General features: G+C 69.0%; 52 protein-coding genes and 1 pseudogene (2 of these 53 running past the window's edge). 28 read left to right on the top strand and 25 right to left on the bottom strand.

Annotated elements, in window-relative coordinates:
- From LXE91_RS01890 to fghA, 3 genes are all read left to right on the top strand, one after another.
- Positions 1-617: the 3' portion of a xylulokinase gene (locus tag LXE91_RS01890; RefSeq protein WP_039368419.1), read on the top strand. It extends 835 nt beyond the left edge of the window; only the last 617 of its 1,452 coding nucleotides appear in the window; the start codon falls outside the window, past its left edge; the stop codon is at positions 615-617.
- 275 nt (positions 618-892) lie between these two features.
- Entirely contained in the window at positions 893-1,999 is a 1,107-nt protein-coding gene (locus LXE91_RS01885; protein WP_039368415.1) for an S-(hydroxymethyl)glutathione dehydrogenase/class III alcohol dehydrogenase, read from the top strand.
- A gap of 16 nt (positions 2,000-2,015) precedes the next feature.
- Positions 2,016-2,864, top strand: coding sequence for an S-formylglutathione hydrolase (gene fghA / locus LXE91_RS01880; protein WP_039368413.1), 849 nt, complete (start codon positions 2,016-2,018; stop codon positions 2,862-2,864).
- A 125-nt stretch (positions 2,865-2,989) separates the two neighbouring features.
- Here fghA and LXE91_RS01875 read toward each other — a convergent pair whose 3' ends face one another.
- Genes LXE91_RS01875 through LXE91_RS01860 form a run of 4 tightly spaced genes read right to left on the bottom strand, consistent with a single transcriptional unit; the run spans position 2,990 to position 6,093 of the window.
- On the bottom strand, positions 2,990-3,772 hold the full coding sequence (locus tag LXE91_RS01875) for a metal ABC transporter permease (protein WP_039368411.1): 783 nt from the start codon (positions 3,770-3,772) through the stop codon (positions 2,990-2,992).
- The gene (locus LXE91_RS01870; protein ID WP_039368409.1) at positions 3,765-4,655 is read right to left on the bottom strand and encodes an ABC transporter ATP-binding protein; all 891 of its coding nucleotides are present in this window, start codon (positions 4,653-4,655) and stop codon (positions 3,765-3,767) included. The genes LXE91_RS01875 and LXE91_RS01870 overlap by 8 nt, the downstream gene beginning before the upstream one ends.
- A gap of 15 nt (positions 4,656-4,670) precedes the next feature.
- A complete protein-coding gene (locus LXE91_RS01865) occupies positions 4,671-5,585 on the bottom strand; it encodes a metal ABC transporter solute-binding protein, Zn/Mn family (protein ID WP_039368406.1) in 915 nt (304 codons plus the stop codon).
- 46 nt (positions 5,586-5,631) lie between these two features.
- A complete protein-coding gene (locus LXE91_RS01860) occupies positions 5,632-6,093 on the bottom strand; it encodes a Fur family transcriptional regulator (RefSeq protein ID WP_011353040.1) in 462 nt (153 codons plus the stop codon).
- 329 nt (positions 6,094-6,422) lie between these two features.
- Between LXE91_RS01860 and LXE91_RS01855 the strand changes: the two genes are divergently transcribed.
- The 8 genes from LXE91_RS01855 to LXE91_RS01820 all read left to right on the top strand — a co-directional run bounded on the left by LXE91_RS01855 (position 6,423) and on the right by LXE91_RS01820 (position 14,739).
- Complete coding sequence (locus LXE91_RS01855) at positions 6,423-7,199, top strand: L-iditol 2-dehydrogenase (RefSeq protein ID WP_039368403.1); 777 nt, start codon at positions 6,423-6,425, stop codon at positions 7,197-7,199.
- A 96-nt stretch (positions 7,200-7,295) separates the two neighbouring features.
- Positions 7,296-8,252 (top strand): sugar kinase, encoded by a 957-nt coding sequence (locus LXE91_RS01850; RefSeq protein WP_039368400.1) that lies wholly within the window; start codon positions 7,296-7,298, stop codon positions 8,250-8,252.
- Complete coding sequence (locus LXE91_RS01845) at positions 8,240-9,598, top strand: D-tagatose-bisphosphate aldolase, class II, non-catalytic subunit (protein WP_039368396.1); 1,359 nt, start codon at positions 8,240-8,242, stop codon at positions 9,596-9,598. The genes LXE91_RS01850 and LXE91_RS01845 overlap by 13 nt, the downstream gene beginning before the upstream one ends.
- 59 nt (positions 9,599-9,657) lie before the next feature.
- Entirely contained in the window at positions 9,658-10,983 is a 1,326-nt protein-coding gene (locus LXE91_RS01840) for an ABC transporter substrate-binding protein (protein ID WP_039368393.1), read from the top strand.
- A gap of 99 nt (positions 10,984-11,082) precedes the next feature.
- Entirely contained in the window at positions 11,083-12,036 is a 954-nt protein-coding gene (locus LXE91_RS01835; protein WP_039368391.1) for a carbohydrate ABC transporter permease, read from the top strand.
- A complete protein-coding gene (locus tag LXE91_RS01830; protein ID WP_039368390.1) occupies positions 12,033-12,884 on the top strand; it encodes a carbohydrate ABC transporter permease in 852 nt (283 codons plus the stop codon). The genes LXE91_RS01835 and LXE91_RS01830 overlap by 4 nt, the downstream gene beginning before the upstream one ends.
- Complete coding sequence (locus LXE91_RS01825) at positions 12,881-13,567, top strand: HAD family hydrolase (protein ID WP_039368387.1); 687 nt, start codon at positions 12,881-12,883, stop codon at positions 13,565-13,567. The genes LXE91_RS01830 and LXE91_RS01825 overlap by 4 nt, the downstream gene beginning before the upstream one ends.
- Before the next feature lie 62 nt (positions 13,568-13,629).
- Positions 13,630-14,739 (top strand): ABC transporter ATP-binding protein, encoded by a 1,110-nt coding sequence (locus LXE91_RS01820; RefSeq protein WP_039368380.1) that lies wholly within the window; start codon positions 13,630-13,632, stop codon positions 14,737-14,739.
- A 13-nt stretch (positions 14,740-14,752) separates the two neighbouring features.
- On the opposite strand, the gene LXE91_RS01815 is transcribed toward LXE91_RS01820, so the two are convergent.
- Positions 14,753-15,637, bottom strand: coding sequence for a LysR family transcriptional regulator (locus LXE91_RS01815; RefSeq protein WP_039368377.1), 885 nt, complete (start codon positions 15,635-15,637; stop codon positions 14,753-14,755).
- 113 nt (positions 15,638-15,750) lie between these two features.
- On the opposite strand from LXE91_RS01815, the gene LXE91_RS01810 reads away from it, so the two are divergent.
- Together LXE91_RS01810 and LXE91_RS01805 are read left to right on the top strand one after the other, a co-directional pair.
- Positions 15,751-16,947, top strand: a complete 1,197-nt coding sequence (locus LXE91_RS01810; protein WP_039368375.1) for a serine hydrolase domain-containing protein — start codon at positions 15,751-15,753, stop codon at positions 16,945-16,947.
- Positions 16,944-18,167 carry an MFS transporter gene (locus LXE91_RS01805; protein WP_039368372.1) on the top strand — a complete coding sequence of 408 codons (1,224 nt, stop codon included), beginning with the start codon at positions 16,944-16,946 and terminating at the stop codon, positions 18,165-18,167. Before LXE91_RS01810 ends, LXE91_RS01805 begins: the two co-directional genes overlap by 4 nt.
- 44 nt (positions 18,168-18,211) lie before the next feature.
- Here LXE91_RS01805 and LXE91_RS01800 read toward each other — a convergent pair whose 3' ends face one another.
- The 4 genes and pseudogenes from LXE91_RS01800 to LXE91_RS01785 all read right to left on the bottom strand — a co-directional run bounded on the left by LXE91_RS01800 (position 18,212) and on the right by LXE91_RS01785 (position 23,376).
- Complete coding sequence (locus LXE91_RS01800) at positions 18,212-19,168, bottom strand: sugar-binding transcriptional regulator (RefSeq protein ID WP_423191622.1); 957 nt, start codon at positions 19,166-19,168, stop codon at positions 18,212-18,214.
- 137 nt (positions 19,169-19,305) lie between these two features.
- Positions 19,306-20,786: pseudogene (xylB, locus tag LXE91_RS01795) on the bottom strand (xylulokinase).
- An 83-nt stretch (positions 20,787-20,869) separates the two neighbouring features.
- Positions 20,870-22,264 carry a D-arabinitol 4-dehydrogenase gene (dalD, locus tag LXE91_RS01790; protein WP_039368361.1) on the bottom strand — a complete coding sequence of 465 codons (1,395 nt, stop codon included), beginning with the start codon at positions 22,262-22,264 and terminating at the stop codon, positions 20,870-20,872.
- A 200-nt stretch (positions 22,265-22,464) separates the two neighbouring features.
- Positions 22,465-23,376 carry a LysR family transcriptional regulator gene (locus tag LXE91_RS01785; protein WP_039368358.1) on the bottom strand — a complete coding sequence of 304 codons (912 nt, stop codon included), beginning with the start codon at positions 23,374-23,376 and terminating at the stop codon, positions 22,465-22,467.
- 99 nt (positions 23,377-23,475) lie between these two features.
- On the opposite strand from LXE91_RS01785, the gene mdlC reads away from it, so the two are divergent.
- The 4 genes from mdlC to LXE91_RS01765 all read left to right on the top strand — a co-directional run bounded on the left by mdlC (position 23,476) and on the right by LXE91_RS01765 (position 29,196).
- Positions 23,476-25,083, top strand: a complete 1,608-nt coding sequence (gene mdlC, locus LXE91_RS01780; protein WP_039368356.1) for a benzoylformate decarboxylase — start codon at positions 23,476-23,478, stop codon at positions 25,081-25,083.
- 38 nt (positions 25,084-25,121) lie between these two features.
- Entirely contained in the window at positions 25,122-26,573 is a 1,452-nt protein-coding gene (locus tag LXE91_RS01775) for an aldehyde dehydrogenase (protein WP_039368353.1), read from the top strand.
- 14 nt (positions 26,574-26,587) lie between these two features.
- Positions 26,588-27,532, top strand: a complete 945-nt coding sequence (locus tag LXE91_RS01770; protein WP_039368350.1) for a ketopantoate reductase family protein — start codon at positions 26,588-26,590, stop codon at positions 27,530-27,532.
- Positions 27,533-27,798: 266 nt separating this feature from the next.
- The gene (locus LXE91_RS01765) at positions 27,799-29,196 is read left to right on the top strand and encodes an MFS transporter (RefSeq protein ID WP_039368346.1); all 1,398 of its coding nucleotides are present in this window, start codon (positions 27,799-27,801) and stop codon (positions 29,194-29,196) included.
- A gap of 30 nt (positions 29,197-29,226) precedes the next feature.
- On the opposite strand, the gene kynA is transcribed toward LXE91_RS01765, so the two are convergent.
- From kynA to kynB, 3 genes are all read right to left on the bottom strand, one after another.
- A complete protein-coding gene (gene kynA, locus LXE91_RS01760; RefSeq protein WP_039368343.1) occupies positions 29,227-30,159 on the bottom strand; it encodes a tryptophan 2,3-dioxygenase in 933 nt (310 codons plus the stop codon).
- Between the two features lie 78 nt (positions 30,160-30,237).
- Positions 30,238-31,491 (bottom strand): kynureninase, encoded by a 1,254-nt coding sequence (gene kynU / locus LXE91_RS01755; protein ID WP_220497516.1) that lies wholly within the window; start codon positions 31,489-31,491, stop codon positions 30,238-30,240.
- A 28-nt stretch (positions 31,492-31,519) separates the two neighbouring features.
- Complete coding sequence (kynB, locus tag LXE91_RS01750; protein WP_039368336.1) at positions 31,520-32,161, bottom strand: arylformamidase; 642 nt, start codon at positions 32,159-32,161, stop codon at positions 31,520-31,522.
- Between the two features lie 130 nt (positions 32,162-32,291).
- On the opposite strand from kynB, the gene LXE91_RS01745 reads away from it, so the two are divergent.
- Positions 32,292-32,792: an Lrp/AsnC family transcriptional regulator gene (locus LXE91_RS01745; RefSeq protein ID WP_006477992.1), complete on the top strand. Its 501-nt coding sequence runs from the start codon at positions 32,292-32,294 to the stop codon at positions 32,790-32,792.
- Here LXE91_RS01745 and LXE91_RS01740 read toward each other — a convergent pair.
- The 3 genes from LXE91_RS01740 to LXE91_RS01730 form a co-directional block, all read right to left on the bottom strand.
- Positions 32,779-33,288 (bottom strand): flavin reductase family protein, encoded by a 510-nt coding sequence (locus tag LXE91_RS01740; protein WP_039368331.1) that lies wholly within the window; start codon positions 33,286-33,288, stop codon positions 32,779-32,781. The two genes, LXE91_RS01745 and LXE91_RS01740, sit on opposite strands and share 14 nt — an antisense overlap.
- 304 nt (positions 33,289-33,592) lie before the next feature.
- A complete protein-coding gene (locus LXE91_RS01735) occupies positions 33,593-34,258 on the bottom strand; it encodes a hypothetical protein (protein ID WP_039368328.1) in 666 nt (221 codons plus the stop codon).
- Positions 34,255-35,661: a selenium-binding protein SBP56-related protein gene (locus LXE91_RS01730; protein WP_039368326.1), complete on the bottom strand. Its 1,407-nt coding sequence runs from the start codon at positions 35,659-35,661 to the stop codon at positions 34,255-34,257. The genes LXE91_RS01735 and LXE91_RS01730 overlap by 4 nt, the downstream gene beginning before the upstream one ends.
- A gap of 580 nt (positions 35,662-36,241) precedes the next feature.
- Between LXE91_RS01730 and msrA the strand changes: the two genes are divergently transcribed.
- Positions 36,242-36,802 (top strand): peptide-methionine (S)-S-oxide reductase MsrA, encoded by a 561-nt coding sequence (gene msrA / locus LXE91_RS01725; protein ID WP_039368324.1) that lies wholly within the window; start codon positions 36,242-36,244, stop codon positions 36,800-36,802.
- A gap of 39 nt (positions 36,803-36,841) precedes the next feature.
- Here msrA and LXE91_RS01720 read toward each other — a convergent pair whose 3' ends face one another.
- The 3 genes from LXE91_RS01720 to pdxH all read right to left on the bottom strand — a co-directional run bounded on the left by LXE91_RS01720 (position 36,842) and on the right by pdxH (position 40,147).
- Entirely contained in the window at positions 36,842-38,137 is a 1,296-nt protein-coding gene (locus tag LXE91_RS01720; RefSeq protein ID WP_039368322.1) for a DUF72 domain-containing protein, read from the bottom strand.
- Between the two features lie 23 nt (positions 38,138-38,160).
- Complete coding sequence (locus LXE91_RS01715; RefSeq protein WP_039368320.1) at positions 38,161-39,381, bottom strand: SAM-dependent methyltransferase; 1,221 nt, start codon at positions 39,379-39,381, stop codon at positions 38,161-38,163.
- A gap of 121 nt (positions 39,382-39,502) precedes the next feature.
- On the bottom strand, positions 39,503-40,147 hold the full coding sequence (gene pdxH, locus LXE91_RS01710; RefSeq protein ID WP_039368316.1) for a pyridoxamine 5'-phosphate oxidase: 645 nt from the start codon (positions 40,145-40,147) through the stop codon (positions 39,503-39,505).
- A gap of 128 nt (positions 40,148-40,275) precedes the next feature.
- Between pdxH and LXE91_RS01705 the strand changes: the two genes are divergently transcribed.
- The gene (locus tag LXE91_RS01705) at positions 40,276-41,133 is read left to right on the top strand and encodes a tRNA threonylcarbamoyladenosine dehydratase (RefSeq protein WP_039368313.1); all 858 of its coding nucleotides are present in this window, start codon (positions 40,276-40,278) and stop codon (positions 41,131-41,133) included.
- A gap of 89 nt (positions 41,134-41,222) precedes the next feature.
- On the opposite strand, the gene trxA is transcribed toward LXE91_RS01705, so the two are convergent.
- Both trxA and LXE91_RS01695 read right to left on the bottom strand, forming a co-directional pair.
- Entirely contained in the window at positions 41,223-42,071 is an 849-nt protein-coding gene (gene trxA / locus LXE91_RS01700; protein WP_039368311.1) for a thioredoxin, read from the bottom strand.
- Positions 42,072-42,123: 52 nt separating this feature from the next.
- Entirely contained in the window at positions 42,124-43,005 is an 882-nt protein-coding gene (locus tag LXE91_RS01695; protein WP_039368460.1) for a pirin family protein, read from the bottom strand.
- 263 nt (positions 43,006-43,268) lie between these two features.
- On the opposite strand from LXE91_RS01695, the gene LXE91_RS01690 reads away from it, so the two are divergent.
- Positions 43,269-44,147: an EamA family transporter gene (locus tag LXE91_RS01690; RefSeq protein WP_172625601.1), complete on the top strand. Its 879-nt coding sequence runs from the start codon at positions 43,269-43,271 to the stop codon at positions 44,145-44,147.
- Between the two features lie 54 nt (positions 44,148-44,201).
- Here the strand turns inward: LXE91_RS01690 and LXE91_RS01685 are convergent, their stop codons facing one another.
- Together LXE91_RS01685 and tsaE are read right to left on the bottom strand one after the other, a co-directional pair.
- Entirely contained in the window at positions 44,202-45,713 is a 1,512-nt protein-coding gene (locus tag LXE91_RS01685) for an N-acetylmuramoyl-L-alanine amidase (protein WP_039368305.1), read from the bottom strand.
- Positions 45,695-46,249, bottom strand: coding sequence for a tRNA (adenosine(37)-N6)-threonylcarbamoyltransferase complex ATPase subunit type 1 TsaE (gene tsaE / locus LXE91_RS01680; protein ID WP_039368301.1), 555 nt, complete (start codon positions 46,247-46,249; stop codon positions 45,695-45,697). The genes LXE91_RS01685 and tsaE overlap by 19 nt, the downstream gene beginning before the upstream one ends.
- A 17-nt stretch (positions 46,250-46,266) precedes the next feature.
- On the opposite strand from tsaE, the gene queG reads away from it, so the two are divergent.
- From queG to xerD, 3 genes are all read left to right on the top strand, one after another.
- Positions 46,267-47,502 carry a tRNA epoxyqueuosine(34) reductase QueG gene (gene queG, locus LXE91_RS01675; protein ID WP_039368299.1) on the top strand — a complete coding sequence of 412 codons (1,236 nt, stop codon included), beginning with the start codon at positions 46,267-46,269 and terminating at the stop codon, positions 47,500-47,502.
- Positions 47,503-47,566: 64 nt separating this feature from the next.
- The gene (locus LXE91_RS01670; protein ID WP_034190552.1) at positions 47,567-48,034 is read left to right on the top strand and encodes a methylated-DNA--[protein]-cysteine S-methyltransferase; all 468 of its coding nucleotides are present in this window, start codon (positions 47,567-47,569) and stop codon (positions 48,032-48,034) included.
- Positions 48,034-48,984: a site-specific tyrosine recombinase XerD gene (gene xerD, locus LXE91_RS01665; RefSeq protein ID WP_039368294.1), complete on the top strand. Its 951-nt coding sequence runs from the start codon at positions 48,034-48,036 to the stop codon at positions 48,982-48,984. Before LXE91_RS01670 ends, xerD begins: the two co-directional genes overlap by 1 nt.
- Positions 48,985-49,032: 48 nt before the next feature.
- Here the strand turns inward: xerD and LXE91_RS01660 are convergent, their stop codons facing one another.
- Positions 49,033-50,595: a class I adenylate-forming enzyme family protein gene (locus LXE91_RS01660; protein WP_039368291.1), complete on the bottom strand. Its 1,563-nt coding sequence runs from the start codon at positions 50,593-50,595 to the stop codon at positions 49,033-49,035.
- A gap of 239 nt (positions 50,596-50,834) precedes the next feature.
- Between LXE91_RS01660 and ybaK the strand changes: the two genes are divergently transcribed.
- A complete protein-coding gene (gene ybaK, locus LXE91_RS01655) occupies positions 50,835-51,326 on the top strand; it encodes a Cys-tRNA(Pro) deacylase (protein WP_039368288.1) in 492 nt (163 codons plus the stop codon).
- Positions 51,327-51,434: 108 nt separating this feature from the next.
- Positions 51,435-52,073, top strand: a complete 639-nt coding sequence (plsY, locus tag LXE91_RS01650; RefSeq protein WP_039368285.1) for a glycerol-3-phosphate 1-O-acyltransferase PlsY — start codon at positions 51,435-51,437, stop codon at positions 52,071-52,073.
- A gap of 80 nt (positions 52,074-52,153) precedes the next feature.
- Here plsY and LXE91_RS01645 read toward each other — a convergent pair whose 3' ends face one another.
- Complete coding sequence (locus LXE91_RS01645; RefSeq protein WP_039368282.1) at positions 52,154-52,639, bottom strand: YajQ family cyclic di-GMP-binding protein; 486 nt, start codon at positions 52,637-52,639, stop codon at positions 52,154-52,156.
- Positions 52,640-52,776: 137 nt separating this feature from the next.
- Here LXE91_RS01645 and murB point away from each other — a divergent pair, with 137 nt between their 5' ends.
- Positions 52,777-53,826, top strand: coding sequence for a UDP-N-acetylmuramate dehydrogenase (gene murB / locus LXE91_RS01640; protein WP_039368280.1), 1,050 nt, complete (start codon positions 52,777-52,779; stop codon positions 53,824-53,826).
- A gap of 91 nt (positions 53,827-53,917) precedes the next feature.
- Here the strand turns inward: murB and argF are convergent, their stop codons facing one another.
- The gene (gene argF, locus LXE91_RS01635; RefSeq protein WP_039368277.1) at positions 53,918-54,847 is read right to left on the bottom strand and encodes an ornithine carbamoyltransferase; all 930 of its coding nucleotides are present in this window, start codon (positions 54,845-54,847) and stop codon (positions 53,918-53,920) included.
- A gap of 413 nt (positions 54,848-55,260) precedes the next feature.
- Here argF and LXE91_RS01630 point away from each other — a divergent pair, with 413 nt between their 5' ends.
- Positions 55,261-55,504, top strand: the 5' portion of a protein-coding gene (locus LXE91_RS01630; protein WP_039368274.1) for a DUF3579 domain-containing protein. The gene runs 77 nt beyond the window's last position; 244 of the gene's 321 nt are visible here — the first part of the coding sequence; the start codon lies at positions 55,261-55,263; its stop codon lies off the right edge, out of view.

The following is a 55,504-nucleotide window of genomic DNA, read 5'->3' as shown; positions in this document are numbered from 1 at the left end:
CCGGCGGCGGCTATTACACGATGGCCGCGATGCAGAACGTCGGGCTCGCGCTCGAAGCCGTGCGCGGCTGGCTCGGCTATGCGCAGTGGGCCGATGCGTATGACGAAGCGTTCGCCCACGCGGCGTCGGAACGCCTGTGCTTCCTGCCGTACCTGACGGGCGAGCGTTCGCCGTGGATGAACCCTGACGCGCGCGGCGGCTGGCTCGGCCTCGGGCTCGGCGACACGCGCGGCGCGATGATGCGCGCCGCGTTCGAAGGTGTCGCGTTCGCGTTGCGCGCCGGGCTCGATGCGATCCGCGACGCCGATCGCGGCGATCCGGTCGCGATGCTGCGTCTCGCGGGCGGCGGGTCGGTCGATCCGCGCTGGCGCCAGTTGCTCGCCGACGCGCTGGGTGCGTCGCTGCACGCGATCGACTGCCCGAACGCCGCGACGCGCGGCGCCGCGCTGCTCGCGGGCGTCGCGATCGGGCACTGGCGGGAAGACGCGCTGCACGCACTGGCGCCGGCGGCGTCGCCGGTTGCCGCGCCGCGCGACGATCGCTCGTTGGCCGCGCGCCACGCACGCTTCATCGATCTGTATGCGCGAACGGATGCATGGTTCACGACGGGCGTTTAAACTCGGACACTTGTTCTTTTGCGCCAGCGATGACGCATCGTGGCAAGCCGGCGACCGTTTCCCGCACGCGATGCGCGGCCGGACCGGCCATCATGGCGAGCACGAGATTCTTTTGCCGTGCCGTGCGCGACGCCGCGCGGCACGGCTTCGACAGCTTTGCATGGAACCCGGTGCGAAGCATGAGGCCGGCATGGGTGCTCGCGCACCCACGCCGGCCGACATGAGCGCTGACGCGCCGACCCGGGCCGACCTCACACACAGACAGGAGTCACACGATGAAGACGAAAGCAGCGATTGCATGGAAGGCGGGCGCGCCGCTGACGATCGAGGAAGTCGATCTCGAAGGGCCGCGCGCCGGCGAAGTGCTGATCGAGGTGAAGGCGACGGGCATCTGTCACACCGACTACTACACGCTGTCGGGCGCCGATCCGGAAGGGATCTTCCCGGCGATCCTCGGTCATGAAGGCGCGGGCGTCGTGGTGGACGTCGGCCCCGGCGTCGGGACGCTGCGCAAGGGCGATCACGTGATCCCGCTCTACACGCCGGAATGCCGCGAGTGCAAGTTCTGCCTGTCGCGCAAGACCAACCTGTGCCAGAAGATCCGCGCGACGCAGGGCAAGGGCCTGATGCCCGACGCGACGTCGCGCTTCTCGCTCGACGGCAAGCCGCTGTTCCACTACATGGGTACGTCGACGTTCTCGAACTACATCGTCGTGCCTGAAATCGCGGTGGCGAAGGTGCGCGAGGACGCGCCGTTCGACAAGATCTGCTACATCGGCTGCGGCGTGACGACGGGCGTCGGCGCGGTCGTGTACTCGGCGAAGGTCGAGGCGGGCGCGAACGTCGTCGTGTTCGGCCTCGGCGGCATCGGCCTGAACGTGATCCAGGGCGCGAAGATGGTCGGCGCGGACAAGATCATCGGCGTCGACATCAACCCGAAGCGCGTCGAGCTCGCGAAGAAGTTCGGGATGACGCACTTCATCAACCCGAACGAAGTCGAGAACGTGGTCGACCACATCGTGCAGCTCACCGACGGCGGCGCCGACTACTCGTTAGAGTGCGTCGGCAACGTGAAGCTGATGCGCCAGGCGCTGGAGTGCACGCACAAGGGCTGGGGCCAGTCGTTCATCATCGGCGTGGCGGCAGCGGGCGAGGAAATCAGCACGCGCCCGTTCCAGCTGGTCACGGGCCGCGAGTGGAAGGGTTCGGCGTTCGGCGGCGCGCGCGGCCGCACCGACGTGCCGAAGATCGTCGACTGGTACATGGAAGGCAAGATCAACATCGACGACCTGATCACGCACACGCTGCCGCTCGAGCGGATCAACGAAGGCTTCGACCTGATGAAGGCCGGCGAGTCGATCCGCTCGGTCGTGCTGTACTGACCGGGAGCGCACCGCGATGCTCGAACTCGTTTCCTCGCATGCGTGCCACGGCGGCGAGCAGCGTTTCTACCGTCACGATTCGGCGGCCATCGGCCTGCCGATGAAGTTCTCGGTGTACCTGCCGCCGCAGGCGGCGCACGGCCGCGTGCCGGCGCTGTTCTATCTCGCGGGGCTCACGTGCACCGACGAGACGTTCGCGATCAAGGCCGGCGCGCAGCAATACGCGGCGCAGCACGGCATCGCGCTCGTGATGCCCGACACGAGCCCGCGCGGCGCGGGCGTGCCGGGCGAGACCGACGCGTGGGACTTCGGCGTCGGCGCGGGCTTCTACGTCGATGCGACCGAAGCGCCATGGTCGACGCATTACCGGATGGAGTCGTACGTGACGGGCGAGCTGCGCGCGCTCGTCGCGGCCGAACTGCCGATCGACGGCACGCGGCTCGGCATCGTCGGGCACTCGATGGGCGGGCACGGCGCGCTGACGCTCGCGTTGCGCCATCCGGGCCTGTACCGGTCGGTGTCGGCGTTCGCGCCGATCGCCGCGCCGACGCGCTGCCCGTGGGGCGAGAAGGCATTCTCGGGTTATCTGGGCGCCGATCGTGAAGCATGGAAGGCACACGACGCGAGCGAACTCGTCGCGCGTGCCGATGCGCCGAAGTTCGCGGACGGCATCCTCGTCGACCAGGGCCTCGCCGACCAGTTCCTCGCGAACCAGCTGAACCCCGACGTGTTCGAAGCCGCGTGCGCGAAGGCCGGCCAGCCGCTGACGCTGCGCCGCCATCCGGGTTACGACCACGGGTACTACTTCATCTCGACGTTCATCGCCGATCACCTCGCGCATCACGCGCGCGTTCTCGCACGATGAGGGGGAAGGGAAGCAGGTAACGCACACGGCGGCACACCGCGCACCGCACGATCGCGGGCGCATGAAAAAACGCCGGCGCTGCCCCCTCGGGCACGCCGGCGTTTTTCATTTCCTTCGGGTGGCGCTCAGTGGCGTCGCAACAGGCTCGCGCCGTACACGAGCGCCGACAGCGCGGTGATCCAGAAGCTCGTCGGCCAGTCGGTGTGATACGCGAGCACGATGCCGAGCCACGCTTCGAACAATGCGAACAGCGCGGCGAGCAGCACGCCGGTCGACAGTCGCGTCGTCACGTTCTGCGCGGCGGCGGCCGGCCCGACCAGCAGCGTGAACACCAGCAGCACGCCGACGATCTGCGTCGCCGCGGCCACTGCGAGCGCGCACACCGCGAGGAACAGCATCGACACCGTGCGCAGCGACACGCCCTTGGCTTCGGCCAGTTCGGGCTGCAGCGACGCGAACAGCAGCGGCCGCGCGATCAGCGCGAGCGCGGCGAGGCTCACCGCGCCGATGCCGGCGAGTACCGCGAGCGTGTCGTGGCTCACCGCGAGCACGTTGCCGAACAGCAGCGCGGTGACCTGCGTCGCGAACGACGTGTAGAAATGCAGGAACAGCAGGCCGAAGCCGAGCGCGCCGGACAGAATCACGCCGATCGCGACGTCGCGGCCCGCGAGCTTTTCGCCGAGCGCGCCCATCCCGATGCCGGCCGCGAGCGTGAAGCCGACCATCCCCCAGATCGGCGAGATGCCGAGCAGCACCGCGCCCGTCGCGCCGGTGAAGCCGACGTGCGACAGCGCATGGCCGGCGAAGGTCTGCCCGCGCAGCACCAGGAAGTAGCCGACGATGCCCGCGAGCACCGCGACGATCCCCGACGCCGCGAAGGCGTTGATCATGAAGTCGTATTCAAACATCGTGCGAATGCCCGGGATGAGCGTGTCCGTGGTGGTGATGGCCGTGGCCGCCGCCCCCGCCGTGCGAGTGGCCGTCGTCGTCCTCGTGTTCGTGATCGTGCTTCTCGATCTCGACATCGCCCGACATCACGAAGATCTTGCCGTTCACGCGCATCACGTCGATCGGCGAACCGTAGAGCCGAGACAGCACCGGCTTCGTGATCACCTCGTCGACGGTGCCGAGCGCGGCAACGCCGTTGCCGAGATACAGCACGCGGTCGAGCGCGTTCAGCAGCGGATTCAGTTCGTGCGCGGAGAACAGCACGGTGATGCCGAGCTCGCGCTGCACGTTGCGCACGAGTTCGACGACGCCGCGCTGGTGGTTCGGGTCGAGGCTGATCAGCGGCTCGTCGAGCAGCAGCAGCTTCGGGTTGCCGAGCAGGCATTGCGCGAGCAGCAGGCGCTGCCGCTCGCCGCCGGACAGTTCCGACAGCGGCCGGCGCGCGAGCGTCGGGCCGCCGACGAGGTCGAGCACGCGGTCGACGTCGCGGCGCGTTGCCGCGTTCGTGTGCGGCAGCCCCCAGCGGTGGCCGTCGGCGGCCATCGCGACGAAGTCGTAGCCGCGCATCCGGCGGTTCGCGAGGCCGCTGCGGATCTGCGGCATGTAGCCGATCGACGCGTTGCCGCGCACGACCGGCACGCCGCCCACGGACAGCGTGCCGGACGATACGGGCACGAGCCCGAGCACCGCGCGCATCAGCGTCGTCTTGCCCGCGCCGTTCGGCCCGAGCACGCCGACGAATTCGCCGGGTTCGATCGAGAAGCTGACATCGCGCAGGATCGTGCGTCCGCCCAGTTCGAGCGTGACGCGATCGACGGCGAGTGCGTGAGGAGTGGCGGTCATGTCATTGCGGAGGGTTTATTTCTTGCCGGCGGCCAGCGCGGCCGACAGCGCGTCGAGCTGGCCGGCCATCCATTGCTGGAAGGTCTTGCCGGCCGGCTGCGTCTCGGTGACGCTGACGGTCGGCACGCCGCCGTCGCGCGCGATCTTCAGCATGCGCTTGGTCATCGGTGCTTCAGCCTGGCTGTTGTAGATCAGCACGCGCACCTGCTTCTTGCGCAGGTCGTTCTCGAACGCGGCGACATCCTGCGCGCTGGCCTCGGTGTCGTTCATCGTCGCGAGCTGGAAGCGCAGGTTGCGCATGTCGAGGCCGATCGCGTCGGACATGTAGCCGAACACGGGCTCGGTGGCCGTGACCGGCACGCCCTTGTACTGCGCGCGCAGCGCGGCGACCTTGTCGTCGACGGGCTTCAGCGAGGCCACGAACTTCTGCAGGTTCGCGTCGTATTCGGCCTTGTTCGCCGGGTCGGCGCGGCCGAGCTCGGCCGCGATCGCGCGCGCGGCGGCCGGCATCGTCGCCGGGTCGTACCACAGGTGCGGGTTGTCGCCGGCCTTCTTGCCGACCAGATCGGCGACGACGATCGTTGCGCGCTTCGCCTGCTTCGACGCGCCCAGCAGCTTGCTCATCCACGGATCGTAGTTGGCGCCGTTGTAGATCACGACCTGTGCGTGCTGGAGCGCGCGGGCGGTCTTCGGGCTCGCTTCGAACAGGTGCGGGTCCTGGTCCGGATTGCTGAGAATGCTCGTCACCGCGACGTGGCTGCCGCCGATTTGCGACGCGACGTCGCCGTAGAAATTCTCGGCGGCCACGACGTTGACGGTCGCGGCCTGTGCGAACGCGGGCGCCGCGAGCGACAGGGCGGCAACGGCGGCGGCGAGCCAGCGGACAGGCGACAAGGCACGCCGCGGCGTGCGCTTCAGGGCATTGGACATGGGACTCCTCGTTGGAAGGGGCGGCGCGTGCGCCGCACGAAACGCGTCAGCGTTGCACGGGCTTGTGCTTGCAGTGCCCGCACAGGCCGCTCAGCTCGACGACCTGGTGGTGGACTTCGAAACCGTGCGCGGGCTCGCTCGCGGACAACTGCTTCGCGAGATCGCCGCCGGGAATCTCGACGGTATCGCCGCACGAGTCGCAGATCAGGAACTGGCCTTCGTGCGGCACGCCGATCTCGCAGCACGCGAAGAACGCGTTCTTCGATTCGATCCGGTGGATGAAGCCGTGCTCGACGAGGAAATCCAGCGCGCGGTAGACGGTCGTGGGCGGCACGCGGCCACGCTGCGGCTCGAGCTCGGCGAGCAGGTCGTACGCGCCGATCGGCCGCTGCGCGGCCAGCACGCGTTCGTAGACCTGGCGGCGCAGCGGCGTCCACGCGAGCCCGTGCTCGGCGGCGAATGCGTCGGCCCGGGACAGCCGGGCGTCAATGGACGATGAGGTAGCCATGGCGTGAAGCAGGGCGATGAAACAAAGTATGGCGATGATATAACGTATCGCCGCGCCGTGCAGCGCGAAATCCCGTTTCCGTCCTCGCTCCGTCCCCTTCATCGTCGATCCGACCGCGCCGCACCGTGTGCGCCGCGCCTTGCCGGGCGTGCACGGCGGGTCGTTACGCTGCGCCGTTGTGCCGCAGCGCGTCATAGAAAGCCGTCACGTCGCCTTGACAGCGCGAATCGCGTATCCGATCATTCGATCACCAACAGAGCAATTGATCGGTTAGCGAGCGTTCGCTCACCTCGCAGCCGTCGACAAGCAGAACGAACCGGAGACAGCCAGTGAGACTGGAAGACAAGGTCGCGATCCTGACGGGCGCCGCAAGCGGCATCGGCGAGGCGGTCGCACAACGCTATCTGGACGAGGGCGCACGCTGCGTGCTCGTCGACCTGAAGCCGGCGGGCGGCTCGCTTGCGCGGCTCATCGAGGCGAACCCCGGCCGCGCGGTGGCCGTCACCGCGGACGTCACGCGCCGCGACGACATCGAGCGCATCGTCACCACGGCGGTCGAGCGCTTCGGCGGCGTCGACATCCTGTTCAACAACGCGGCGCTGTTCGACATGCGCCCGATCCTCGAAGAATCGTGGGACGTGTTCGACCGGCTGTTCGCGGTCAACGTGAAAGGGCTGTTCTTCTTGATGCAGGCCGTCGCGCAGCGGATGGTCGAGCAGGGGCGCGGCGGCAAGATCGTCAACATGTCGTCGCAGGCCGGGCGTCGTGGCGAGGCACTCGTTTCGCACTACTGCGCGACCAAGGCCGCGGTGATCAGCTATACGCAGTCGGCCGCGCTCGCGCTCGCGCCGCACCGGATCAACGTGAACGGCATCGCGCCGGGCGTCGTCGACACGCCGATGTGGGAGCAGGTCGATGCGCTGTTCGCGCGCTACGAGAACCGGCCGCTGGGTGAAAAGAAGCGGCTCGTCGGCGAAGCCGTGCCGCTCGGCCGCATGGGCGTGCCGGGCGACCTGACGGGCGCCGCGCTGTTCCTCGCGTCGTCCGACGCCGACTACATCACCGCCCAGACGCTGAACGTCGACGGCGGCAACTGGATGAGCTGAAGTGATGCCGCTCGCACGCGCCACCTGCCGGCCGGCCAGCGATGCAGCCGCGTCACTGTACGTCGCGGCCGCCGTCGAACGAGGAGGGCAAGCCTGATGGCCGAGATCGTCGTTGCCGGCGAACTGCTCGCCGAATTCGTCGCCGCCGAGCGCGGCCAGGGTTTCGATACGCCGGGCCTGTTCGAAGGGCCGTTCCCGAGCGGCGCGCCGGCGATCTTCGCCGACCAGGCCGCGCGGCTCGGCGCGCGCGTCGCGTATGCGGGCTGCGTGGGCCGTGACGCGTTCGGCGACGCGATCGTCGCGCGGCTCGAACGCGACGGCGTTGACGTCGCGCGCATCCGTCGCGTCGCGCGCCCGACCGGCACCGCGTTCGTCGCGTATCGCGACGACGGCTCGCGCAGCTTCGTGTTCACGCTGTCCACCAGTGCAGCCGCGTGCGTCGATGCGTCCGACGTCGACACCGCGATGTTCGACGGCTGCCGCTACTTCCACGTGATGGGCTCGTCGCTGACGAGCGAATCGGCGATCGCGGCCGTGCAGCGCGGCGTGATCGAGGCCGCGCGCGCCGGCGCGAAGGTGTCGTTCGATCCGAACGTGCGGCCCGAGATGCTGAGCTTTCGCCCGATGCGCGCGGCACTCGACGAGATGCTCGCCGCGTGCCACCTGTTCCTGCCGAGCGAAGCCGACCTGCCGTTCTTCTGCGGGCCGCAGCCGGCCGAGCGCGCGATCGCGGGCCTGCTTGCGACGCACCCGCTGCTCGAGCGTGTCGTGTTGAAGCGCGGTGCGCAAGGCAGCGTCGCGTTCGATCGCGCGAACCGCGCGGAAGCGGCAGCGTTCCAGGTTGACGAAGTCGATCCGACCGGCGCCGGCGACTGTTTCGGCGGCACGCTGGTCGCGAGCCTCGTCGCGGGCGTGCCGATCGACGTCGCACTGCGCCGCGCGAACGCGGCCGGGGCGATCGCGGTCACGCGGCGCGGCCCGATGGAAGGCAATAGCGGCGCGGCCGAGATCGACCGTTTCCTGACCGAACGAGGTATCGCATGTCCGGCCTGACGACCGTTGCCGAACGCACGCGCACCGCGCATGCGGACACCGTGCTGCGGATGATCTTCGATGCGAACCGCGCGGACGCGCAGCGCGGCATCTATTCGGTCTGCAGCGCGCACCGGCTCGTGCTGGAGGCCGCGTGCGAAGCGGCACGCGCGGACGGCTCGCCGCTGCTGATCGAGGCGACCTGCAACCAGGTGAACCATCTCGGCGGCTACACGGGCATGACGCCCGCCGATTTCCGCCGCGACGTCGACGCGATCGCGCAGCGCTGCGGGCTCGCACCGTCGGCGCTCGTGCTCGGCGGCGACCATCTCGGCCCGAACCCGTGGCGGCATCGCCGCGCGGCTGACGCGATGCGTGAAGCGGCCGCGATGGTCGCGGCCTACGTCGAAGCCGGCTTCGAAAAGATCCACCTCGATGCGAGCATGGCGTGCGCGGACGATCCGGTGCGGCTCGACGATCGCACGATCGCCGCGCGCGCGGCCGAGCTGTGTCGCGCGGCGGAAGACGCGGCAGCGCGTGCCGGCATTGCGCCCGTCTACGTGATCGGTACCGAGGTGCCGACGCCGGGCGGCGAAGTCAGCGGCAACGGCGACGCTGGCGATGCAGCGATCGCGCGGATCGCGGTCACGCGCAGCGACAGCATCGCGGCGACGCTCGATGCGCACCGTCATGCGTTCGCGGCGGCCGGGCTCGACGAGGCGTGGGCACGCGTCGTCGCGATCGTCGCGCAGCCGGGTGTCGACTTCGACGATCGCCACGTGCTTGACTACGACAGTGCGAAGGCCGCGTCGCTCGGCGCGAGTATCCTGCAGACACCGCGCCTCGTGTTCGAAGCGCATTCGACCGACTACCAGACCGAGGGCGCACTCGCCGCGCTCGTGCGCGACCACTTCGCGGTGCTGAAGGTCGGCCCGGCGCTGACGTTCGCGCTGCGCGAGGCGCTGTTCGCGCTGACCTTCATCGAGGACGCGCTGATCGCCGACGTCGCACAGCGCTCGCGGTTGCGCGACGTCGTCGACGCCGCGATGCGCGCGCAGCCCGAGCACTGGGCGCCGTACTACCGCGGCGACGAAACCGAACAGCGGCTCGCGCGCCAGTTCAGCTACAGCGACCGGATCCGCTACTACTGGCTGCAGCCGGCCGTCGCGGCCGCGGTCGAGCAACTGTTCGACAACCTCGCGCGGCAGCCGGTGCCGGAAACGCTCGTCGCGCAGTGGTTGCCGGACGTGTACGCGGCATGCCGCGCGGGCGGCCTTGCGAAAGAGCCGCGCGCCTGGGTGCGCCACCGGATACGCGACGTGATCGCGCACTATGCGCGCGCGTGCGGAATGCAGCGGCCGGCATGACGGGCCGCGAAGGAAACGCAGTACCGACGACACACTCGAACAAACACAGGAGACATGCCATGCAACGAAAGATGCTCGACGCCGCCGCCCGCTGTTTCGCCGGAGCCGCGCTCGCGACGGCGGCCTGCGCCGCGTCCGCCGGCACGCTGACGATCGCGACGCTGAACAATCCCGACATGATCGAGCTGAAGAAGCTGTCGCCGGCCTTCGAGAAGGCGAACCCGGACATCAAGCTGAACTGGGTGATCCTCGAGGAGAACGTGCTGCGCCAGCGCGCGACGACCGACATCACGACCGGCAGCGGCCAGTTCGACGTGATGGCGATCGGCACCTACGAGACGCCGCAGTGGGGCAAGCGCGGCTGGCTCGCGCCGATGACGGGCCTGCCCGCCGACTACGACCTGAACGACATCGTGAAGACGGCGCGTGACAGCCTGTCGTACAACGGCCAGCTGTACGCGCTGCCGTTCTACGTCGAAAGCTCGATGACGTTCTACCGCAAGGACCTGTTCGCGGCGAAGGGGCTGAAGATGCCCGACCAGCCGACCTACGACCAGATCGCCGAATTCGCGGACAAGCTCACCGACAAGGCGAAGGGCACCTACGGGATCTGCCTGCGCGGCAAGGCCGGGTGGGGCGAGAACATGGCGTACGTGTCGACGGTCGTGAACACGTTCGGCGGGCGCTGGTTCGACGAGAACTGGAACGCGCAGTTGACGTCGCCCGAGTGGAAGAAGGCGATCAATTTCTACGTGAACCTGCTGAAGAAGAACGGGCCGCCGGGAGCGAGTTCGAACGGCTTCAACGAGAACCTGACGCTGACCGCGTCCGGCAAGTGCGCGATGTGGATCGACGCGACGGTTGCGGCCGGCATGCTCTACAACAAGCAGCAGTCGCAGGTGGCCGACAGGATCGGCTTCGCGGCCGCGCCGGTCGCCGCCACGCCGAAGGGCTCGCACTGGCTGTGGGCGTGGGCGCTGGCCGTACCGAAGACGTCGAAGCAGCAGGACGCCGCACGCAAGTTCATCGCGTGGGCGACGTCGAAGCAGTACATCGAGATGGTCGGCAAGGACGAAGGCTGGGCGTCGGTGCCGCCGGGCACGCGCACGTCGACCTATCAGCGCGCCGAGTACAAGGCTGCCGCGCCGTTCTCGGACTTCGTGCTGAAGGCGATCGAGACGGCCGATCCGAACGATCCGTCGCTGAAGAAGGTGCCGTACACGGGCGTGCAGTACGTCGGGATTCCTGAATTCCAGTCGTTCGGCACGGTGGTCGGCCAGTCGATCGCCGGTGCGGTGGCGGGCCAGATGACGGTCGACCAGGCGCTCGCCGCCGGGCAGGCCGCCGCCGACCGCGCGGTGCGGCAGGCCGGCTACAGGAAGTAGCGCGGTGCGCACCGTGCGCGGTGGCGCACGGTGCGCGTCGTCGAAGCTGACAGGCGGGCAGGCCTTCTCGCCCGCGCATCAACCGGAGGGACTCCGATCATGCGTCACCTGCGTCTTCCCCTGAGCCATGCTCACGCGCCGTCGGTCGGCGACGCGTCGTCGCCGCCCGGCGCGCCGCGCCGCGCGCGCGGCGGTGCGAGCTGGCTCGTCTCGCCGTCCGTCGCGGTGCTGCTGCTGTGGATGTCGATTCCGCTCGCGATGACGATCTGGTATTCGTTTTCGCGCTACAACCTGCTGAACCCGGACGTGAAGGGCTTCGCCGGGCTCGACAACTACCGCTTCCTCGCGACCGATCCGTCGTTCCTGCCCGCGATCTGGCACACGCTCGTGCTGATCGGCGCGGTGCTCGCGATCACGGTGATCGGCGGCGTGCTGATGTCGGTGCTGTTCGACCGCAAGTTCTACGGGCAGGGCGTCGCGCGCCTGCTCGCGATCGCGCCGTTCTTCGTGATGCCGACGGTGTCCGCGCTGATCTGGAAGAACATGATCCTGCACCCGGTGTACGGGCTCGTCGCGAACGCGATGCGCGCGCTCGGGATGACGCCGATCGACTGGTTCGCCGATTACCCGCTCACCGCCGTGATCATCATCGTCGCGTGGCAGTGGCTGCCGTTCGCGTTCCTGATCCTGTTCACCGCGATCCAGTCGCTCGACCAGGAGCAGAAGGAAGCGGCACGGATCGACGGCGCGGGCCCGATCGCGATGTTCTTCTACATCACGCTGCCGCACCTGAAGCGCGCGATCGCCGTGGTCGTGATGATGGAGACGATCTTCCTGCTGTCGATCTTCGCGGAGATCTACACGACGACCGGCGGCGGCCCCGGCAACGCGACGACCAACCTGTCGTACCTGATCTACGCGCTCGGCCTGCAGCAGTTCGACGTCGGCCTCGCGTCCGCGGGCGGCATCATTGCCGTCGTGGTCGCGAACGTCGTGTCGTTCTTCCTCGTGCGGATGCTCGCGCGCAACCTGAAGGGGGAATACGACAAATGAGCGACCTGACCTTCGAAGGCCGGCGCGTGCCGGCCGTGTTCGACCTCGTGCGGCGCGCGCTGCCCGGCACGCTCGCGTGGCTGATCGCGCTGCTGCTGTTCTTCCCGATCTTCTGGATGGCGATCACCGCGTTCAAGACCGAGCAGCAGGCGTATGCGTCGTCGCTGTTCTTCATCCCGACGCTCGACAGCTTCCGCGAGGTGTTCGCGCGCAGCAACTACTTCGCGTTCGCATGGAACTCGGTGTTGATCTCGGCGGGCGTCACGGTGATTTCGCTGCTGTTCGCGGTGCCGGCCGCGTACGCGATGGCGTTCTTCCCGAACCACCGCACGCAGAAGGTGCTGCTGTGGATGCTGTCGACGAAGATGATGCCGTCGGTCGGCGTGCTCGTGCCGATCTACCTGCTGTGGAAGAACGCGGGGCTGCTCGATACCGTGTCGGGCCTCGTGATCGTCTACACGCTGATCAACCTGCCGATCGCGGTGTGGATGACCTTCACGTACTTCAACGAGATTCCGAAGGACATCCTCGAAGCGGGGCGCATCGACGGCGCGTCGACGTGGCAGGAGATCGTCTACCTGCTGCTGCCGATGGCGCTGCCGGGGCTCGCGTCCACCGCGCTGCTGCTCGTGATCCTGTCGTGGAACGAGGCGTTCTGGAGCATCAACCTGTCGAGCTCAAACGCGGCGCCGCTCACCGTGTTCATCGCGTCGTACTCGAGCCCCGAGGGGCTGTTCTGGGCGAAGCTGTCCGCGGCGTCGCTGCTGGCGGTCGCGCCGATCCTGATCGTCGGCTGGCTGTCGCAGAAGCAGCTCGTGCGCGGGCTCACGTTCGGAGCCGTCAAATGACCGCGACGAACGTGCTGATCTGCGATTGCGACGGTGTGCTGATCGACAGCGAGGCGGTGGCGGCCGACGTGCTCGTGCGCGAACTCGATGCGCGCTGGCCGGGCGCGGATTCCCGGCCGGCCGTGATGCCGCTGCTCGGGCTGCGCATCGAGCGCGTGCTGGCCGGCGCGAGCGACGCGCTCGGCCGCACGCTGTCGAACGACGACGTCGTCGAAATTCGCGCCGCGGTCGAGGCGGCGGCCGTCAATGCGCCGATGGTCGACGGCATCGATGCGGCGCTGGCCGCGATTGAACTGACGACGGCCTGCGCGAGCAACAGCTACCGTGCGTACGTCGAGGCGGCGCTGGCGCGCACGGGCCTCGCGCGCTTCTTCGGAGACCGGCTGTTCTGCGCGGACGCCGTCGCGCGGCCGAAGCCGGCGCCCGACGTGTATCTCGCGGCGGCGCGCACGCTCGGCGTCGCGCCTGCCCGGTGCCTCGTGGTCGAGGACAGCGTGACCGGCATCACCGCGGCCGCCGCGGCCGGCATGACCGTGCTCGGCTTCGTCGGCGGCGGGCATGCGTCGGCCGCGCAGATCGACGCGCTGCGCGGGATCGGCGCGCGTCACGTGTTCGACGACATGCACGAGCTGCCCGGCTACGTTGCGCGCTGGCAGGCGACCGGCGCGGTGCTGCCGGGCTAGCCACCACGAATGATTGCGCGCCGCGTTCGACGCGGCGCATCACGAACGAACGGAGACAGAACATGGCAAGCGTGCTCCTGCGCAACATCGCGAAGCGCTACGACGACACCGAAGTGCTGCGCAACGTGAACCTCGACATCGCCGACGGCGAATTCGTCGTGTTCGTCGGCCCGAGCGGCTGCGGCAAATCCACGCTGATGCGGATGATCGCCGGCCTCGAGGATATTTCGAGCGGCGACCTGATGATCGACGGCGCGAAGGTCAACGACGTGCCGAGCGCGAAACGCGGCATCGCGATGGTGTTCCAGTCGTATGCGCTGTACCCGCACATGACGCTGTACGACAACATGGCGTTCGGCCTGAAGCTCGCGGGTGCGAAGAAGCCGGAGATCGACCAGGCCGTGAAGCAGGCCGCGAAGATCCTGCACATCGACCATCTGCTCGACCGCAAGCCGAAGCAGCTGTCGGGCGGCCAGCGGCAGCGCGTCGCGATCGGCCGCGCGATCACGCGCAAGCCGAAGGTGTTCCTGTTCGACGAGCCGCTGTCGAACCTCGACGCGGCGCTGCGCGTGAAGATGCGGCTGGAGTTCGCGCGGCTGCACGACGAGCTGAAGACGACGATGATCTACGTGACGCACGACCAGGTCGAGGCGATGACGCTCGCCGACAAGATCGTCGTGCTGTCGGGCGGCGCGGTGCAGCAGGTCGGTACGCCGAACGAGTTGTATCACGCGCCGGCGAACCAGTTCGTCGCGGGCTTCATCGGCTCGCCGAAGATGAACTTCCTGAAGGGCACCGTCGAGTCGGTCGATGCGGGCGGCGTGCTCGTGCGTTTCGACAGCGGCGAGACGCAGCGCGCTGCGGTCGAAGCGGCGGGGCTGCAGCGTGGTGCGGCGGTGACGGTCGGCGTGCGGCCCGAGCATCTGAAAGTCGAAGCGGCGGCTGCCGGCGTGGCCGCGAAGACGATGGCCGTCGAGTCGCTCGGCGATGCCGCGTATCTGTACGCGGAGTCGGCCGTCGCGCCGGACGGGCTGATCGCGCGGATTCCGCCGCTCGACACGTACCGCACCGGCGAGGCGCTCCATGTGCACGCGCAGGCCGAGCACTGCCACCTGTTCGACGAGCACGGGCAGGCGTTCCGCCGGCTGAGCGCGCACGCGAAGGCGGCGTGACGGCGCGCGCCGGCTACAGGCGCAGGTGCTCGACCATGTAGTCGACGAACGCGCGCTGCTTCGGTGCCGGATGCCGGCCCGACGGCCACAGCACGTAGAACGGCGTGCGGCTCACGACGTGCTCGGCGAGCACGGCGCGCAGCGTGCCGGCTTCGAGCGCCTCGCGCACGAAGAATTCGGGCAGGCATGCGATGCCGAGCCCGCGCATCGCGAAGCACTGGCGCGTCTCAGCGTTGTTGCTGACCATCGACACCGGCACCTCCGGCGGCGTGCCGGAGCGCGGCGCGCGCAGCGGCCAGATCTCGAGCTTGCCGCTGCTCGGGAAGCGGTAGTGCAGGCAGCGGTGCTGTGCGAGATCGGCCGGCGTGCGTGGCGCGCCGTGCCGTTCGAGATAGTCGGGCGACGCGACGAGGTGCTGCCGGAAATGGCCGAGCAGCCGCGACGACAGCCGCGAATCGGTGGGCCGGCCGGTGCGCAGCACGGCATCGAAGCCTTCGTCGACCACGTCGACGATCCGGTCGCTGAAGTCGATGTCGAGCTCGATCTCCGGATACGCGGCCATGAAATCGGCGAGCACCGGCAGCAGCAGCGTGCCGATCGTCGGCAAGCTCACGCGCAGCCGCCCGCGCGGCGCCTCGGTGCTTTGCGTCAGTTCCTGCTCGGCCGCGTCGATCTCGGCGATCACGCGCCGGCAGCGTTCGAGAAAACGCGCGCCTTCCGCGGTGAGCGTGATGCTGCGCGTGCTGCGGTGAAAGAGCCGCACGTTCAGCCGGGCTTCGAGCCGTGCGATGCGCTTGCCGATCGCCGATGCCGACAGCCCGAGCGCACGGCCGGCCGCGACGAAGCTGCGCGTTTCCGCGACCTGGACGAAGACGACGAAACCGCCGAGATTTTCCATGCTGGGTCCTGATTGCGGACATCGATGTCCGGAGTGTCCGGAACTCTACCCCGGTTTTTCTTCTGTTGCCGGTTTCCTACGATGGGCGTTCCTTCACTGTTCGAGGTCACGCCATGTCATCCCTGCCTGTCTCCGCCACCCGCAACGACCCGGACGCGGCGTTGCGCCGCCGGGTCGATGCCGTGCTCGATCGCGCGCTGGCCGACGCGCGCGTGGTCGGCGCGGTCGTGCTGGCAGCCCGCCACGGCGAACTGCGTTATGCACGTGCGGCCGGTCTCGCCGATCGCGAAGCCGGTACGCCGATGCAGGAGCGTACGCTGTTCCGGCTCGCGTCGTTGTCGAAGCCGATCGTGACGGCCGCCGCGATGCGGCTCGTCGCGGCCGGGCGCATCGGGCTCGACGAGCCCGTCGCGCGCTGGCTGCCGGCGTTCGCGCCGACGCTGCCCGACGGCACGCGTGCGGCGATCACGCTGCGCCATCTGCTGTCGCATACGGCCGGGCTCGGCTACCGCTTCCTCGAAGCCGACGCCGACGGGCCGTATGCGCGAGCGGGCGTGTCCGACGGGATGGACCGCGCGGAACTGTCGCTCGCGGAGAACGTGCGGCGCATCGCCGGCGTGCCGTTGCAGTTCGCGCCCGGCACATCGTGGGCGTACTCGCTCGCGATCGACGTGGTCGGCGCGCTGATCGAGGCGATCGATGGACGGCCGCTTCCCGACGCGGTGGCGGCGCTCGTCACCGCGCCGCTCGGGATGTCCGATACCGCGTTCGTCACGCACGACGCCGCGCGGGTCGCGACACCTTACGTGAGTGCGCCGGGCGTGCCGCGCCGGATGGCCGACGACGATCTCGTGCCCGTGTACGACGGCACGATCGGCATCCGCTTCACACCGGCGCGCGCGTTCGACCCGGCCGCGTGGCCGTCGGGCGGGGCGGGCATGATCGGCAGCGCGCGCGATTGCATGACGCTGCTCGATACGTTGCGTACCGGCCGCGACGGCTGGCTGTCGCCACGCTGGATCGACGAGATGTCGCGTGTGCAGCCGGGCGCGCACGATCTGCCGGACGCACCGGGATTCGGCTTCGGCCTCGGCTTTTCGGTGCTGCGCGACCCGGCGCTCGCGCAGTCCCCGGAGTCGGTCGGCACGTGGCGCTGGGGCGGTGCGTACGGGCATGCGTGGTTCGTCGATCGCGCGGCCGGGCTCACCGTGGTCGCGCTCACCAATACGTTGTACGAAGGCATGCACGGGCGCATCGTGACCGATGTACGCGATGCGGTGTACGGCGTCGGCGAATGGAGCGTGCGATGAGCGATTGTGTATCCGCCACCGACCGCGCGGCCGATCGTGCCGCACATCCGGGCGCGCCGATGCGTACGCGCCTGCCGGTTGCGAACCTGCTCGCGCTCGCCACCGCGGGCTTCATCACGATCCTCACCGAAGCGCTGCCGGCCGGCCTGCTGCCGCTGATGAGCGCCGACCTGCGCGTGACCGAGGCGCTGATCGGCCAACTGGTGACCGTCTACGCGCTCGGCTCGATCGTCGCGGCGATTCCGCTCGTCGCCGCGACGCGCGCGGTGCGCCGGCGCCGGCTGCTGCTTGCTGCGCTGGCGGGCTTCGTCGTATCGAATGCGCTGACCGCCGCGTCGTCGTATTACGCGCTCACGCTCGCCGCGCGCTTCGTCGCGGGGATGTCGGCCGGGCTGATGTGGGCGTTGCTGGCCGGCTATGCGAGCCGGATGGTCGAGCCTTCGCTGCGCGGCCGCGCGATTGCGGTTGCGATGCTCGGCATACCGACGGCGATGTCGATCGGCATTCCGGCCGGTACCGCGCTCGGTGCGATGTTCGGCTGGCGCATCGCGTTCGCGGGCATCACGCTTGCAGCGCTCGTGCTGATCGGCTGGATCCGCTGGCGTGTGCCCGACTATCCGGGCCAGCAGGCCGGCGCACGCGAGCCGGTGCTCGGCGTGATGACGTTGCCCGGCGTGCGGTCGGTGCTGACCGTGATGTTCGCGTACGTGCTCGCGCACAACATGCTGTACACGTATGTCGCGCCGTTCCTCGCAGGCGTGCGGATGGGCGCGCAAGTCGATGTGGTGCTGTTCGTGTTCGGCATCGCGTCGCTGGTCGGCATCGCGCTGACGGGCGCGTGGATCGGCGCCGCGCAGCGCCGCCTGACGCTTACCAGCATCGCGCTGTTCGCGATCGCCGCGGCGATGCTCGGCGCCGGCTCCGGCATGGCGATCGTCTATGCGGGCGTCGCGCTGTGGGGGCTCGCGTTCGGTGGTGCGCCGACGCTGTTCCAGACGGCTGCCGCGAACGCGGCGGGGGAGGCGGCCGACGTCGCGCAGTCGATGCTCGTGACGGTGTGGAACCTCGCGATCGCGGGCGGGGGCATTGCAGGCGGGGTGCTGCTCGGCGCAACGGGTGCCGGCGCGATTCCGTGGGTGCTCGTCGTGCTGCTGGCGGCCGCGTGGGTCGGCGCGTGGCGGGCGCGCCGGCATGCGTTTCCGGCGCCGCGTGCGGCGTGAGCATTCGACTGCCGCGCGCGGTGCGCCGTGCGCCGTGCGCGGCGTCAGGCCGCTTTCGCGTCGAGCGCGGCGCGTGCGCAGGTTTCGTCGGTGACGAGCCCCGACAGCCAGCCGCCGCGCAGCTCGGCGATCACCGCGTCGCGTTTCTTCGGGCCGCCGGCGAACGCGATCGTCGGGCGCTTCGGCGGCGTCGCGAGCGCGACGCTCGTCACGCGCGCGCTCGTCGACACGGCGATCTGCGTGCCCTGCGCGTCGATCGGCACGCCGAGCAGTTCCGCCACCGCGCCGAGCGCGGTCATCTCGTCGCGCTCCTGTTCGGTGATGAAGCCGTCCTCGTAGAGCGGGCAGTGCGGGCCGATGTTGCCGATCCCGACGAACGCAACGTCGGCCTTGCCCGACAGCGCCTCGACGATCCGGTACAGCCGGTGGTTGCACCACTGCGCGCGCTCGGCGTCGCTGTCGGCGAACAGCGGCGCGGGCAGCAGGAAGTGCTTGCTGCCGGTTTTCTCGGAGATGTACTGCGCGACGTCGTAGCGATTCGACGAACCGTCGGCGGCGATCGCACCGACCATCGACACGAGCCGGTGCTGCGGGCGGTCGATCTGCGCGATCTGCGCGACCGCGGCCTTCAGCGTCCGGCCGCTGCTGACCGCGATCACCATCGGCCGCGTTTCGTTCAGGTAGCGTTCCATCACCTGCGCGCCGGCGACCGCGAGCTTGCGGTCGATCGCGTCGGGTGCGTCGGCATCGACGGGCACGACTTCGCACATCGCGAGGCCGTAGCGCTTCGACAGCTGCGCGCCGAGATCGAGACAGTCGGCGAGCTGGTGATCGACGCGCACGCGGATCAGGTTCTTCTCGACCGCGAACGCGACGAGGCGCTGCGCGACCGGGCGCGACACCTGCAGCTTCTCCGCGATTTCGTTCTGCGTGTCGCCCGCGACGTAGTAGAGCCACGCGGCACGCGTGGCGAGATCGAGTTTTTCTGAGGACTTGGACACGATAGCGATTCGGTTCGGATCTCGGGGGGGCCGCCCCGCGGGCCGCCCAGCGGGCCGGCCGGGGGCCCGCATGACGGCATCCACTGTACCGCATGTCGCGCACGCGGCCGACGGCCGCCACGCGTGACGTGCGGCGCTTACGCGAGCCGCGCGCGCGACGGTTCGTACAGCGGTTGCACGTGGCGGTACAGCGCGCGGAATGCGTCGAGGCGTTCGCGCAGCCGCGCATGGCGTGCCGCATCCGGCGTGTATTCGGCTCGCACCGGGGCTTCGCCAGCACCGCATGCGGATCGCCGCCGACGGCCAGCCAGCCGAGCCGTGCCGCGCCGAGCGCCGCACCGGTTTCACCGCCGCCGTGCTGGCGCGTGCGCACGTTCAGCGCATCGGCGATCAGCTGCGCCCAGAACGCGCTGCGCGCGCCGCCGCCGATCAGCGACAACTGGTCGGTTTCGACACCGGCCGCATGCAGCGCGTCCAGACCGTCGGCGAGGCCCAGCGTCACGCCTTCGAGCACCGCGTAGCCGAGGTGCGCGCGTTCGGTCGCATGCGTCATCCCGAAGAACACGCCCTGTGCGTATGGATCGTTGTGCGGCGTGCGCTCGCCGGACAGGTAGGGCAGGAACAGCGGCGCCGTCGCGAGCGCGTCGGCATCGAGCGTTTCGACTTCGGCGAGCAGCGCGGGCTCGTCGGTGCCGGTCAGCTTGCAGACCCAGCGCAGGCAGCTCGCGGCCGACAGTACGACGCTCATCAATTGCCAGCGATCGGGAATCGCATGGCAGAACGCATGCACGGCCGATGCGGGGTTCGGCGTGAAGCGATCGCCGACCACGCTCAGCACGCCGGAAGTGCCGAGCGAGACGAAGCCGTCGCCCGCGTGGATCGCGCCGATGCCGAGTGCGCTCGTCGCGTTGTCGCCGCCGCCGCCGGCCACCACGACGGCTTCCGACAGCCCGAGTTCGCGTGCGATGTCCGCGCGCAGCGTGCCGGATGGCGCGTTGCCTTCGACGATGCGGGGCATCTGGTCACGCGTCATTCCGCATGCGGCGAGCAGCGCATCGGACCAGTCGCGGCGCGCGACGTCGAGCCACAGCGTGCCGGCCGCATCAGACGGATCGGACACCTTCGCGCCGGTCAGCCGGAACCGCAGGTAATCCTTCGGCATCAGCACGCAGGCGGTCGCCGCGAATACGTCGGGTTCGTGCTTCGCGACCCACAACAATTTCGGCGCGGTGAAGCCCGGCATCGCGAGGTTGCCGGCCAGTGCGTGGAGATCGGGCGCGCGTTCGGTGAGCAGCGCGCATTCGTCGGCGCTGCGCATGTCGTTCCACAGGATCGCGGGGCGCAGCACGCGATCGTCGCGGCCGAGCAGCACGGCGCCGTGCATCTGGCCCGACAGGCCGATGCCGCGCACTTGCGCGAACGCGTCGCGGTGCCGTTCGCGCAGCGCCGCGAGCGCGGCGAGCGTGCCTTGCCACCAGTCGTCCGGATGCTGTTCGGCCCAGCGCGGATGCGGCCGCGACACGGTGAACGGCGAGCCGGCGGTGCCGACGACCGTGCCGTCCGGGGCGAGCAGCAGCACCTTCACTTCCGAGGTGCCGAGGTCGATGCCGAGATACATGAGCGATCCGTTCCGTCAGTGGGGAGTCGCTACTTTAGCCGCGCGGCCGGGCACGTGCCAAGGCAGGTTCGCCCGGATGCGCGTCAGCGTGCCGCGAGCCATGCGTCGACCCGCGCGAGCCCGGCGCGCAGCGCCTCGAACAGCGCCGCGTTGCCGGCGAGCGAGCCCCACAGTGCGCGGCTGGCGCAGAGCGCGACAACCGGGTCGTCGGCCTGGACGATCGCCCGCGCGGCGCTTTCGTCCATCACGCCGTCCTGGTACACGTACGGCAGCGCGCCGCGCGCCCAGCGTTCGAGAAAGCGCAGGAACAACGCGGGCAGCACGGCGGTGGCGACCGGCGCCGCGCCGCGTGCGAACGATTCGGCGAGCGTCGGCGCGATGAAGCCGGGAATCTTCGAGAAGCCGTCGGCCGCGACGCGCTGGTTCGTGTCGAGCACGTACGGGTTGCCGAAGCGTTCGAGCACGACGTCGCGGTAGCGCGCGAGATCGAGCGGGCTCGGCGTGAGGCACGGGATCACGTCCTGCGTCACGTAGTCGTGCGCGAAGCGGCGGATCGCCGCGTCGTGCGTCCCTTCGTGGATATACGTATGGCCCGCGAGCGTGCCGGCCCACGCGATGCAGCTGTGCGTCGCGTTGAGGATGCGGATCTTCGCTTCCTCGTACGGGTGCACGTCGTCGACGAGTTCGGCGCCGGCCAGCTCCCACTTCGGCCGGCCGGCCGCGAAGCGGTCCTCGATCACCCACTGGATGAACGATTCGCCCATCACCGGGCACGCGTCGTCGAAGCCGGTGGCGGCCAGCACGCGCTCGCGCACGTCGGCGGTCGGGCGCGGCGTGATGCGGTCGACCATCGCGCTCGGCGTGGCGACGTTCGCATCGAACCATGCAAGCAGCTCGAGCAGCCCGCGCCGCTCGAGGAATTCGCGCATCCCCGCGCGAAAGCGCGCGCCGTTGTTGCGCAGGTTGTCGCAGCTCTGCAGCGTGAGCGGGCCCGCGCCGCGCGTCACGCGCTCGGCGAGCAGCGCGGCGAGTGCGCCGTACAGCGTCGTGCGTGCGCCCTGCAGGTCGGCCGCGAGATCGGCGTTCGCGAGGTCGAGCCGGTTGTGTTCGTCGAGGTAGTAGCCGCCTTCGGTGACGGTGAACGACACGATCCGGCAGGCCGGGTCGGCGCCGGCGTCGATCAGCGCGGCGAGGTCGATCGACCACGGCAGCACGCGCGTGATCGCGCGGATCGTCTCGTATGCGCGCTCGCCTTGCGGCGTGACGGTTTCGAGCGTGTAGGCGCCGTGCTGCGCGGCGAGTGCGTCCATCGTCGCGTGCATGTCGTCACGGATGTTGCCGACGGTCAGCGACCAGCGCTCGTCGGCCGGGACGGCCGCGTTCACGCGATGCAGATACCACGCCTGGTGCGCGCGGTGAAACGAGCCCGCGCCGATGTGCAGCAGCACGGGCGTGCGGGCGGAGGGCGATTCGGTCATCCGGTGTCTCCTCTTCGTGCCTGACTGTCCTGTCGAATACGATCATTTGCTCTTTGTGTGAGCGAATGATCGTATTCGGGCGAGCGAAAGTCAAGGCGGGGAAACGGCATTTCGATGGTGCGCTGCGGCGGCAGGCGGCAGGCGGAGAGGGCGGAGAGGGCGGAGAGGGCGCGAACGGGCGGCCGGTGCGGAAAGTGCCGTCAGCGTCCTTCGCGCGTCAATGCGACGAGTTCTTCGAGCAGCTTGCCGGCCGGCCCCGGCAGGATGCCGTGGCGGCGCCGGAACGCGGTGAGCGTGCGCACTGCGACGACCTCGCGCACGGGCAGTGTGTCGATCGTGCCGGCGCGCTGCTCGGCACCGTACATCGGCTCGGCCATCCAGCTCAGGAAGCCGGCATGCGCGACGAGGCTTTTCAGCGTCGTCACCGAGCGCGTCTCGACCGCGATGTCGGGCAGCGCGAGCCCGTGTGCGTCGAAGGTCGCGCGCATGTGGTCGAACGGTGCGGTGCCGCGCGGCGGAATCGCCCAGCGCGCGTGCAGCGTGTCGGCAAGCGTCGGCGCGCGGCCGAGCGCGCGCAGCGGATGGTGCGGCGCCGCAACGATGTGGCTGCGATCCTCCCAGCGGCACTCGGGAATCGCGACGATCTCGTCGGTGTCGGGCCCGTGCGCGGACAGCGCGAGATCGATCTCGTGCTTGTTCAGCCCTTCCGCGAGCCGGTCCCACACGCCTTCGATGATCTCGACGCGCAGGTTCGGCCAGCGGTCGAGCACACGGCCCACCGCGACCGGCAGCACGAGGCTCGCGATGCTGCCCACCGTGCCGACCTTGATCGTGCCTTTCGCGAAGCCGCGCATCGCGTCGAGCTCCTCGCGCGCGTGCTCGGCCTCGTGCTGCAGCAGCGTCGCGTGCGGCAGCAGCGCCTCGCCGAACGCGGTGAGCTGCACGCCCTTCGAGTGGCGCTCGAACAAGGGCGCGCCGACCTGGTCCTCGAGCCGTTTCAGGATCCGGCTCAGCGCCGGCTGCGTGACGTGCAGCGCGTCGGCGGCGCGGCCGAGGCTGCCGCACGAGACGATCGTCGTGAAGGCACGCAATTGTCGAAGATCGAAAGTCATGTCGGAGCGGTATGGCTTATCGCAGAAAATACAGTATCCGAGAATGGCTTGCGCTTCGATACTGTGGAAACCGCCAAGCCATCGAGGAGACGCCCGAGCATGTCCGGCCATACGCCCCCTTCCGCCGTACCGGTCACCGTTCGCGATGCGGTGATCGACCTGCTTCGCCAGTTCGGCATCGACCGCGTGTTCGGCAATCCCGGCTCGACCGAGCTGCCGATGTTCCGCGACTTCCCGGACGATTTCCGCTACGTGCTCGGCTTGCATGAAGCCGTCGTGGTCGGGATGGCCGACGGCCACGCGCAGGCCACCGGCAATGCGGCGGTCGTCAACCTGCATTCGGCGGCGGGCGTCGGCAACGCGATGGGCAATCTCTTCACCGCCTTCAAGAATCGCACGCCGCTGGTCGTGACCGCGGGCCAGCAGGCACGCGCGATCCTGCCGTTCGACCCGTTTCTCGGCGCGACGCAGGCTGCCGAGCTGCCGAAGCCGTACGTGAAATGGAGCATCGAGCCTGCGCGTGCGCAGGACGTGCCGGCCGCGATCGCGCGTGCGTACCGCATCGCGATGCAGGAACCGCGCGGCCCCGTGTTCGTGTCGATCCCGGTCGACGACTGGGACAAGCCGGCCGACCGGCTGCCGCGCCGCGACGTCAGCAGCGTCGTGCGGCCCGATCCGGACGCGCTCGCGCGGCTCGGCGACACGCTCGACGCCGCGCGGCGACCCGCGTTCGTGGTCGGGGCGGCCGTCGATCGCGCCGGCGCGTGGGACGACGTCGTGCGGCTCGCCGAGCGGCACCGCGCGCGCGTGTACGTCGCGCCGATGTCGGGGCGCTGCAGCTTCCCCGAGGACCATCCGCTGTTCGCCGGCTTCCTGCCCGCAATCCGCGAGAAGATCGTCGCGCGGCTCGACGGGCACGACCTCGTGTTCGCGTTCGGCGCGCCCGCGTTCACCTATCACATCGAGGGCTTCGGCCCGCACGTGCCGCCGGGCGCGACGCTCGTGCAGCTCGTCGACGATCCGGGCATCGCCGCGTGGACGCCGTCGGGCGATGCGGTCGTCGGCAACCTGCGGCTCGCCGCGCGCGACCTGCTCGCGCGCCCGGCGCCGCCCGAGCGGCCGATGCCCGCGCCGCGGCCGCCGCGTGCGCGTGTCGAACCGCCGGCCGCCGGCGAGCGCATGTCGGTCGCGTTCGCGCTGCAGACGCTTGCCGACGTGCGCGACGCGCACGACATCGTCGTCGAGGAAGCGCCGAGCGCACGGCCCGTGATGCAGGAACACCTGCCGTTCACGCGCAGCGGCACGTTCTACACGATGGACAGCGGCGGGCTCGGCTACGGGATGCCGGCCGCCGTCGGCGTCGCGCTCGCGCAGCCGGGCCGGCGCGTGATCGGCCTGATCGGCGACGGGTCGAGCCTGTATTCGATCCAGGCCTTGTGGAGCGCCGCGCAACTGAAGCTGCCGATCACGTTCGTGATCCTGAACAATCACCGCTACGCGGCGCTGCAGGATTTCGCGCCGGTGTTCGGCTTCGGGCCGGGCGACCCCGTGCAGGGCACCGATCTGCCGGACCTGGATTTCGTCGCGCTCGCGCAAGGGATGGGCTGCCGCGGCATACGCGTGAGCGAGGCCACGCACCTGCGCGACACGCTGGCCGACGCGCTGCGTGCGGCGACGCCGGTCGTCGTCGAAGTCGAGATTGCCTGAATTACGTGATGCGCGACGCGCGTCCCTCCGGAGATTCCATGCAAACCGTATCGATGCTGATCGGCGGCGAACGTCGCCATTCATCCAGCGGCGCGACCTTCGTGCGCCGCAACCCGCTCGATGGCGAAGTCGCGTCAGAAGCGCCGGCATGCACCGTCGACGATGCGCGCGCGGCGGCCGATGCGGCCGCCCGAGCGTTTCCCGGTTGGGCCGCGCTCGGCCCCGGTGCACGCCGCGCGCTGCTGCTGAAGGCGGCCGCCGCGCTCGAAGCGAAGCACGAGCAGTTCGTCGCCGCGATGGCGGCGGAGACGGGCGCGTCCGCGCTGTGGGCCGGCTTCAACGTGCATCTCGCCGCGAGCGGGCTCGTCGAGGCTGCGTCGCTGACCACGCAAATCGGCGGCGAGCTGATCCCGTCCGACGTGCCCGGTTCGCTCGCGATGGGCGTGCGGCAGCCGGCCGGCGTCGTGCTCGGCATCGCCCCGTGGAATGCGCCGGTGATCCTCGCGACGCGCGCGCTCGCGCTGCCGCTTGCGTGCGGCAACACGGTCGTGCTGAAGGGCTCGGAGCTGTGTCCCGTCACGCACGGTCTGATCGTCGAGGCGTTGCAGGAAGCCGGGCTGCCGCCGGGTGTCGTCAATTTCGTGACGAACGCGCCAGAGGATGCAGGCACGATCGTCGATGCATTGATCGCGCATCCGGCCGTGCGCCGCGTGAATTTCACGGGATCGACGCGTGTCGGCAGGATCGTCGCCGAAGCTTGCGCGCGTCACCTGAAACCGTCGGTGCTGGAGCTCGGCGGCAAGGCGCCGTTCGTCGTGCTCGACGACGCCGACCTCGACGCCGCAGTGGCGGCGGCCGCGTTCGGCGCGTTCGCGAATTCCGGGCAGATCTGCATGTCGACCGAACGCATCGTCGTCGACGCATCGATCGCCGATGCGTTCGTCGCGAAGCTCGCCGACAAGGCCGCGTCGCTGCCGCTCGGCGATCCTCGCCAAGGGCCCGTCGTACTCGGTTCGCTGATCGACACGAAGGCCGTCGAGCGCTGCAACGCGCTGATCGACGATGCGCTCGCGCACGGCGCGACGCTCGTGTGCGGCGGCAAGGCCGACAGCACGCTGTTCCCGGCCACGCTGCTCGACCACGTGACGCCGGCGATGCGCATCTATGCCGAGGAGTCGTTCGGCCCGGTGAAGGGTATCGTGCGCGCCGACGGCGAGGATGCCGCGATCCGTTGCGCGAACGACAACGCGTTCGGGTTGTCGTCGGCCGTGTTCAGCCGCGACGTCGCGCGTGCGATGCGCGTCGCGGCCCGCATCGAATCGGGCATCTGCCACGTGAACGGCCCGACCGTGCACGACGAGGCGCAGATGCCGTTCGGCGGCGTGAAGGACAGCGGCTTCGGTCACTTCGGTGGCAACGCAGGCATCGCGGCGTTCACGGACCTGCGCTGGATCACGGTGCAGACCGCACCGCGCCACTATCCGTTCTGACGAGGCCGACGACGATGAGGATTGCGATTCTGGGCGCCGGCGCGATGGGCTCGCTGTTCGGCGGGCGGCTGGCCGAAAGCGGCGAGGCAGTCACGCTGATCGACGTGAACGACGCGCACCTCGATGCGATTCGCCGTGACGGACTGCGCATCGACGACGATCGTGGTGAACGACGCATCCGTACGTTGCAGGCCGTGCGGCCGGAAGTGGCGAATGCGGATGCGGCCGCATCGTCCGATGCATCGTTCGACTTGCTGATCGTCTTCACGAAATCGCTGCATACGCGTACCGCACTCGACGGCGTGCGCGCGCTGCTTGAGCAGGACACGCACGTGCTGACGCTGCAGAACGGGCTCGGCAACGTCGAGACGCTGAATGCGTTCGTGCCGCTCGAACGCATCCTGGTCGGCGTGACGACGTGGCCGGCCGACGCCGCGGGGCCGGCGCACGTGCGCTCGCACGGCGCGGGCACGATCCGCATGATGACGGCCGACGGCGCGGCGCGCCCGTTCGCGGCGACGGCGGCCGAAACGCTGTCGCGCGCGGGGCTCGCGTGCACGCTGGACACCGACGTATGGGCCGCGATCTGGGAGAAGGTCGCATTCAATGCGGCGCTCAACACGCTGTGCGCGGCGACGGGCTGCACGGTCGACCAGCTCGGCAATCATCACGACGGGCCGCGACTCGCGCTCGCAATCGCGGCCGAGGTGGCCGGCGTCGCCCACGCGAAGGGCATCGCGGTCGACGGCGAACGTATCGCGCACAACGTCGAGCATGCGATCGGCGCGCATCGCGGCCATCGCCCGTCGATGTTGCAGGACGTGCTCGCGGGCCGCCGCACGGAAATCGAAGCGATCAGCGGCAAGGTCGTCGCGGCCGCGCGCGAAGCGGGTGTCGCGGTACCGCACGCCGAGACGCTGCTTGCGCTGGTCCGGCTGATCGACGCACGGATGAACTGAGCATCAGGCTGGCGGCGCGGCTTGCGCCGCACGACGAGACGAGCGCGTCGCGCGCAGGCGACGGCGCCCGATCGCAACGGGTTGGACGAGACACCGGAGCCGGCGCCGATGCGTCGACACCAGCCGCCTGCGCAGCACGAGATCCGGGCACGCGCTACCGCGCCAGCCCGGGCAAATGGAGACGCCATGAACGCCATCGAATGCCGTTGTCTTGCCGCGCGCCGCTCGCGCATGTTGCCGCGTAAGCGCGGTACACGGGAGGTCGCATGAGCACGCGCGACGGATTGCCGCCACCGTCCGTCGACATCGGCGCGACGCTCGACGACGGGCCGTTCACGACGATGCAGCGCTGCGTGGTGCTGCTCGCCGCGCTCGCGATCGTGCTCGACGGCTTCGACGGCCAGCTGATCGGCTTCGCGATTCCGGTGCTGATCCGCGAATGGGGCATCACGCGTGGCGCGTTCGCGCCGGCGGTGGCGGCCGGGCTGATCGGGATGGGCATCGGCAGTGCGTGCGCGGGGATCGTCGCTGACCGCTTCGGCCGCCGCCAGGCCGTGATCGGCAGCGTGTTCCTGTTCGGCATCGCGACCTGCGCGATCGGTTTCGCACCGGACGTCACCGCGATCGCGGTGCTGCGCTTCATAGCAGGCCTCGGGATTGGCGGCGCGCTGCCGACGGCCACGACGATGACGGCCGAATACACGCCTGCGCGGCGTCGCACGATGATGGTGACCGCGACGATCGTCTGCGTGCCGCTCGGCGGGATGCTGGCCGGCCTGTTCGCGCACGAGGTGCTGCCGCGCTACGGCTGGCGCGGGCTGTTCTTTGCGGGCGGCGCGTTGCCGCTCGTGCTCGGCTTCGTGCTCGTGCGTGCGCTGCCCGAATCGCCGCGCTATCTCGCGCGGCGCCCCGCGCGCTGGCCGGAACTCGGCGCGCTGCTCGCGCGGATGGAGCGGTCCGTCGCGCCGGGCACCGCCTTCACCGACATGAGGGACGCACGCACGGCAGGCGGCCGCGGCGGCTTCGGCGCGCTGTTCGCGAGCGGCCACGCGCGCGACACGATCGCGTTGTGGTGCGCGTTTTTCATGTGCCTGCTTGCCGTGTATGCGGCGTTCAGTTGGCTGCCGACGATGCTGGCGGCGAGCGGGCTGAGCGTGTCGGTCGCGGGGACGGGGCTCACCGCGTACAACCTCGGCGGCGTGATCGGTGCGCTGTTGTGCGCGTGGACGATCGCGCACGCTGGGTCGCGCTGGCCGCTCGTGCTGTGCAGTATCGGCGGCGCGGCGAGTGCGGTGTGGCTGATGGGTGTCGATGCGGGCCGCCACACGGGCTGGCTGATCGTCGGGCTCGGCCTGCACGGACTGTTCGTCAACGCGGTGCAGTCGACGATGTACGCGCTCTGTGCGTACATCTACCCGACGGCCGTGCGCGCGACGGGCACCGCGAGCGCACTCGCGTTCGGCCGGCTCGGCGCGATCCTCAGTGCGTTCGCGGGCGCGATCGTGATCACCACGGGCGGCGCCACGGCCTATCTGACGATGCTGGCGATCGCGATGGGGATTGTCTGCGTCGCGCTGCTCGTCGTGCGACGGCATATCCCGCGACTGTCGCGCGCGGCCGTGCAGCCGCGCGAAGGGGAGGAGCTGGCCCGCACGTCGTCGTGACGGCGGGCGGGCCCGGGGGCGAGTGGTGCGTTACAGCGTGGTGCGCACGTGCCAGAGCTCGGGGAACAGCACGACGTCGAGCATCTTGCGCAGGTACGGCGCACCGCTCGTGCCGCCCGTGCCCTGCTTGAAGCCGATGATGCGCTCGACGGTCGTCACGTGACGGAAGCGCCACTGGCGGAACGCATCCTCGAGATCGACGAGTTCCTCGGCCATCTCGTAGAGTTCCCAGTGCTGCTGCGGGTGACGGTACACCTCGAGCCACGCGGCTTCGACCGTCTCGTCGTGCCGGGTCGGCTGGGTCCAGTCGCGCTCGAGCCGCTCCGCCGCGATCGGGAAGCCGCGCCGCGCGAGCAGGCGCACGACTTCGTCGTAGAACGACGGTGCCTCGAGCGTCGCACGCACCTGTTCGAGGATGTCGGGCCGATGCGCATGCGGCTGCAGCATCTGCACGTTCTTGTTGCCGAGCAGGAATTCGAGTTGCCGGTACTGATAAGACTGGAAACCCGATGATTGCCCGAGATACGGGCGCATCGCCGAATATTCGGACGGCGTCATCGTCGACAGCACGTTCCACGCCTGCACCAGTTGTTCGAGGATGCGCGACACGCGTGCGAGCATCTTGAACGCGGGCGGCAGCGCGTCGGTGCGCACCGCGTCGAGGGCGCCGCGCAGCTCGAACAGCGCGAGCTTCATCCACAGCTCGCTCGTCTGATGCTGGATGATGAACAGCATCTCGTTGTGATCGGGCGACAGCGGATGCTGCGCGTCGAGGATCGAATTCAGCGACAGGTAGTCGCCGTAGCTCATCGATTTCGAGAAATCGAGCTGCGCGTTGTGCCAGCCGGCATCGCCGGGCACGTGCGATGCTTCGTGCGCGGCCGGGGCCGCTTGTGCCGAATGCGCGGCGCGTGCGCCCGAGAACGGGCAGCCCGCCGGCGCGTCGCCGCCGGGTGGCTGCATATGACCAGAATTCACGACTCTCTCCAGATTTGAATGACGGGGCGCGGCGCGCGGCTCACGCGCGCCGGGCAAGGCCGATCAGGTCACCGCGCCGCGCTCGGCGAACTCGGGCGCCTTCCACGCGTCGGTGGCGAGGATGTCGCGCAGCGTCTCGACGGCATCCCACACGTCGGCGAAGCGCGTATAGAGCGGCGTGAAACCGAAGCGCAGCACGTACGGCTCGCGGTAGTCGCCGATCACGCCGCGCGCGATCAGCGCCTGCATCACTTCGTAGCCGTGCGGATGCTCGAAGCTCGCCTGCGAGCCGCGCTGGTGATGCGCGCGCGGCGTGACGAGCTTCAGCGACAGGCCCGCGCAGCGTGCTTCGACGAGCGCGATGAACGCATCGGTCAGCGCGAGCGACTTGCGGCGGATCGCGTGCATGTCGGTCTGCAGGAACACGTCGAGCCCGCATTCGACCATCGACATCGACACGATCGGCTGCGTGCCGCACAGGAAGCGTGCGATGCCCGGATCGGGCGCGAAGCCCGGCTGCATCGCGAACGGTGCGCGGTGGCCCCACCAGCCGGACAGCGGCTGCGAGAAGTGCGCGTGATGACGATGCGGCACCCACACGAAGGCGGGCGAACCGGGGCCGCCGTTCAGGTACTTGTACGTGCAGCCGACCGCGCCGTCCGCGCGTGCGCCGTTCAGGTCGACCGGCACCGCGCCGGCCGAGTGCGCGAGATCCCACAGCATCAGCCCGCCGGCGTCGTGCACGAGTTGCGTGACGGCCGGCATGTCGTGCATGTAGCCGGTGCGGTAGTTCACGTGCGTGATCATTGCGACGGCCGTGTCCGCGCCGAGCGCGCCGGGCAGGTCGGCCGGGTCGTCGATCAGGCGCAGTTCGTAGTCGCCGCCGAGCTGCTCGATCAGCCCCTGCGCGATATACAGGTCGGTCGGGAAGTTCGAGCGCTCCGACACGATCACGCGGCGTTCGGGCGCGCGCTCGGCCTGGTGGCGCACCATCGCCGACAGCAGCTTGAACAGGTTGATCGAGATCGTATCGGTCACGACCGTCTCGCCGGGCGCGCCGCCGATCAGTGTCGCGAGCTTGTCGCCGAGACGGCGCGGCAGCGCGAACCAGCCGGCCGTGTTCCAGCTGCGGATCAGGCCTTCGCCCCATTCGGCGTCGATCACCTGCAGCGCGCGGGCGGCCGATGCGCGCGGCTGCGCGCCGAGCGAGTTGCCGTCGAGGTAGATCACGCCGTCGGGCAGGGAGAACTGGTCGCGCAGCGGGGCGAGCGCATCGTCGCGGTCGAGCGCGAGCGCGTCTTCACGGGTCTTGATCATCATGATGTGAGGTCGTAGGTCGGGGTAATCAGGCGGCGCGCGCGGGCAGCGCGCGCAGCACCGCGCGCACGGGGCTCGCGTCGAGCGTCGCGAATTTCAGCGGCAGTGCGATCAGTTCGTAGTCGCCGGGCGGCACATCGTCGAGCACGATGCCTTCGAGGATTGCCATCCGGTGCGCGCGCACGCGGCGATGCGAATCCATCGTCTTCGATTCCTGCGGGTCGAGCGACGGCGTGTCGATGCCGATCAGTTTCACGCCGTGCGCGGCGAGCAGGTCGACGGTCTCCGGCGCGACCGCGCAGAAGTGGCTGTCCCACTCGTCGACGCTGGCGCGCGCACAGGTGCGCAGCAGCACGCGAGGCGGTACGCCGTCGAGCGCGGCCGCGACGTCGGCCGGCTGCACGACCGGCGATGCGCCGATGCAATGGATTACGCGGCACGGGCCGAGGTAGGTGTCGAGGGGCACGGCGCCGATCGGCGCGCCGTCGGCGTCGTAGTGCAGCGGCGCGTCGCAGTGCGCGCCCGTGTGCGGCGACAGCGTCAGGCGCGCGACGTTGACCGGCGAGCCGGCCTCCATCCGCCACACGCGTTCGACGGAAACCGGCGTATCGCCCGGCCATACGGGGGTGGCGGGGCTGACAGGCGGCGAGATGTCCCAGAGGGTGTCCATGGCATGACGATTCGGTGAGTCGGTCCTTCGAATGATAGGTGGACGCTCGTAGAAAGTGCTTGCGAAATAAACATGGACAATCCGCCCGATTGGCAGATAATTCGACTCAGAGGGAAAACGGGGACCAAAAATGCACGCGATCACGCTCGATGCCACCGACTGCCGGATTCTGGCGGTACTGCAGGAAGAGGGCAGAATCAGCAATCTCGACCTGGCGGAACGGATTTCGCTTTCGCCATCCGCCTGTCTGCGCCGCATGCGCCTGCTCGAGGAGCAGGGCGTGATCGAGCACTATCGCGCGTGCCTGAGCCGCGAGAAGCTCGGCTTCGAGCTCGAGGCGTTCGTTCAGGTGTCGATGCGCAACGAAGAGAATCAATGGCACGAGCGCTTCGCGGAAGCGCTGCGCGAATGGCCGGAGGTGGTCGGCGCGTTCGTCGTGACGGGCGAAAGCCACTATCTGCTGCGCGTGCTCGCGCACAACCTCAAGCACTATTCGGATTTCGTGCTGAACCGGCTCTACAAGGCGCCGGGCGTGATGGACATCCGTTCGAACATCGTGCTGCAGACGCTGAAGGATGAAGCCGGCGCGCCGGTCGGGCTGGCGCGCACGGGGGCGATCAAAGCGGTGTAAGGCCGTGGAAGCCGCCGCCGTGGAACACGAGCGGCGGTGCCGTGTCGGATTCCGCGCGCACGCCGCAGCGCTCCACTTCACCGACGAAGATCACGTGGTCGCCTTCGTCGTAGCGGCTGCGGTTGTGGCATTCGAACCACGCGAGCGCGCCGTCGAGCACGGGCATCCCAGAGTTGCCGGCCGCATGCGCGATTCCTTCGAAGCGATCGCCCTTGTAGGTCGAGAAGCGCTTGCACAGGTCGAGCTGCGATGCCGCGAGCACGTTCACCACGTAATGGCTGTTGCCGCGGAACACGGGCGTCGACGCCGATTTGTGCGCGAGGCTCCACAGCACGAGCGGCGGATCGAGCGACACGGAGTTGAACGAGCTGGCGGTGATGCCGATCAGCTGGCCGGACGGTGCGCGCGTCGTGATCACCGTCACGCCCGTGGCGAACTGGCCGAGTGCTTGCCGGAAGGCGGCCGAGTCGAAATCCGGAGGATTGGCGTGGCTCATCGCGCGGCCATCCGGAACGAGACGGGCGGGCGCGGCGCGACGCGGGCAGGGCGGGCACGGCGGACGAAAGGCGACAAGGCGGTCGAGGAGGAAGGGGTGCGCATGGCGCGATTTTAGCGGAATCGGGGCCGCCGGGCCCGGCCGGACGGCGCATTGCGGGGGCAGGGTGACGTAGCGAACACTGCGGCGCGCCGACGGATGCGCAATGGCACGTTGCCGGCACGGCCGTCCTGTCGTGTCGTTCGTGCGGGGCCGCCGCGCCGCCCGGCACCCGTGCTCGACCTCGGCCGCAGGTCTCCCCGCACTATCGCGCCGCCGCCAGACCGAGCGACAACGCGCCCGTCACGATCAGGCTCGACGCCCACACCGCGTCGAGATTGAACCAGCTCCGCGATACGAACTTCAGCCCGAGATAGCGGTACACGAGCCACGCGAGCCCGCCGCCGGCGCCGATCATCGCGATGGCATGCACGGCCGCGACGACGAGCGCCATCCCGAGATGCGCATCGACGAGCGTGGCCGCCGCGCGATGGCCGGCGTCCCGGTCGAGCCCGCACAGCCCCAGGTAGATCGGTACCAGCATCAGCCCCGCGCCATGCGCGATCGCGACCGCGAACGACCACAGGCCGAGCCGCGCGGGCGGAATCCGCGCAAGCGCCCGCGGATGCCGGCGCCGGATCAGCAGCACGGCGCCGAAGCCGATCACGAGCGCGCTCGCGCCGATCCGGATCGCCGTTTGCCACGCGAGCAGCGCGGCGAGCAGCCCGAACGGCAGCATCACCGCGAAGACCGCAAGCGCATGGCCGAGCGCCAGATAGCCGAGCGCCGCGACGAGCGCGCCGCCGCGGCGCGTCATCAGCGCGTTCGACACCGCGAGCGGCCAGCCCATCGCGGGGTTGAGCCCGTGATACACCCCGCTCGCGAGCACGGCCGCCCACAGCGCGAACGGGGCGTGCAAGCCGGTGTTCAACGCTTGACCGACGGATAGCAGAACGAGTCGGTCGAGCAGTCGCCGCCTTCGAGCCGGATCTGGTGCGCGCGATAGCCGTCGGGGAACTCGACCCAGTAATCGTCGGCGAGCGTCAGCCCGCCTTCCGGCCCCACGTGCGCGAGCACCTGTGCGCCCGGCACGCCGTCCGGATAGAACTGGTCGTCCCACGTCGAATAGAGCGAGTTGGTCCAGTACACGCGTTTTCCGTCGCGGCTGATCTCGACCATCTGCGGGCCGCCGGCGAACGTGCGGCCGTTCGAGTGCGGCGCACGGCGCGCGATGCCGCCGATGCGGACCGACCCCGCGAGCACCGGGTTGTGCGGGTCCGACACGTCGTACTGGCGCATCTCGCCGGTGCCCCAGCAGGACACGTAGAGGAAGCGATCGTCGAGCGACAGGTCGATGTCGGTCACGAGCGGCGGCACCGCGCCGAATCCCTTGAGCAGCGGCGGCAGTTCGTCGGCCGCGGCCGGCTCGGCGGGGATCGTCGCGGTTTTCTTCACATGGAACTTGCCGCCTTCGCGCCACCACGTCCAGATCGAGCCTTCGAGATTGGTCGTGTCGACCACGACGCCGACGAACCCGTATTCGCGCGCCGGGTCGTGCGCGGGCCGCACTTCGAGCGCCATCTGGTGCTGCGCGCCGAGATCGATCGTCTGCACGTTGCGACGCGCGCGCAGGTCCCAGAAATGCAGCCGGTGCCCGTATTTGTTCGCGAGCAGGTCCTCGGGCACGATCCCGTTCTCGAATTGCGGCGGCAGCGCCCATTCGCTCGACACCATGTAGTCGCGCGGCAGGTTCCACCAGAAGTCGTAGTGCTTGTCCTGCGGGCCGCGATCGATCTCCCAGCGGCCGAGCACGTCGAAGGTCTCGCAATCCATGATGAAGATGCCGGGCGCGCCGTCGGTGCCGTCCTTGCCCGCGCCGCCGAGCGTGCTCACGTAGATGCCCTCGGGCCCGCAATGAACGGTGTGCGGCCGCGAATAGCCGGTCTTCGAGAAGACCTCGTCGGGCTCGATGATCTTGTGGATGCGCGCCTGCGTCGGGTGCGGCTTCGTGTCGATCACGTAGATGCGCGACGAGCGCAGGCCGGGGATGATCAGGAAGCGGCGTTCGAGGAACGCATGGCCGGTCAGCGGCGACAGCGACGACGAACAGGCATTCCAGCCGAAGTGGTGAAACTCGTCGCCGGTGTTCGGCATCGTCACCGTGTGCACGATTTTTCCGTAGGTCGACGAGCCGGGCTTCACGTCGATCACGGCGAGCGCGTCGGGTCTGGAAAAATCGGGGCTCAGCAACAACGTATAGGCAAACGCTTCGGGCGGCGCCTGCATCGCAAGTTCCGGCGAAGCGTGAAAAGTCGGGTCAGGCCGCATGCTCATGGTGATGCCCTCTCGATGGTGTCGGATCGTGGTCGCACGGCCGTTCGTCGTGGGCGTGCGAATCCGGGTTGCCGCACGGCGCGCATCACGCCGGCGGGAGCGATCGGCAGGCGGATGCACGCGTCGGTGAGCGTGCGACGCCGTGCATCAGATCGTGAAAGCGGAAAGACGCGGTGTGCCGGATCGCCGAACGCGGAGCGAGGCGGATGCGCGGCAAGGGGGTGATGCGATCGAAGCCGCGGCCCGCGACGCGGCGACGTCCGGGCGAGTGACGCGGGTGATGTCTGTTAAGGCATGCATAGCGATGTTCCGGCAGATGATGTTTGCATCAGGGTCGGGCATGCATCGGGTGCGTTGCGCGAGACAGCAGGTTTGCCGCCGCGCTCGCGCGTGCCTAAGTGTAGTCGAGAAAACGGGCGGCCGGTCGCGCGCGGCACCTGTGCGCTCTGTCAGGTTCGCGCGCGAGTGAGATACTTGCCGAAGTGCCGTTGCGACCCGCACGCGGGTGGGCAGCGGCGAGACGGAACGGTGGCGCCGGCAGATGCGCGCCGGCTACCGACATCAACGAGGGACTGATTTCATGGTGAACGAGATGCTTGAAACGGCGACATTGGGAGGCGGGTGTTTCTGGTGCACGGAGGCGGTGTTTCTCGACGTCGACGGCGTGACGGCCGTCCAGTCGGGCTACGCGGGCGGCCATACGCGCAATCCCGGCTATCGCGACATCTGCGAGGGCGATACGGGCCACGCGGAAGTCGTCAACGTGACGTTCGATCCGGCACGCATCGGCTATCGCGAGATCCTCGAGATCTTCTTCGCGACGCACGATCCGACCCAGTTGAACCGGCAAGGCAACGACGTCGGCACGCAGTACCGTTCGGTCGTGTTCACCCATTCGGACGCACAGCGCGACACGGCGCTCGACGTGATCCGCGAACTGGAGCGCGAGCAGGTGTTCGGGCAGCCGATCGTCACGCAGGTCGCGCCGCTCGACGACAACTACTGGCCGGCCGAGGATTATCACCAGAACTACTATGCGCGTAACCCGGGGCAGGGCTACTGCTCGGTCGTGATCGGGCCGAAGCTCGCGAAATTCCGTCAGAAGTTCTCGCACCGCCTGAAGTCGCTGCGCGGCGCGTAAGCGCGACCACGTCCGGCGCGAGCCGGTATCAGGCGGGTATCAAGCCGCCTCGTTGCGCCACTGCGCGCACGCGGCGGCGATCTCGCGCGCAAGCGCGATGCACGACAGCGGCGCGGAGCCTTCCGCCTTGTTGTTGATCGTGATGATCACCGGCTGCCCGGCCAGCGCATAGCGCGCGGCCAGTTCGGCGAGCGCCGAGCGCGTGGCCGGATCCTCGTCGACGAGCTTGTCGAACGGCTCGTACTTCGCTTTCGCCTGTTCATACTTGAAGCCGCCGTGCAGGCTCCAGCGCACGATTAGCGGGCCCGGCGCGTCGCCGTCGAGCAGCGCGAGCGCGGCCGCCTGGCGCAGCGGGTCGGGCATCCGCGCGTGCAGGCCGACGCAGTAGCGCACGCCGAGCGCGGCGAGCGCGCGGATGAAGCGCGGCGTGAGCAGGCTCGCGTCGCGAATCTCGATCGCGTAGCGGGTGCAGTCGGCTTCCGGCGGCAGCGGCGGCAGCGCCGCGAAGAACGCGGCGAGCCGGTCGATCAGTTCGGCCGGCTGCGCGAGCAACGGGTCGGGCAGTGGCGAGAACTGGAACACGAGCACGCCGGCTTTCCGGCCGAGCCCTTCGACGCACGGCTGCACGAATTCCCGGGTGGCGAGATCCGCGTCGAGGAAGGTCGGGTTCGGTCCCGACGGTTCGCCGCGCCGGCCGCGGATCACCGCGTCGGTCACGGAAGCCGGCGCCTTCACGACGAAGCGGAAATCGTCGGGCACCTGCTGCGCGTAGCGCAGGTAGTCGGCCACCGACAGCGGGCCGTAGAACGACCGGTCGAGGCTCACGCTCTTCAGCAGCGGATGCGCGCCGTACGCTTCGAGCCCTTCGCGCGAGAGTTTCGTCTGAGCAAAATCGCCGTCGTAGACGATGCCGTCCCAGCCCGGGAAGGTCCACGACGACGTGCCGAGCCGGACGTTCGGCGGCAGGCCGGCCGCTGCGTCGGCCACATCCGGCGCGATCGGCGCGGGCAGCACGCCGCGCCGGCGCCGGCCTTTCTTCGGCGGCTCAGCGGGCGGGGACGGCTCGTCCCACAGCAGGCCGGAAGCGGCGGGCGGTGTTTCGTCGGAAGAACGGGGGTGGGTGCGGATGCGCGGTACCGGCTGCGCGTCGTCAGGCGCGTCCGGGTTCACCTGTCCGTCTGAATCGGCAGGCGGGCCATCGTTGTCGGGCGACGCGCGTGCAGTGTCGGCCGGCACGCCGAACAGGTCGAATTGCCCGTCGGCGTGCGGCGCGTCCGCATCGTCGTGCTCTCGTCGTTCCGGCGGCGCCTTGCGCCGCGTCCTGCCGTCACCCATGCATGCCCAGCGTGAAGCGCCGCCTAGCGCGGCAGCGCGTGTTCGTACATATAGCGCCGCGACCACGGCAGCGTTTTCGCGCTCTGCCCGGCCTTGCGGCACACGATCTGGAAGATCGACACGTCGTCGTGCTCGAATGCATACGCGCAGCCGGCGAGATACACGCGCCAGATACGGAATTTTTCGTCGTCGACGAGTTGTCGCGCGGCGTCGGCCTTCGCCTCGAAGTTTTCCGTCCAGATATCGAGCGTGCGCGCATAGTGCCGCCGCAGGCTTTCGACGTCAATCGCTTCGAGGCCGCCGCGCTGTGCGGCTTCCAGCGCGAGGCTGATGTGCGGCAGTTCGCCGTCCGGGAACACGTAGCGGTCGATGAACTCGCCGCCGCCGAGCGCCGTCTCGCCGCTTTCCGCGTCGGTGGACGTGATGCCGTGGTTCATCGCGATGCCGTCGTCGGCGAGCAGGTCGTGGATGCGCGAGAAATAGAGCGGCAGGTTCTTGCGCCCGACGTGCTCGAACATCCCGACGCTCGTGATGCGGTCGAACTGGCCGTCGATCTCGCGGTAGTCCTGCAGCCGGATCTCGATCCTGTCTTCCAGCCCGGCGGCCTTCACGCGCGCGGTTGCCAGGTCGAACTGGTTCTGCGACAGCGTGACGCCGAGGCACTGCGCGCCGAACTTCTGCGCGGCGCGCAGCACGAGCGCGCCCCAGCCGCAGCCGATGTCGAGCAGGCGCTGGCCGGGCTGAAGCCGGATCTTGGTGAGGATGTGGTCGATCTTCTTGATCTGCGCGGTGGCGAGATCCTCGTCGCCGTTCTCGAAGTACGCGCACGAGTACACCATGTTCTCGTCGAGCCACAGCTTGTAGAACTCGTTCGAGACGTCGTAGTGATACTGGATCGCCTTCTTGTCGGTGCTCTTCGAGTGATTGAAGTAGCGCTTCACGCGCGCCAGCTTGCTCGCGCTCGTCACCGTGCTGCGCGCGAGCGAGTAGCCGATGTTGATGATGTCCGACAGCTTGCCCTCGATGTCGATCTTGCCCTTCACGTACGCCTCGCCGAGATTGTCGAGGCTCGGTTCGAGCAGGAGCGGCAACGCCGACGCGCTGTTGACCTTCAGCGTGACCTGCGGCGCGCTGAAGGTGCCGAAATCGAGTTGATCGCCGTTCCACAGCACGAGGCGCGCCGGTATGTTCGCTTTCGCCCGTACTTCGTCCGCCCACTGTGCCAGCTTCTTTTCCCAGAACATTTGGATTCTCCGTTTGTTCGTTGAATCGAATACAGCCAAGTATCTTGACCGGCGCCCGCCGCTTGCGAGGCGGGCGCCCGGATGCAACACGAGACACGACCGGCGTGCGCCGGCGCCGCGCTTAAGGCGACAGGCGCGAAATCGACCAGCCGTGCGACGTACCGGCGTCGCGCGTGTAGAGCAGGCGGTCGTGCAGCCGCGACGGGCGGCCCTGCCAGAACTCGATCGAGTCGGGCACGAGGCGGTAGCCGCCCCAGTGAGGCGGGCGCGGCGGGTTGTCGCCGTAGCGTTCGCTGACGGCCTTTTCCTGCGCTTCGAGCGTCGCGCGGCTGTCGATCACCGCGCTCTGCTCCGACGCCCAGGCGCCGATGCGCGAGCCGAGCGGGCGCGACGCGAAATAGCGGTCGCTTTCTTCCGCGCTGGTTTTCTCGATCCGGCCTTCGATGCGCACCTGGCGCTCGAGCTCGATCCAGTAGAACAGCAGCGCGGCCTGCGGGTGCGCGGCAAGATCGCGCCCCTTGCGGCTTTCGTAATTGGTAAAGAAGACGAACCCGCGTTCGTCGACGCCCTTGATGAGCACGATGCGTGCCGACGGCCGGCCGTCGTCGCCTACCGTCGCGAGCGTCATCGTGTTCGGCTCGGGCAGCTTGGCGGCGAGCGCCTCCTTGAACCAGCGGTCGAACTGGGCGAAGGGGTCGTGGGCGACGTCGGCTTCGTCGAGCGAAGCACGTGAGTAATTGATGCGGAGATCGGCGAGAGTCGTCATGTTATGCAAACGCTTCAATCTGGAACCATTGTAGCCAACGCGCATGAAACGTGCGTGCACAGTGGCGCTTGCGAGCGAGGAGTTCAGGCAAAATAGAGGGCTGCACGACTTACGTTTTCCTTGCTGCCATGTCCGTCGCCGACGCTGCCCCGCCCAGTTCCTCTGATCTTACCCCGACCCCGGAAATCCAGCTTGACGTGGATCGCGCGCGGCGTTTCGGCGGCGTGGCGCGCCTGTACGGCGCGCCGGCCGCCGCCGCGTTCGAGCGCGCGCACGTCGCGGTGATCGGAATCGGCGGCGTCGGGTCGTGGGTGGCCGAGGCGCTCGCGCGCAATGCGGTCGGCACGCTGACGCTGATCGACCTCGACAATGTCGCCGAAAGCAATACGAACCGGCAGATCCACGCGCTCGACGGCAATTACGGCAAGCCGAAGGTCGACGCGATGGCCGAGCGGATCGCGCTGATCGATCCCGCGTGCCGCGTGAACCGGATCGAGGATTTCGTCGAGCCCGACAACTTCGACGCGCTGCTCGGTGGCGGCTTCGACTACGTGATCGACGCGATCGACAGCGTGCGCACGAAGGTCGCGCTGATCGCGTGGTGCGTCGCGAAGCGCCAGCCGCTCGTCGTGGTTGGCGGGGCGGGCGGCCAGCTCGACCCGACGCGCATCCGGATCGACGATCTCGCGCTGACGATCCAGGATCCACTGCTGTCGAAAGTGCGCGCGCAATTGCGCAAGCAGCACGGTTTTCCGCGCGGGCCGAAGGCGCGTTTCAAGGTCAGCGCCGTGTATTCGGACGAGCCGCTGATCTATCCGGAAGCGGCCGCCTGCGACCTCGAGGACGGCGCCGAGCCGTCCGCGGCCGCGCACGTCGCGGGGCTCAACTGCGCAGGGTTCGGTTCGAGCGTGTGCGTGACCGCGAGCTTCGGCTTCGCGGCCGCCGCGCATGCGCTGCGCGCGATCGCGGCGCAGGCCGCCGGCTGAGCCGCTGTACACCGCGGTCGTCGAGGAATGCTGCGGCGCGTGGTGATCCGGCAGCCGGGCCGTTGCAGCCCGGCCGGTGCCACGTCAGTTCAGTTGAGCGCCATGCTCAGTTTGCGTCGCCACCCCGCGACGAGGTCGGGGCGATCGCCGGCCAGCTCGAACACCGAGATCAGCGTGCGGCGGCCGAGATCGTCGCCGTACGCGCGGTCGCGCGTGACGATTTCCAGCAATTGTTCCACCGCGCCTTCGTACGCGCGCCGCGCGATCAGGCTCTGCGCGAGGTCGAAGCGCGCGTCGAGGTCGGCCGGGTTCGCCGCGATGCGCGCTTCGAGCGCATCGGTCGGCGGCAGGTCGGCCGTGGCATCGAGCGCGTCGAAACGGGTCTTGATCGCCTGGTAGCGCGGATCGCCGTTCTGCACGGTCTGCGGCGACAGGCGCTCGGCCTCGTCACGCGCGGCGTCGACCTGGTTGTTCGCGAGCAGCAGTTCGATCAAATCGAGGCGTGCGTCGTCGAAGCCCGGGTTCAGCGCGAGCGCCGCCTCGAGGTGCGTGAGTGCGTCGTCGTAGCGCGCCTCGGCCATCGCATACTGCGCGGCACGCCGTTCGGCTTCCTCGGGCGCCGGCAGCAGCCGGTCGAGGAACGCGCGCAGCTGGCCTTCGGGCAGCACGCCGACGAACTGGTCGACCGGGCGCCCGTCGGCGAACGCGATCACGTGCGGGATGCTGCGCGTCTGGAAGTGCGCGGCGAGTTCCTGGTTCTCGTCGACGTTGACCTTCACGAGCTTCCAGCGGCCTTCGTAGTCGCCTTCGAGCTTTTCCAGCAGCGGGCCGAGCGTCTTGCAGGGGCCGCACCACGGCGCCCAGAAGTCGACCAGCACGGGTGCGTCCAGCGACGCCTCGATGACGTCTTTCTCGAATGTGGCAAGCGTGGTGTCCATGGCGTTCTCTTCGGTTCGAATGTCGTCAGGATGGGGGCGGCGCGCCCCTTTTTCAACGCGGCTTCGACTCGGGCAGCGGAATCCACTCCGTTTCGCCCGGCACTTTGCCCATTTCCTGGCGCGTCCAGGCTTCTTTCGCGCGCTCGATCGCTTCGCGGCTGCTGGCGACGAAATTCCATTCGATGAAGCGCTCGCCGTCGATCTTGTCGCCGCCGAGCAGCATCGCGCGCGCGCCGCCGGCGCTCGTCAGCGTGACCGCGACGCCGGGCGCGAGCACGGCCATCTGCTCGGCCGGCACCGGCGTGCCGTCGATCGCGAGCTCGCCGTCGACCACGTAGACCGCGCGCTCCTCGTGCGACGCGTCGAGTGCGAGACGGCCGCCGGCCGCGAATTCGGCCGCGACATAAAGCGTGCGCGAGAACGTCGTGACCGGCGAGCGCAGCCCGAACGCATCGCCGGCGATCACCGTCAGCGCGACGCCGTCCTCGTCGCGCTTCGGCAGCGTGTCGGCCGCATGATGCTCGAACGACGGCTCGGTCGTCTCGTGCGCCTGCGGCAGCGCGACCCAGGTCTGGATCCCGTGCACGGTGTGGCCGTTTTCGCGCTGCGCGTCGGGCGTGCGCTCGGAGTGGACGATGCCGCGGCCGGCCGTCATCCAGTTCACGTCACCCGGCACGATCTCCTGCAGCGAGCCGAGGCTGTCGCGGTGCAGGATCGCGCCGTCGAACAGGTAGGTGACGGTGGCGAGGCCGATATGCGGATGCGGGCGCACGTCGAGCCCCGTGCCGGGTGGCAGCGTGGCGGGCCCCATGTGATCGAAGAAAATGAACGGGCCGACGAGGCGCGCGGCGAGTGCGGGCAGCGTGCGGCGCACCTGCAGGTTGCCGATGTCGCGCACGTGCGGCTTCAGCAGGGCTTTGATCGAGTCGGTCATGGTGGCCTCGTGGGGAACGGCTGGATTGTCGGTCATTGTACTGGCGGCGCGCGTGACGGCGAACGCGAAAGACGCGTGGCGCGATGCGGCCGCGGCAGGCACGCGTCGTGCGGCATTCATCGCGTCGCGCAAGCCGCTGCGCTGCACAAGCCGCTGCGCCCGCCGCCGATTCCATGCCCCTCGCGCGGGTATCGGGCCGGGCGGCGAAACCCGGTAGACTGACCGGCTTCAGAAAACATCCGACAATCGAGGAGACGCCGATGATGGCCCCGAAGGACTTGCTGCTTGCGCTGGTCGTGATCCTGGCGTGGGGCGTGAACTTCGTCGTGATCAAGGTCGGCCTGCACGGCATGCCGCCGATGCTGCTCGGTGCGCTGCGCTTCACGCTCGCGGCCGTGCCCGCGGTGTTCTTCGTGCGCCGGCCGCAGATTCCGTGGCGCCTGCTGGTGCTGTACGGCGCGACGATCCAGCTCGGCCAGTTCGTGTTCCTGTTCACCGGCATGTACGTCGGCATGCCGGCCGGCCTCGCGTCGCTCGTGCTGCAGTCGCAGGCATTCTTCACGCTCGTGTTCGCGATGCTGTTCCTCGGCGAGCGGCTGCGCGTGCAGAACCTGCTCGGTCTTGCGATCGCCGCGGGCGGGCTCGTCGTGATCGCGGCGCAGGGCGGCCGCGCGATGACGCTCGCGGGCTTCCTGCTGACGATCTGCTCGGCCGCGATGTGGGCGTTCGGCAACATCGTCACGAAGAAGGTCGGCCGTGCGAACCTCGTGTCGCTCGTCGTGTGGGCCAGCCTCGTGCCGCCCGTGCCGTTCTTCCTGCTGTCGCTGTGGTTCGAAGGGCCGCAGCGGATCGCGACCGCGCTCGCCGGGCTGAACGGCGCGTCGATCTTCGCCGTCGTCTATCTCGCGTTCGTCGCGACGCTGCTCGGCTACGGGCTATGGAGCCGCCTGCTGTCGCGCTATCCGGCCGCGCAGGTCGCACAGTTCTCGCTGCTGGTGCCGATCGTCGGTCTCGCGTCGTCGGCGCTGCTGCTCGACGAGCATTTGACGCGCGCACAACTGATCGGCACGGCGCTCGTGATGGGCGGACTCGCGGTGAACGTGTTCGGCGGGAAACTGGTGCGCCGCGTCGCGGCGTCGTGACGCGCCGGCACGCACTGCGTGCCGGCGGCGGGGCGGGGTGGCCGGGTACGGCCGTCAGGCCATCCGGCTCTTCGCGAGCGGCGGATTCGCGGCGAAATAGCGCTTGATGCCGCGGAAGATCGCGTCGGCCATCTGGTCGCGATAGCCGTCGTCGTTCAGCCGGCTCTCTTCTTCCGGGTTGCTGATGAAGGCCGTTTCAACGAGGATCGACGGAATGTCGGGCGCCTTCAGCACCGCGAACCCGGCCTGCTCGACCGAGCCCTTGTGCAGCTTGTTGATGCCGCCGACTTCCTTCAGCACGTAGTTGCCGTAGCGCAGCGAGTCGCGGATCTGCGCGGTCGTCGACATGTCGAACAGCGCGCGGTTCACGGCCGCGTCCGCCGTCTTGATGTTGATGCCGCCGATCAGGTCGGACGAATTTTCCTTGTTCGCCATCCAGCGCGCCGCGGCGCTCGTCGCGCCGTGGTCGGACAGCGCGAACACCGACGAGCCGCGCGCGGACGGCGTCGTGAAGGCGTCGGCATGGATCGACACGAACAGGTCGGCGCCGACGCGGCGCGCCTTCTGCACGCGCACGTTCAGCGGCACGAAGAAGTCGGCGTCGCGCGTCATCATCGCGCGCATGTTCGGCGCGCCGTCGATCTTCGCGCGCAGCTTCTTCGCGATGTCGAGCGCGATGTGCTTCTCGTACGTACCGCCGCCGCCGATCGCGCCCGGATCCTCGCCGCCGTGGCCCGGGTCGATCGCCACCGTCAGCAGGCGCACGGTGCCGCCCTTGCCGGATTTCGGCGCGGTGAACTTGTAGGTGTCGCCATCGTCGTCGCTGTCGTCGCGGCGCGCGATGACGGGCGGCGGCTTGACGGCCGGCTTCGTGGGCGCCGACGGGGTGGCGGGCGGCGTGTGCGGCGTGTTCTGCGCGAAGCGCTGGAAGAACGCGTCGCTGTTGTCGCCCGCTGCGGGCGGCGGGGTACCCGGGCCGGCCAGCGTGGTCGGCGGCTGCATCTGCTGCGCGCGCGCGGTGTCGTTGAGCGCCTGTTCCTTGCGTTCCGTCTGCGCGATCAGGTCGGACAGCGGATCGGGCGCGACGGCCGGATACAGGTCGAACACGAGCCGGTACTTGTAGGTGCCGACTGGCGGCAGCGTGAACACCTGCGGCTTCACCGAACCTTTCAGGTCGAACACCATCCGCACGACGTGCGGCTGATACTGGCCCACGCGCACCGACTGGATCTGCGGATCGTTCGGCGCGATCTTCGACACGAGGTCGCGCAGCGCCTGGTCGAGGTCGAGGCCGGTCAGGTCGACCACGAGACGGTCGGGACCCTGCAGCAGCTGTTGGCTATTTTGCAGCGGCTGGTCGGATTCGATCGTGACGCGCGTGTAATCGCGCGCCGGCCACACGCGCACGCCGAGCACCGACGACGCGTGCGCGATGCGCGGTGCGACGAGACCGAGCACCAGCGTCGACGCGCCCGCGCGCAGGATCTGGCGGCGCCGCCAGTTGTGCGTCGCGGTGGCCGCCGATTCGATCGAGCGGAACGGTTTGATCAACATCTTTCGAGACATGCCTTTCCTGAAGCGCTGTACGCCCGGACGGTGAGGACGCGGCCGTCGCCATCCACGTCGAGCGAGAAAACCAGATCGGGTACGCCGAGCAGCGTGCCCGCCTGTTGCGGCCATTCGACGAGGCAGATCGCGCTGGAATTGAAATACTCGCGAAAGCCTGCGTCGGACCATTCGGCCGGATCGTTGAAACGATACAGATCGAAGTGATAGACCTCGAGTTCCCCATCGTCGCGTTCGAGCGCGTACGGCTCGACGAGCGTATAGGTCGGGCTGCGCACGCGCCCCGTGTGGCCGAGGCCACGCAGGATCGCGCGGACGAGGGACGTCTTGCCCGCGCCGAGATCGCCGACCAGCTGGATCTGCAGCCCGTCGAACGCATGCGCGCGGGCGAGTTCGGTGCGTGCCGCGTCGAGCGCGTGCGCGAAGCGGGTGCCGAACGCCTCGGTCGCCGCTTCGTCGGCGAGCGCGATCACACGCTCCGCGAGCGGGGCGGGCAGCATGGCGTCGTGAGGCGGATGGCTGGGCGTGGCTGGCATTCTCGTAAAATAGTGCGATGAACCGATTACCGGAACTCGCCGCATCCGACAGGCCTTCGACTCGTGCCGAAGGCGCGGCACCGTGCGCGCTCGACGATGCGGCGTTGACTGCGCTCGCCGCGCGCATCAGGGCGTGGGGGCGCGAATTGGGTTTCGGGGCGATCGGCATCAGCGATACCGATCTCTCGGATGCCGAAGCTGGCCTCGCCGCCTGGCTGGAAGCCGGATACCACGGCGAAATGGATTATATGGCGAAACATGGGATGAAACGCGCGCGTCCGGCCGAACTTGTGGCCGGTACGCGACGCGTGATCTCCGCGCGGCTCGCCTATCTGCCGGCCGAGACGCTCGCCCCCGACGCGGCTGAAAGCGGGCCGGGCGCGCTCGCACTGCACGACTGGCGCGCGCGCGAACGGGCCCGGCTCGACGATCCGCAGGCGGCCGTCGTATCGATCTACGCACGCGGCCGCGACTATCACAAGGTGCTGCGCAACCGCCTGCAGACGCTCGCCGAGCGCATCGAGCAGGAGATCGGCGCGTTCGGCTACCGTGTGTTCACCGATTCGGCGCCCGTGCTCGAGGTCGAGCTCGCGCAGAAGGCCGGCGTCGGCTGGCGCGGCAAGCACACGCTGCTGCTGCAGCGCGATGCGGGCTCGCTGTTCTTCCTCGGCGAGATCTACGTCGACGTTCCGCTGCCGACCGACGCGCTCACGTCCCCCGACACCGCACCCGAGACGCCCGGCGCGCACTGCGGCAGCTGCACGCGCTGCATCGACGCCTGCCCGACCGGCGCGATCGTCGAGCCGTACCGCGTCGATGCGCGCCGCTGCATCTCGTACCTGACGATCGAACTGAAAGGCAGCATCCCCGAGCCGCTGCGGCCGATGATCGGCAATCGCGTGTACGGCTGCGACGATTGCCAGCTCGTGTGCCCGTGGAACAAGTTCGCGCAGGCCGCGCCCGTCGCCGATTTCGACGTGCGGCACGGCCTCGATCGCGCGACGCTCGTCGAGCTGTTTGCGTGGGATGCGGACGCGTTCGATACGCGGATGCAGGGCAGTGCGATCCGGCGCATCGGCTATGAAAGCTGGCTGCGCAATCTCGCGGTCGGGCTCGGCAATGCGCTGCGCGCGGACGCGGGCCGGCTTACGCCGCAGGCGCGCGACGCGATCGTCGCCGCGTTGCGCGCGCGGGCCGACGATCCGTCGCCGGTCGTGCGCGAGCATGTCGAATGGGCGCTGCGTGCCGCGTGAAGGCGGCGTAAAGTGTCGTCGGCGCGCGGTGGTGCCGCGCGTACCCATCGGTCAGGAGAGGGCCATGTTCAATGCAGTCATCGACGCGCCGTTCGGCAAGGTCGGCATCCGCACGGACGCCGCGGTGGTGCGCGAGATCGTCTATCTGCCCGAATCGGTGAAGTCGGTCGATCCGGATTCGCCGCTCGCGAAGCGTGCGGTCAAGCAGATCGAACGTTATTTCGAGCGTGCGTCGGCGCGCTTCGACCTGCCGCTCGCCGAAGTCGGCAGCGCGTTCCAGCACCGCGTGTGGGACGTGATCAGCGATATTCCGCCCGGCACGGTGCTGACCTACGGGCAGGTCGCGAAGCGAATCGGCAGCGCGCCGCGCGCGGTCGGCCAGGCATGCGGCGCGAACTACTTTCCGCTCGTGATTCCGTGCCATCGCGTCGTCGCGGCGGGCGGACTCGGCGGCTTCGCGAACCACGACGACAACGGTTATTACCAGAAAGTGAAGCGCTGGCTGCTGGCGCATGAAGGCGTGCCGTACTGATGAGTGAATCGCTGATTTCCCCCGAAGCCGACGGCGATGCCGCCGCGGCGTCCCCCGCGCTGCTCGCGAGCCGCGCGTCGATCGACGTGTTTTGCGATGCGCTGTGGCTCGAGCACGGGCTTGCGCGTAACACGCTGGACGCGTATCGGCGCGACCTGATGCTGTTTTCACAATGGCTGGCGGACACGCACGACGCGTCGCTCGATTCGGTCGACGAAGTGATGGTGACGGGCTACATCGCCGCGCGCAGCGACGGCAAGGCGACATCGTCGAACCGGCGGCTGTCCGTGTTCCGGCGCTATTACGGCTGGGCCGTGCGCGAGCATCGCGCGAGCGCCGACCCGACATTGCGGATCACGTCCGCGAAACAGGCGGCCCGGTTTCCGTCGACGCTGTCGGAGGCGCAGGTCGAGGCGCTGCTCGGCGCGCCCGACATCGGCACGCCGCTCGGCCTGCGCGATCGCACGATGCTCGAGCTGATGTATGCGAGCGGGTTGCGCGTGAGCGAGCTCGTGACGCTGAAGACCGTCGAGGTCGGGCTCAACGAGGGCGTGGTGCGCGTGATGGGCAAGGGCTCGAAAGAGCGGCTCGTGCCGTTCGGCGAAGTCGCGCAAGGGTGGATCGAGCGCTACCTGCGCGAGGCGCGGCCCGCGCTGCTCGGTGCGCGCGCGGCCGACGCGCTGTTCGTGACCGCGCGCGGCGACGGGATGACGCGCCAGCAGTTCTGGAACATCATCAAGCGCCATGCGCAGCACGCGGACGTGCGCGCACATCTGTCGCCGCACACGCTGCGGCATGCGTTCGCGACGCACCTGCTGAACCATGGCGCCGACCTGCGCGTCGTGCAGCTGCTGCTCGGCCACAGCGACATCTCGACCACGCAGATCTATACGCACGTTGCACGCGAGCGCCTGAAGACGCTGCACGCGCAACACCATCCGCGCGGTTAGCGCATCCGGCGCGGCGCCGCCCGCGCCACGTGCGACGGCCTGCCCAAGTCAGACCAGTTCGCGCAGCTTGTGCTTCAGCACCTTGCCCGTCGACGCGGCCGGCAGCGCGTCGAGTACGCGGATGTGGGCGGGGCGTTTGTAAGGCGCGAGCCGCTCCGCGCACCAGGCGTGCAACGTCGCTTCGTCCGCCGTTGCGCCGGGCACCCGCTCGACGAACGCGAGCACTTCCTCGTTGCCTTCGACTGCGCGGCCGATGACGGCCGCCTGCACGACGTCCGGATGCGCGTTCAGCACCTGCTCGACTTCGACCGGATAGACGTTGAAGCCCGACCGGATGATCAGCTCCTTGCTGCGGCCCGCGATCGTTACCGCACCGTCCGCCTCCTGCCGCGCGAGATCGCCGGTGCTCAGCCAGCCGTCCGGCGACACGGCCGCGCGCGTGGCGTCCGCGTTGCGGTAGTAGCCGAGCATCACGTTCGGCCCGCGCACGCAGATCTCGCCGACTTCGCCCGGCGGCACGTCGGTGCCGTCCGGCGCGACGATCCGCATCTCCACGCCGGGAATCGGCACGCCGACCGAGCTGTCGGTACGCGGCGCATCGAGCGGCGTCTGCGTGATCGTCGGGCTGCTCTCGGTCATCCCGTAGCCATTGTGCAGCGGCACGCCGTACAGGCGCTCGACGCGCGCCTTCAGGTTCGCGTCGAGCGGCGAGCCGCCCGAATACGCGAAGCGCAGGCGCGGTGCGCGCCACGTGTGGCCCTGCGTGTGCAGGTGTTCGAGCAGCTTCGCGTGCATCGCGGGCACGCCCTGGAAGATCGTGACGCCTTCGTCGGCGAGCGCGACGCGCACGGCTTCGGGCGAGAAGCGCGGCGCGAGCCGCAGCGTCGCGCCCGCGTACAGGCTGCCGAGGCAGACCGACGCGAGCCCGTACACGTGCGACACGGGCAGCACCGTGTAGACGACGTCGTCGGGCGACACGCGGCGCAGCGAGCTCGACGTCGCCGCGATGAACAGCAGGTTGCGATGCGACAGCATCACGCCTTTCGGCGCGCCGGTCGTGCCGGTCGTGTAGATCAGCGCCGCGCATTGCGCGGCGCCGTCGGCGGCGACCGGTTCGCCCGGCGCGCTCGGGTCGACGCGGTAAGACCATGCGCCGATGTCGACCGGCAGCGCGCCGGCAGGTGTCGCGTCGTGCCGTTCGGCATGCGTGCGTGCGTCGGGCGATGCGTCGGTGGTGAACGCGATCAGCTTCGGCCGCGCGTGCGCGGCGATCGCGTCGAGCTCGCTGGCGGACAGCCGCGCGTTCGACACGAGCGCCCACGCGTCGAGGCGGGCTGCCGCGAACAGCAGCACGATCTGCGCGACGCAGTTTTCGGCGACGATCATCACGCGGTCGCCGCCTTGCACGCCGAGGTTGGCGAGCATTGCGGCGGCTGCATCGATGGCCCTCGACAGGTCGCCGTACGACAGGCGGCGCGCGTCCTCGATCAGCGCCGGATGCGCCGGCGCCTGCGCGGCCCGGCGTGCGGGCACGTCGGCGATGCGGCGAGGCAGCGCCGCGAGCAGTGCGTCGACGTCGAGCGGCTCGGAAGAACGGAGGGACGAGGGCATGGCGTCTCCAGAAAAGGGGCGGGCGGCGGCTGACGAGGTTGGCGAACGATCGTGCCATGACGGCGGGCGCGCCACAATCGGCCATTCGGGCAATAGCGCTTCGCGATGTCCGCAATGATGATGGACGGAATCGTTGCGGTGCAGCAGCAGGCCGCCCGGCGGAAAACGGGTCGCGAGTATACCGCCGGCGCGAGCGCACGATTGCGCGCTCGCCGGTCGTTCACCATTAAAATGCCGCCATGAGCAAATCCAGGCATGTGTCCGAAACCCCGGCCACCCAGTTGCTGCGCCGCCACGGCATTGCGTTCGGCGAGCATCCGTACGACTACGTCGAGCACGGCGGCACCGGCGAATCGGCGCGCCAGCTCGGCGTCGACGAGCACAGCGTCGTGAAGACGCTCGTGATGGAAGACGAACACGCGAAGCCGCTGATCGTGCTGATGCACGGCGACCGCACCGTGTCGACGAAGAACCTCGCGCGGCAGGTCGGCGCGAAGCGCATCGAGCCGTGCAAGCCCGAGGTCGCGAACCGCCATTCGGGCTATCTTGTCGGCGGCACGTCGCCGTTCGGCACGCGCAAGTCGATGCCCGTCTACGTCGAGGCGACGATCCTCGAGCTGCCGACGATCTACCTGAACGGCGGCCGTCGCGGCTACCTCGTCAGCCTCGCGCCGGCCGTGCTCACGTCGCTGCTCGGCGCGCAGCCCGTGCAGTGCGCGAGTGTCGACTGAGGGTTTCACCTTCGTGGCAGGCCGCGCGCGTTCGGTAGAATGGGCGCCGTTTCGGCGTGCCGCGCGCCGCCGTCCCTTTACCGATACGTTGAAAGAAGAGTCCTCCGCATGCAGATCCTGCTCGCCGCCCTCGTTGCCTACCTGATCGGTTCGGTGTCGTTCGCCGTCGTCGTCAGCGGCGCGATGGGCTTGGCCGACCCGCGTTCGTACGGGTCGAAGAATCCCGGCGCGACCAACGTGCTGCGCAGCGGCAACAAGAAGGCCGCGATCCTGACGCTCGTCGGCGACGCATTCAAGGGCTGGCTTGCCGTCTGGCTCGCCCGGCGCTTCGGCCTGCCCGACGTCGCGGTCGCATGGGTCGCGATCGCCGTGTTCCTCGGCCACCTGTATCCGGTGTTCTTCCGCTTCCAGGGCGGCAAGGGCGTCGCGACCGCGGCCGGTGTGCTGCTCGCGGTGCACCCGGTGCTCGGGCTCGCGACCGCGCTGACCTGGCTGATCGTCGCGTTCTTCTTCCGCTATTCGTCGCTCGCGGCGCTGGTGGCGGCCGTGTTCGCGCCGGTGTTCGACGTGTTCCTGTTCGGCACGAGCCACAATCCGGTCGCATGGGCCGTGCTTGCGATGAGCGTGCTGCTCGTGTGGCGTCACCGCGGCAACATTTCGAAGCTGCTGGCGGGGCAGGAAAGCCGGATCGGCGACAAGAAGAAGGCGGCCGCGGATGGCGGCGCGCAGGACGGCGGGAAAGCCTGAGGAAGCGCGGCGCTTGGCCGCGTGCCGGGCGCGCCGCGTATGCGGGGCCCGGCGGGATCACGTGACGGCTCGCCCGGCGATCAGTCGCGGAAGTTGTTGAAGTCGAGCGGCGTGTCGGTCACGTCCTTGCGCAGCATCGCGATCACGCTCTGCAGGTCGTCGCGCTTCGTGCCGTTCACGCGCACCGCGTCGCCCTGGATGCTCGCCTGCACCTTGATCTTGCTGTCCTTCACGAGGCGCACGATCTTCTTCGCGAGATCGCCGGTCACGCCTTTCTTCACGGTGACGATCTGCTTGACCTTGTCGCCGCCGATCTTCTCGACCTTGCCGTAGTCGAGGAAGCGCACGTCGACGTTGCGCTTGGCCAGCTTGCCGATCAGCACGTCCTTGACCTGGCCGAGCTTGAAATCGTCATCGGCGAACAGCGTCAGCTCGCGTTCCTTCTGCTCGACGCGTGCGTCGGAGCCCTTGAAGTCGAAGCGCGTCGAAATTTCCTTGTTCGACTGCTCGATGGCGTTCTTCACTTCGATCATGTTCGCTTCGGAAACGACGTCGAACGATGGCATGGCATTCCTCCCTTGAGATGCGGGCACCCGGCTCGCGCGCGGGCACTCGCTATAATTGCGGACTGTTTGCCATTTTACCGATGCCCTTCCGTTTGCCCAAGGCCGGCCATGCGCCGCCCGGGCGGACGTGACCGCGAATGCCGATGCCTCCTGACGATTCCGCCCTGTCGCTGCTTCCCGACCACCCGCTCGCCGCGCACAACACGTTCGGTATCGCCGCGACTGCGCGCTTTGCCGCGCGCATCACGCATGCGTCGCAGTTCGAGGCGCTCTATCGCGACCCACGTGTCGCGAACCTGCCGCAGCTCGTGCTCGGCGGCGGCAGCAACGTCGTGTTCACGCGCGATTTCGACGGCGTCGTGCTGCTCGACGAGATCGCCGGCCGCCGCGTCGTGCGGGAGGACGACGACGCGTGGTACGTCGAGGCCGGCGGCGGCGAGAACTGGCACGCATTCGTCGCATGGACGCTCGAGCACGGGATGGCGGGCCTCGAGAACCTCGCGCTGATTCCCGGCACGGTCGGCGCCGCGCCGATCCAGAACATCGGCGCATACGGCCTCGAGATGAAGGCGTATTTCGACTCGCTGGTCGCGGTCGAGCTGGCGACGGGGCGCAGCGAGCGTTTCGACGCCGCGCGCTGCGCGTTCGGCTATCGCGACAGCTTCTTCAAGCGGGAAGGGCGCGGCCGGTTCGCGATCGTGTCGGTCACGTTCCGGTTGCCGAAGCAATGGGCACCGCGGCTCGGCTACGTGGACGTCACGCGCGAACTCGACGCCCGCGGCATGGCACCCGATGCGGCCACGGCATGCGACGTGTTCGACGCGGTCGTCGCGATCCGCCGCGCGAAGCTGCCCGATCCGCTCGTCCTCGGCAACGCGGGCAGTTTCTTCAAGAATCCGGTGATCGATGCCGCGCAGTTCGATGCGCTGCGCGCCCGCGCGCCGGAAGTCGTGTCGTATCCGCAGCCGGACGGGCAGGTCAAGCTCGCGGCCGGCTGGCTGATCGACCGCTGCGGCTGGAAGGGGCGCGCGCTGGGCGCGGCGGCCGTGCACGACCGCCAGGCGCTCGTGCTCGTCAATCGCGGCGGCGCAACGGGTGCGGACGTGCTTGCGCTGGCGCAGGCGATCCAGGCCGACGTGCGCGCACAGTTCGGCATCGAGCTGGAGGCGGAGCCGGTCTGCCTGTAACGCGGATTTGGCGTAGCATTTCTCGCGCCCAAACAAAAAGGCGCCGATCGTCGATCGGCGCCTTTTTCATGGATTGCCGGATGCCGGCGCGTCAGTGCTTGAGGCGGCCGAGCAGCAGGAACTCCATCAGCGCCTTCTGCACGTGCAGGCGGTTTTCCGCTTCGTCCCACACGACGCTCTGCGGGCCGTCGATCACGCCGGCCGTCACTTCCTCGCCGCGATGCGCGGGCAGGCAATGCATGAAGAGGGCGTCCGGGTTCGCATGGCCCATCATTTCCTCGTCGACGCACCAGTCGGCGAATGCCTGCATGCGGGCCTCGTTCTCGGCCTCGAAGCCCATGCTCGTCCACACGTCGGTGGTGACGAGGTCGGCGCCCTTGCAGGCTTCGTTCGGATCGTCGAACACTTCGTAGAACGGCGCGCTGTCGGGCGACACGAGCTTCATGTCGAGCGCGTAGCCCGGCGGCGTGGACAGGCGCAGCTTGAAGCCGAGGATCTGTGCGGCTTCGATCCACGTGTAGAGCATGTTGTTCGCATCGCCGACCCAGGCAACGGTCTTGCCGGCGATCGGGCCGCGGTGCTCGTAGTACGTGAAGATGTCGGCGAGCACCTGGCACGGGTGGTACTCGTTCGTCAGGCCGTTGATCACCGGCACGCGGGAATTCTGCGCGAAGCGCGTGATCACGTCCTGCTCGAACGTGCGGATCATGATGATGTCGACCATGCGCGAGATGACCTGCGCGGAATCCTCGACGGGTTCGCCGCGGCCGAGTTGCGTGTCGCGCGTGCTCATGAAGACGGCGTGGCCGCCGAGCTGGAAGATCCCGGCCTCGAACGACAGGCGCGTTCGCGTCGAGCTCTTCTCGAAGATCATCGCGAGCGTGCGGTCGTGCAGCGGGTGGTAGGTCTCGTAGTTCTTGAACTTGCGCTTCAGGATACCCGTGCGTTCGAGCACGTACTCGTAGTCTTCCAGCGAGAAATCCTTGAACTGCAGGTAGTGACGAATGGTTTTGGTGGTCATGAAGCAAAATACGGCGGGTTGCACCCGGCAGCAAGGCCGGACGGCGCCGCCGTCGGGTGTGGATAACTCAAAGCAGCATAAAGGATTTTCTGTGCTTTGACGAGCCGCGGAGAGAAGCGGGGCGCGATCGCCGCGCGCGGCAAGCGACGCAGGCGGAGAGGTGTCGGGACGGCGCGCAATGGCGCGCTGCGGTATAATCCAAAAGTTTTCTCCAGCCCGGCAGGCAAGCCTCCTCGCGCTCTGCCGGACACAAGCCGTGCGCTGCACAAATCCGGTGCAGTCCGCCGGCGGCGCGCGCCGACGTCCTGTTTTCGGGATATCGGAATGCTTGTGCCGCCGTCCGTTTCAGCTTTGTGTTCGCGTATCCAGGCGCCGTTGCCTGGACATCGCCGGGCCGTCACTTGGGTAACCACATGGCTGAAACCCCTCCGACCGAATTCTTCATCCAGGGCATCACGAAAGACGGGAAAAAGTTTCGCCCGAGCGACTGGTCGGAACGTCTGGCCGGTGTGATGGCCTGCTTCGGGCCGGGGGCGAGCGGGCCCAATGCGCGCCTCAAGTATTCGCTCTACGTGCGTCCGACGATGCTCGGCGACCTGAAATGCGTGATCCTCGATTCCCGGCTGCGCGACGTCGAGCCGATGGCGTTCGATTTCG

The organism is Burkholderia contaminans (genome assembly GCF_029633825.1).
GTDB lineage: Bacteria > Pseudomonadota > Gammaproteobacteria > Burkholderiales > Burkholderiaceae > Burkholderia > Burkholderia contaminans.
The sequence above is the reverse complement of the archived record's forward strand: the minus strand, read 5'-3'. Positions and strand labels throughout refer to the sequence as shown.

Coding starts and splice junctions, on each gene's coding strand:
- LXE91_RS01885 (WP_039368415.1), top strand. CDS start 893: ATGAAGACGAAAGCAGCGATTGCATGGAAGGCGGGCGCGCCGCTGACG.
- fghA (WP_039368413.1), top strand. CDS start 2,016: ATGCTCGAACTCGTTTCCTCGCATGCGTGCCACGGCGGCGAGCAGCGT.
- LXE91_RS01875 (WP_039368411.1), bottom strand. CDS start 3,772: ATGTTTGAATACGACTTCATGATCAACGCCTTCGCGGCGTCGGGGATC.
- LXE91_RS01870 (WP_039368409.1), bottom strand. CDS start 4,655: ATGACCGCCACTCCTCACGCACTCGCCGTCGATCGCGTCACGCTCGAA.
- LXE91_RS01865 (WP_039368406.1), bottom strand. CDS start 5,585: ATGTCCAATGCCCTGAAGCGCACGCCGCGGCGTGCCTTGTCGCCTGTC.
- LXE91_RS01860 (WP_011353040.1), bottom strand. CDS start 6,093: ATGGCTACCTCATCGTCCATTGACGCCCGGCTGTCCCGGGCCGACGCA.
- LXE91_RS01850 (WP_039368400.1), top strand. CDS start 7,296: ATGGCCGAGATCGTCGTTGCCGGCGAACTGCTCGCCGAATTCGTCGCC.
- LXE91_RS01845 (WP_039368396.1), top strand. CDS start 8,240: ATGTCCGGCCTGACGACCGTTGCCGAACGCACGCGCACCGCGCATGCG.
- LXE91_RS01840 (WP_039368393.1), top strand. CDS start 9,658: ATGCAACGAAAGATGCTCGACGCCGCCGCCCGCTGTTTCGCCGGAGCC.
- LXE91_RS01835 (WP_039368391.1), top strand. CDS start 11,083: ATGCGTCACCTGCGTCTTCCCCTGAGCCATGCTCACGCGCCGTCGGTC.
- LXE91_RS01830 (WP_039368390.1), top strand. CDS start 12,033: ATGAGCGACCTGACCTTCGAAGGCCGGCGCGTGCCGGCCGTGTTCGAC.
- LXE91_RS01825 (WP_039368387.1), top strand. CDS start 12,881: ATGACCGCGACGAACGTGCTGATCTGCGATTGCGACGGTGTGCTGATC.
- LXE91_RS01820 (WP_039368380.1), top strand. CDS start 13,630: ATGGCAAGCGTGCTCCTGCGCAACATCGCGAAGCGCTACGACGACACC.
- LXE91_RS01815 (WP_039368377.1), bottom strand. CDS start 15,637: ATGGAAAATCTCGGCGGTTTCGTCGTCTTCGTCCAGGTCGCGGAAACG.
- LXE91_RS01810 (WP_039368375.1), top strand. CDS start 15,751: ATGTCATCCCTGCCTGTCTCCGCCACCCGCAACGACCCGGACGCGGCG.
- LXE91_RS01805 (WP_039368372.1), top strand. CDS start 16,944: ATGAGCGATTGTGTATCCGCCACCGACCGCGCGGCCGATCGTGCCGCA.
- dalD (WP_039368361.1), bottom strand. CDS start 22,264: ATGACCGAATCGCCCTCCGCCCGCACGCCCGTGCTGCTGCACATCGGC.
- LXE91_RS01785 (WP_039368358.1), bottom strand. CDS start 23,376: ATGACTTTCGATCTTCGACAATTGCGTGCCTTCACGACGATCGTCTCG.
- mdlC (WP_039368356.1), top strand. CDS start 23,476: ATGTCCGGCCATACGCCCCCTTCCGCCGTACCGGTCACCGTTCGCGAT.
- LXE91_RS01775 (WP_039368353.1), top strand. CDS start 25,122: ATGCAAACCGTATCGATGCTGATCGGCGGCGAACGTCGCCATTCATCC.
- LXE91_RS01770 (WP_039368350.1), top strand. CDS start 26,588: ATGAGGATTGCGATTCTGGGCGCCGGCGCGATGGGCTCGCTGTTCGGC.
- LXE91_RS01765 (WP_039368346.1), top strand. CDS start 27,799: ATGAGCACGCGCGACGGATTGCCGCCACCGTCCGTCGACATCGGCGCG.
- kynA (WP_039368343.1), bottom strand. CDS start 30,159: ATGCAGCCACCCGGCGGCGACGCGCCGGCGGGCTGCCCGTTCTCGGGC.
- kynU (WP_220497516.1), bottom strand. CDS start 31,491: ATGATCAAGACCCGTGAAGACGCGCTCGCGCTCGACCGCGACGATGCG.
- kynB (WP_039368336.1), bottom strand. CDS start 32,161: ATGGACACCCTCTGGGACATCTCGCCGCCTGTCAGCCCCGCCACCCCC.
- LXE91_RS01745 (WP_006477992.1), top strand. CDS start 32,292: ATGCACGCGATCACGCTCGATGCCACCGACTGCCGGATTCTGGCGGTA.
- LXE91_RS01740 (WP_039368331.1), bottom strand. CDS start 33,288: ATGAGCCACGCCAATCCTCCGGATTTCGACTCGGCCGCCTTCCGGCAA.
- LXE91_RS01730 (WP_039368326.1), bottom strand. CDS start 35,661: ATGAGCATGCGGCCTGACCCGACTTTTCACGCTTCGCCGGAACTTGCG.
- msrA (WP_039368324.1), top strand. CDS start 36,242: ATGGTGAACGAGATGCTTGAAACGGCGACATTGGGAGGCGGGTGTTTC.
- LXE91_RS01720 (WP_039368322.1), bottom strand. CDS start 38,137: ATGGGTGACGGCAGGACGCGGCGCAAGGCGCCGCCGGAACGACGAGAG.
- LXE91_RS01715 (WP_039368320.1), bottom strand. CDS start 39,381: ATGTTCTGGGAAAAGAAGCTGGCACAGTGGGCGGACGAAGTACGGGCG.
- pdxH (WP_039368316.1), bottom strand. CDS start 40,147: ATGACGACTCTCGCCGATCTCCGCATCAATTACTCACGTGCTTCGCTC.
- LXE91_RS01705 (WP_039368313.1), top strand. CDS start 40,276: ATGTCCGTCGCCGACGCTGCCCCGCCCAGTTCCTCTGATCTTACCCCG.
- trxA (WP_039368311.1), bottom strand. CDS start 42,071: ATGGACACCACGCTTGCCACATTCGAGAAAGACGTCATCGAGGCGTCG.
- LXE91_RS01695 (WP_039368460.1), bottom strand. CDS start 43,005: ATGACCGACTCGATCAAAGCCCTGCTGAAGCCGCACGTGCGCGACATC.
- LXE91_RS01690 (WP_172625601.1), top strand. CDS start 43,269: ATGGCCCCGAAGGACTTGCTGCTTGCGCTGGTCGTGATCCTGGCGTGG.
- LXE91_RS01685 (WP_039368305.1), bottom strand. CDS start 45,713: ATGTCTCGAAAGATGTTGATCAAACCGTTCCGCTCGATCGAATCGGCG.
- tsaE (WP_039368301.1), bottom strand. CDS start 46,249: ATGCCAGCCACGCCCAGCCATCCGCCTCACGACGCCATGCTGCCCGCC.
- queG (WP_039368299.1), top strand. CDS start 46,267: ATGAACCGATTACCGGAACTCGCCGCATCCGACAGGCCTTCGACTCGT.
- LXE91_RS01670 (WP_034190552.1), top strand. CDS start 47,567: ATGTTCAATGCAGTCATCGACGCGCCGTTCGGCAAGGTCGGCATCCGC.
- xerD (WP_039368294.1), top strand. CDS start 48,034: ATGAGTGAATCGCTGATTTCCCCCGAAGCCGACGGCGATGCCGCCGCG.
- LXE91_RS01660 (WP_039368291.1), bottom strand. CDS start 50,595: ATGCCCTCGTCCCTCCGTTCTTCCGAGCCGCTCGACGTCGACGCACTG.
- ybaK (WP_039368288.1), top strand. CDS start 50,835: ATGAGCAAATCCAGGCATGTGTCCGAAACCCCGGCCACCCAGTTGCTG.
- plsY (WP_039368285.1), top strand. CDS start 51,435: ATGCAGATCCTGCTCGCCGCCCTCGTTGCCTACCTGATCGGTTCGGTG.
- LXE91_RS01645 (WP_039368282.1), bottom strand. CDS start 52,639: ATGCCATCGTTCGACGTCGTTTCCGAAGCGAACATGATCGAAGTGAAG.
- murB (WP_039368280.1), top strand. CDS start 52,777: ATGCCGATGCCTCCTGACGATTCCGCCCTGTCGCTGCTTCCCGACCAC.
- argF (WP_039368277.1), bottom strand. CDS start 54,847: ATGACCACCAAAACCATTCGTCACTACCTGCAGTTCAAGGATTTCTCG.